Annotated in this window: 53 protein-coding genes; 23 read left to right on the top strand and 30 right to left on the bottom strand. The window is 73.4% G+C overall.

The features are described from left to right. A partial coding sequence (locus tag DLJ47_RS20615; RefSeq protein WP_233257926.1) for a class F sortase occupies window positions 1-660 on the top strand: 660 nt, incomplete at its 5' end. A 156-nt stretch (window positions 661-816) separates the two neighbouring features. Here the strand turns inward: DLJ47_RS20615 and DLJ47_RS20620 are convergent. Next, window positions 817-1,167 carry a DUF2203 domain-containing protein gene (locus DLJ47_RS20620; protein ID WP_109901807.1) on the bottom strand — a complete coding sequence of 117 codons (351 nt, stop codon included), beginning with the start codon at window positions 1,165-1,167 and terminating at the stop codon, window positions 817-819. A 134-nt stretch (window positions 1,168-1,301) separates the two neighbouring features. On the opposite strand from DLJ47_RS20620, the gene DLJ47_RS20625 reads away from it, so the two are divergent. Next, a complete protein-coding gene (locus DLJ47_RS20625; protein WP_109901809.1) occupies window positions 1,302-2,594 on the top strand; it encodes an exo-beta-N-acetylmuramidase NamZ family protein in 1,293 nt (430 codons plus the stop codon). A gap of 253 nt (window positions 2,595-2,847) precedes the next feature. Continuing rightward, a complete protein-coding gene (locus DLJ47_RS20630) occupies window positions 2,848-3,435 on the top strand; it encodes a flavoprotein (RefSeq protein WP_109901811.1) in 588 nt (195 codons plus the stop codon). Between the two features lies 1 nt (window position 3,436). Here DLJ47_RS20630 and proC read toward each other — a convergent pair whose 3' ends face one another. The 4 genes from proC to DLJ47_RS20650 all read right to left on the bottom strand — a co-directional run bounded on the left by proC (window position 3,437) and on the right by DLJ47_RS20650 (window position 6,568). After that, complete coding sequence (gene proC, locus DLJ47_RS20635; protein ID WP_088992714.1) at window positions 3,437-4,243, bottom strand: pyrroline-5-carboxylate reductase; 807 nt, start codon at window positions 4,241-4,243, stop codon at window positions 3,437-3,439. A gap of 70 nt (window positions 4,244-4,313) precedes the next feature. Next, window positions 4,314-5,342, bottom strand: coding sequence for a 6-phosphofructokinase (locus tag DLJ47_RS20640; protein ID WP_109901813.1), 1,029 nt, complete (start codon window positions 5,340-5,342; stop codon window positions 4,314-4,316). A gap of 167 nt (window positions 5,343-5,509) precedes the next feature. Continuing rightward, window positions 5,510-6,010: a pyridoxamine 5'-phosphate oxidase family protein gene (locus DLJ47_RS20645; RefSeq protein ID WP_109901815.1), complete on the bottom strand. Its 501-nt coding sequence runs from the start codon at window positions 6,008-6,010 to the stop codon at window positions 5,510-5,512. Between the two features lie 63 nt (window positions 6,011-6,073). Then, the gene (locus tag DLJ47_RS20650; protein WP_109901881.1) at window positions 6,074-6,568 is read right to left on the bottom strand and encodes a polyadenylate-specific 3'-exoribonuclease AS; all 495 of its coding nucleotides are present in this window, start codon (window positions 6,566-6,568) and stop codon (window positions 6,074-6,076) included. 263 nt (window positions 6,569-6,831) lie between these two features. Between DLJ47_RS20650 and DLJ47_RS20655 the strand changes: the two genes are divergently transcribed. Next, window positions 6,832-7,524 (top strand): Crp/Fnr family transcriptional regulator, encoded by a 693-nt coding sequence (locus DLJ47_RS20655; RefSeq protein WP_088997507.1) that lies wholly within the window; start codon window positions 6,832-6,834, stop codon window positions 7,522-7,524. A gap of 72 nt (window positions 7,525-7,596) precedes the next feature. Here DLJ47_RS20655 and DLJ47_RS20660 read toward each other — a convergent pair whose 3' ends face one another. Continuing rightward, entirely contained in the window at window positions 7,597-7,842 is a 246-nt protein-coding gene (locus tag DLJ47_RS20660) for a hypothetical protein (RefSeq protein WP_088992712.1), read from the bottom strand. 138 nt (window positions 7,843-7,980) lie between these two features. Between DLJ47_RS20660 and DLJ47_RS20665 the strand changes: the two genes are divergently transcribed. Beyond that, window positions 7,981-11,439 (top strand): AAA family ATPase, encoded by a 3,459-nt coding sequence (locus tag DLJ47_RS20665; RefSeq protein ID WP_109901817.1) that lies wholly within the window; start codon window positions 7,981-7,983, stop codon window positions 11,437-11,439. Window positions 11,440-11,447: 8 nt separating this feature from the next. Here the strand turns inward: DLJ47_RS20665 and DLJ47_RS20670 are convergent, their stop codons facing one another. Next, a complete protein-coding gene (locus DLJ47_RS20670; protein ID WP_109901819.1) occupies window positions 11,448-12,167 on the bottom strand; it encodes a lysophospholipid acyltransferase family protein in 720 nt (239 codons plus the stop codon). A 207-nt stretch (window positions 12,168-12,374) separates the two neighbouring features. Beyond that, window positions 12,375-12,644, bottom strand: a complete 270-nt coding sequence (locus tag DLJ47_RS20675) for a hypothetical protein (protein ID WP_109901821.1) — start codon at window positions 12,642-12,644, stop codon at window positions 12,375-12,377. A 155-nt stretch (window positions 12,645-12,799) separates the two neighbouring features. Between DLJ47_RS20675 and DLJ47_RS20680 the strand changes: the two genes are divergently transcribed. The 3 genes from DLJ47_RS20680 to DLJ47_RS20690 all read left to right on the top strand — a co-directional run bounded on the left by DLJ47_RS20680 (window position 12,800) and on the right by DLJ47_RS20690 (window position 15,799). Continuing rightward, on the top strand, window positions 12,800-13,015 hold the full coding sequence (locus tag DLJ47_RS20680; protein WP_088992707.1) for a helix-turn-helix transcriptional regulator: 216 nt from the start codon (window positions 12,800-12,802) through the stop codon (window positions 13,013-13,015). A gap of 254 nt (window positions 13,016-13,269) precedes the next feature. Then, a complete protein-coding gene (locus tag DLJ47_RS20685; RefSeq protein ID WP_109901823.1) occupies window positions 13,270-14,106 on the top strand; it encodes a DUF308 domain-containing protein in 837 nt (278 codons plus the stop codon). A gap of 274 nt (window positions 14,107-14,380) precedes the next feature. Continuing rightward, window positions 14,381-15,799 (top strand): alpha,alpha-trehalose-phosphate synthase (UDP-forming), encoded by a 1,419-nt coding sequence (locus DLJ47_RS20690; protein WP_109901883.1) that lies wholly within the window; start codon window positions 14,381-14,383, stop codon window positions 15,797-15,799. Between the two features lie 31 nt (window positions 15,800-15,830). Here the strand turns inward: DLJ47_RS20690 and DLJ47_RS20695 are convergent, their stop codons facing one another. The 6 genes from DLJ47_RS20695 to DLJ47_RS20720 all read right to left on the bottom strand — a co-directional run bounded on the left by DLJ47_RS20695 (window position 15,831) and on the right by DLJ47_RS20720 (window position 21,138). Continuing rightward, window positions 15,831-16,634, bottom strand: coding sequence for an alpha/beta hydrolase (locus DLJ47_RS20695; protein WP_393345412.1), 804 nt, complete (start codon window positions 16,632-16,634; stop codon window positions 15,831-15,833). 97 nt (window positions 16,635-16,731) lie between these two features. Next, window positions 16,732-18,138, bottom strand: a complete 1,407-nt coding sequence (locus DLJ47_RS20700) for a flavin-containing monooxygenase (protein WP_109901827.1) — start codon at window positions 18,136-18,138, stop codon at window positions 16,732-16,734. A gap of 96 nt (window positions 18,139-18,234) precedes the next feature. Further along, window positions 18,235-18,939, bottom strand: a complete 705-nt coding sequence (locus DLJ47_RS20705; RefSeq protein WP_109901829.1) for an endonuclease/exonuclease/phosphatase family protein — start codon at window positions 18,937-18,939, stop codon at window positions 18,235-18,237. Window positions 18,940-18,949: 10 nt separating this feature from the next. Then, complete coding sequence (locus DLJ47_RS20710) at window positions 18,950-19,897, bottom strand: ROK family glucokinase (RefSeq protein WP_109901831.1); 948 nt, start codon at window positions 19,895-19,897, stop codon at window positions 18,950-18,952. 67 nt (window positions 19,898-19,964) lie between these two features. Then, window positions 19,965-20,642 carry a hypothetical protein gene (locus DLJ47_RS20715; RefSeq protein ID WP_109901885.1) on the bottom strand — a complete coding sequence of 226 codons (678 nt, stop codon included), beginning with the start codon at window positions 20,640-20,642 and terminating at the stop codon, window positions 19,965-19,967. A gap of 40 nt (window positions 20,643-20,682) precedes the next feature. Then, window positions 20,683-21,138 carry an SRPBCC family protein gene (locus DLJ47_RS20720; protein ID WP_109901833.1) on the bottom strand — a complete coding sequence of 152 codons (456 nt, stop codon included), beginning with the start codon at window positions 21,136-21,138 and terminating at the stop codon, window positions 20,683-20,685. Between the two features lie 129 nt (window positions 21,139-21,267). Here DLJ47_RS20720 and DLJ47_RS20725 point away from each other — a divergent pair, with 129 nt between their 5' ends. The 5 genes from DLJ47_RS20725 to DLJ47_RS20745 all read left to right on the top strand — a co-directional run bounded on the left by DLJ47_RS20725 (window position 21,268) and on the right by DLJ47_RS20745 (window position 28,209). Beyond that, entirely contained in the window at window positions 21,268-23,070 is a 1,803-nt protein-coding gene (locus DLJ47_RS20725) for an AMP-dependent synthetase/ligase (RefSeq protein WP_109901887.1), read from the top strand. A 14-nt stretch (window positions 23,071-23,084) separates the two neighbouring features. Then, window positions 23,085-24,779, top strand: a complete 1,695-nt coding sequence (locus DLJ47_RS20730; RefSeq protein WP_109901835.1) for a GAF domain-containing sensor histidine kinase — start codon at window positions 23,085-23,087, stop codon at window positions 24,777-24,779. A gap of 7 nt (window positions 24,780-24,786) precedes the next feature. Next, window positions 24,787-25,455: a response regulator transcription factor gene (locus DLJ47_RS20735; protein WP_007072219.1), complete on the top strand. Its 669-nt coding sequence runs from the start codon at window positions 24,787-24,789 to the stop codon at window positions 25,453-25,455. A gap of 188 nt (window positions 25,456-25,643) precedes the next feature. Then, window positions 25,644-26,453: an SAM-dependent methyltransferase gene (locus DLJ47_RS20740; RefSeq protein ID WP_109901891.1), complete on the top strand. Its 810-nt coding sequence runs from the start codon at window positions 25,644-25,646 to the stop codon at window positions 26,451-26,453. After that, window positions 26,431-28,209 (top strand): putative bifunctional diguanylate cyclase/phosphodiesterase, encoded by a 1,779-nt coding sequence (locus DLJ47_RS20745; protein ID WP_446723587.1) that lies wholly within the window; start codon window positions 26,431-26,433, stop codon window positions 28,207-28,209. Before DLJ47_RS20740 ends, DLJ47_RS20745 begins: the two co-directional genes overlap by 23 nt. 554 nt (window positions 28,210-28,763) lie before the next feature. Here the strand turns inward: DLJ47_RS20745 and DLJ47_RS20750 are convergent. The 9 genes from DLJ47_RS20750 to DLJ47_RS20790 all read right to left on the bottom strand — a co-directional run bounded on the left by DLJ47_RS20750 (window position 28,764) and on the right by DLJ47_RS20790 (window position 38,943). After that, window positions 28,764-29,888, bottom strand: coding sequence for a glycosyltransferase family 4 protein (locus DLJ47_RS20750; protein ID WP_109901837.1), 1,125 nt, complete (start codon window positions 29,886-29,888; stop codon window positions 28,764-28,766). Next, window positions 29,885-31,144 carry a M48 family metallopeptidase gene (locus DLJ47_RS20755; protein WP_109901839.1) on the bottom strand — a complete coding sequence of 420 codons (1,260 nt, stop codon included), beginning with the start codon at window positions 31,142-31,144 and terminating at the stop codon, window positions 29,885-29,887. Before DLJ47_RS20755 ends, DLJ47_RS20750 begins: the two co-directional genes overlap by 4 nt. Window positions 31,145-31,423: 279 nt before the next feature. After that, complete coding sequence (locus DLJ47_RS20760; protein WP_109901841.1) at window positions 31,424-33,598, bottom strand: MMPL family transporter; 2,175 nt, start codon at window positions 33,596-33,598, stop codon at window positions 31,424-31,426. A gap of 121 nt (window positions 33,599-33,719) precedes the next feature. Beyond that, on the bottom strand, window positions 33,720-34,559 hold the full coding sequence (locus DLJ47_RS20765) for an ABC transporter permease (protein WP_109901843.1): 840 nt from the start codon (window positions 34,557-34,559) through the stop codon (window positions 33,720-33,722). Further along, window positions 34,556-35,515: an ATP-binding cassette domain-containing protein gene (locus DLJ47_RS20770; RefSeq protein WP_109901845.1), complete on the bottom strand. Its 960-nt coding sequence runs from the start codon at window positions 35,513-35,515 to the stop codon at window positions 34,556-34,558. Before DLJ47_RS20770 ends, DLJ47_RS20765 begins: the two co-directional genes overlap by 4 nt. A gap of 28 nt (window positions 35,516-35,543) precedes the next feature. Next, window positions 35,544-36,383, bottom strand: coding sequence for a DUF4097 family beta strand repeat-containing protein (locus tag DLJ47_RS20775; protein WP_109901847.1), 840 nt, complete (start codon window positions 36,381-36,383; stop codon window positions 35,544-35,546). Window positions 36,384-36,459: 76 nt separating this feature from the next. Continuing rightward, window positions 36,460-36,993: a ribbon-helix-helix protein, CopG family gene (locus DLJ47_RS20780; protein WP_109901849.1), complete on the bottom strand. Its 534-nt coding sequence runs from the start codon at window positions 36,991-36,993 to the stop codon at window positions 36,460-36,462. A 159-nt stretch (window positions 36,994-37,152) separates the two neighbouring features. Continuing rightward, window positions 37,153-37,365 carry a hypothetical protein gene (locus tag DLJ47_RS20785; protein WP_109901851.1) on the bottom strand — a complete coding sequence of 71 codons (213 nt, stop codon included), beginning with the start codon at window positions 37,363-37,365 and terminating at the stop codon, window positions 37,153-37,155. A 144-nt stretch (window positions 37,366-37,509) separates the two neighbouring features. Continuing rightward, window positions 37,510-38,943: an NYN domain-containing protein gene (locus DLJ47_RS20790; protein WP_109901853.1), complete on the bottom strand. Its 1,434-nt coding sequence runs from the start codon at window positions 38,941-38,943 to the stop codon at window positions 37,510-37,512. A 126-nt stretch (window positions 38,944-39,069) separates the two neighbouring features. Between DLJ47_RS20790 and DLJ47_RS20795 the strand changes: the two genes are divergently transcribed. From DLJ47_RS20795 to DLJ47_RS20815, 5 genes are all read left to right on the top strand, one after another. Further along, the gene (locus tag DLJ47_RS20795; protein WP_109901893.1) at window positions 39,070-40,824 is read left to right on the top strand and encodes a DEDD exonuclease domain-containing protein; all 1,755 of its coding nucleotides are present in this window, start codon (window positions 39,070-39,072) and stop codon (window positions 40,822-40,824) included. Between the two features lie 130 nt (window positions 40,825-40,954). Then, window positions 40,955-42,739: a RelA/SpoT family protein gene (locus DLJ47_RS20800; protein ID WP_109901895.1), complete on the top strand. Its 1,785-nt coding sequence runs from the start codon at window positions 40,955-40,957 to the stop codon at window positions 42,737-42,739. 53 nt (window positions 42,740-42,792) lie between these two features. Further along, on the top strand, window positions 42,793-43,335 hold the full coding sequence (locus tag DLJ47_RS20805; protein ID WP_109901855.1) for an NUDIX hydrolase: 543 nt from the start codon (window positions 42,793-42,795) through the stop codon (window positions 43,333-43,335). A 67-nt stretch (window positions 43,336-43,402) separates the two neighbouring features. Continuing rightward, window positions 43,403-44,266 carry a nucleotidyltransferase family protein gene (locus DLJ47_RS20810; protein ID WP_109901857.1) on the top strand — a complete coding sequence of 288 codons (864 nt, stop codon included), beginning with the start codon at window positions 43,403-43,405 and terminating at the stop codon, window positions 44,264-44,266. A gap of 112 nt (window positions 44,267-44,378) precedes the next feature. Continuing rightward, the gene (locus tag DLJ47_RS20815) at window positions 44,379-44,666 is read left to right on the top strand and encodes an Lrp/AsnC family transcriptional regulator (protein WP_088992685.1); all 288 of its coding nucleotides are present in this window, start codon (window positions 44,379-44,381) and stop codon (window positions 44,664-44,666) included. Window positions 44,667-44,744: 78 nt separating this feature from the next. Here the strand turns inward: DLJ47_RS20815 and DLJ47_RS20820 are convergent, their stop codons facing one another. From DLJ47_RS20820 to ctaE, 5 genes are all read right to left on the bottom strand, one after another. Continuing rightward, the gene (locus DLJ47_RS20820) at window positions 44,745-45,401 is read right to left on the bottom strand and encodes a DUF4142 domain-containing protein (RefSeq protein WP_109901859.1); all 657 of its coding nucleotides are present in this window, start codon (window positions 45,399-45,401) and stop codon (window positions 44,745-44,747) included. Between the two features lie 198 nt (window positions 45,402-45,599). Continuing rightward, the gene (qcrB, locus tag DLJ47_RS20825; protein ID WP_109901861.1) at window positions 45,600-47,228 is read right to left on the bottom strand and encodes a cytochrome bc1 complex cytochrome b subunit; all 1,629 of its coding nucleotides are present in this window, start codon (window positions 47,226-47,228) and stop codon (window positions 45,600-45,602) included. Next, window positions 47,225-48,313 (bottom strand): cytochrome bc1 complex Rieske iron-sulfur subunit, encoded by a 1,089-nt coding sequence (gene qcrA / locus DLJ47_RS20830; protein ID WP_109901863.1) that lies wholly within the window; start codon window positions 48,311-48,313, stop codon window positions 47,225-47,227. The genes qcrB and qcrA overlap by 4 nt, the downstream gene beginning before the upstream one ends. Before the next feature lie 67 nt (window positions 48,314-48,380). Beyond that, window positions 48,381-49,217, bottom strand: coding sequence for a cytochrome bc1 complex diheme cytochrome c subunit (gene qcrC, locus DLJ47_RS20835; RefSeq protein WP_088992681.1), 837 nt, complete (start codon window positions 49,215-49,217; stop codon window positions 48,381-48,383). 72 nt (window positions 49,218-49,289) lie between these two features. Further along, complete coding sequence (gene ctaE, locus DLJ47_RS20840) at window positions 49,290-49,889, bottom strand: aa3-type cytochrome oxidase subunit III (protein ID WP_109901865.1); 600 nt, start codon at window positions 49,887-49,889, stop codon at window positions 49,290-49,292. A 108-nt stretch (window positions 49,890-49,997) separates the two neighbouring features. Here ctaE and DLJ47_RS20845 point away from each other — a divergent pair, with 108 nt between their 5' ends. From DLJ47_RS20845 to DLJ47_RS20860, 4 genes are all read left to right on the top strand, one after another. Continuing rightward, window positions 49,998-50,942, top strand: coding sequence for a cytochrome c oxidase assembly protein (locus DLJ47_RS20845; RefSeq protein WP_109901867.1), 945 nt, complete (start codon window positions 49,998-50,000; stop codon window positions 50,940-50,942). A 106-nt stretch (window positions 50,943-51,048) separates the two neighbouring features. Beyond that, window positions 51,049-51,444: a hypothetical protein gene (locus tag DLJ47_RS20850; protein ID WP_109901869.1), complete on the top strand. Its 396-nt coding sequence runs from the start codon at window positions 51,049-51,051 to the stop codon at window positions 51,442-51,444. Window positions 51,445-51,534: 90 nt separating this feature from the next. Beyond that, entirely contained in the window at window positions 51,535-52,581 is a 1,047-nt protein-coding gene (trpD, locus tag DLJ47_RS20855; protein ID WP_109901871.1) for an anthranilate phosphoribosyltransferase, read from the top strand. A gap of 301 nt (window positions 52,582-52,882) precedes the next feature. Continuing rightward, window positions 52,883-53,083: a hypothetical protein gene (locus DLJ47_RS20860; RefSeq protein WP_109901873.1), complete on the top strand. Its 201-nt coding sequence runs from the start codon at window positions 52,883-52,885 to the stop codon at window positions 53,081-53,083. Between the two features lie 88 nt (window positions 53,084-53,171). Here DLJ47_RS20860 and DLJ47_RS20865 read toward each other — a convergent pair whose 3' ends face one another. Next, window positions 53,172-53,597, bottom strand: coding sequence for a cytochrome c oxidase subunit 4 (locus DLJ47_RS20865; protein ID WP_109901875.1), 426 nt, complete (start codon window positions 53,595-53,597; stop codon window positions 53,172-53,174). Between the two features lie 10 nt (window positions 53,598-53,607). Beyond that, window positions 53,608-54,579, bottom strand: a complete 972-nt coding sequence (gene ctaC / locus DLJ47_RS20870; RefSeq protein WP_109901877.1) for an aa3-type cytochrome oxidase subunit II — start codon at window positions 54,577-54,579, stop codon at window positions 53,608-53,610. Between the two features lie 195 nt (window positions 54,580-54,774). On the opposite strand from ctaC, the gene DLJ47_RS20875 reads away from it, so the two are divergent. Beyond that, on the top strand, window positions 54,775-55,396 hold a 622-nt coding region (locus DLJ47_RS20875), incomplete at its 3' end, for an aminotransferase class V-fold PLP-dependent enzyme (RefSeq protein WP_146228157.1).

Consider the following 55,396-nt stretch of genomic DNA (forward strand, 5'->3'; position numbering starts at 1 on the left):
GCCCTGGGCGGACCCGACCTACCCGCAGCCCTGGCCTGGTCCGACCTGCCGGCAGCCCTGGCCTGGTCCGACCTGCCGGCGGCGGGCGGGTCCAGCCCGTTTGCGCAGGCCGGCGGGGCCACCTGGCCCGTGCCGGCGGCGGGGCCGGGCTGCACGACGGACTGCGCACCGGCCGACGCGGCGCCCGCCGGCCCGCCGAGCCGGGTCCGGGTGCCGCGGATCGGCGTCGACGCCCCGCTCACCGTGCTCGGGCTGGACGCGACCGGCGCCCTGGCCGCGCCCGCCGGCTTCGACACCGCCGGCTGGTACGGCGGCGGCCCGGCCCCCGGCGACCCGGGCCCGGCGGTGATCGCCGGGCACCTGGACTCGCGGGACGGGCCGGCCGTCTTCGCCCGGCTCGGCGAGCTGCGCCCGGGTGACCGGGTGCAGGTGTGGCGCGGTGGCCGGGTGGTGGCGTTCCGGGTCACCGGCACGCTGCGCGCCGGCAAGGACCGCTTCCCGACCACCGCCGTGTACGGCCCGACGCCGCGGCCGGAGCTGCGCCTGGTCACCTGCGGTGGCGACTTCGACCGTCGCCGTGGCCACTACCGGGACAACCTGGTGGTCTTCGCCGTCGCGGAGCCGACCGGCGACAGGCTGCCCCGGTCCGCCGCCGGCTGACCCACCCGACCGGCCACAGTGGCCCTTCCCCACCGGTCAAACCCGGACGATGCCCCACCAGGACAGAGCGCGTCAACGCCGGCCGCCGGTGAGTACCGGGTCGATCAGAGCCGAGCCAGGCCGAAGCGGGTCCGCCCAGGGGGCCGGCGGACCGGGTCAGACCGGGCGGCGGCCGGCGAAGCCGCACTCCATCCGGTGGTACCAGTTCAGCTCCGGGTCCCCCTCCAGCCAGCACCAGAGCAGCGGCCGGCCGTCCCGCTCGCCGGGGAAGTCGAGCAGCACCGGGGCTATCCCCTTCACCTGGATGTCGTGCTGGTGCAGTTCGTCCAGCACCGCGTGCAGCCGCGCCTCCAGCCCCTTGACCTCGGCCCGCCCGCCGAGCGGGCTGGCGCCGTCCTGGGCCAGGTCGGCGCGGAGTTCGGCCAGGTCGGCCCGGAGCCGGATCAGCTCGTCGACGCGTGGACGCAGCGTGGCCACCAGGTGCCGGGCCTGGGCGAGTGTGAACACCCGGCCAGTATGGGGCACTTCGCGCGGGACGCCGGCCGCACCCGCAGGCCACCCACCGATCCTGTAGCTAACCTTCCTTGACGGGCCATTGACGTGTAGTTAAGTTTCAACGAAACCAGAACGGGAGGTCGACCGTGGAGCGTAGGAAATTCCTGGCCGGTGCGGGTGCGGTGACCGCGGGAGCGGTCGCGGCGGCGGCCCCCGGCTCACCGGGCGCCGCAGCGCCCGGCATCCGCCGCGTGGAGACCGGCCTGGACGTGCTCGTCCGGTCCGGCTTCGCCGAACTCGCCGGCCAGCGGGTCGGCGTGATCTCGAACCCGACCGGTGTCGACGGGGCCTACCGGCACCTGGTCGACCTGATGCACGCCTCCGACGCGGTCCAGTTGGCCGCCGCGTTCGGCCCCGAGCACGGGTTCCGCGGCTCGGCGCAGGCCGGCGGCAGCGAGGGCACCGGCGTCGACGCGCGCACCGGGATCACCGTCTACGACGCGTACGGGGCGTCGCTGGCCAAGTGGCAGACGATGTTCGGCCAGGCCGGCGTCGACACCGTCGTCTTCGACATCCAGGACGTGGGTGCCCGCTTCTACACCTACATCTGGACGATGTACACCTCCATGATGGCCGCCGCCCGGACCGGCAAGCGGTACGTCGTGCTGGACCGACCCAACCCGATCGGCGGCCGGGCGTACGGGCCGATGATGACCAGCGCCTACACCTCCGGCGTGGGGCTGAAGGAGATCGTGCAGCAGCACGGCATGACCGTGGGCGAACTGGCCCGGTTCTTCAACGCCGAGTTCCTGCCGGCCGAGGCCGGTGGCCAGGTGGACCTGCACGTGGTCCGGTGTCGACACTGGAAGCGCGACAAGCTGGCCGCCGACACCGACCTGCCCTGGGTGATGCCCAGCCCGAACATGCCCACTCCGGACACCGCGCTGGTCTACCCCGGCACCGGGCTGTTCGAGGGCGTCGCCTCGATCACCGAGGGGCGCGGCACCTGCCGGCCGTTCGAGCTGATCGGCGGCCTGGCCGCCGACTTCGACTACCACTGGTCCGACCGGCTCAACGCCCGCGAACTGCCGGGCGTCGAGTTCCGCGAGGCGTACTTCACGCCCACCTCGGCCGGGCAGAAGCCGGCGCTGCTGAACAAGCTCTGCGCCGGCGTCGAGGTGAAGGTCGTCGACCGGGCGACGTACGACCCGATCCGCACGGCGGTGGCCATGCTGGTCGAGGCGCACAAGTATCCGGCGTTCGCCTGGCGGCAGGATTCCTGGGACGCCGCCCGGCCGTACTGGGTGGACAAGCTGACCGGCTCGCCCCGGCTGCGCACGATGATCGACGCGGGCGCCGACGTGGACGACGTGGTCGGCGCCTGGGCCGACGAGCTGGCCGACTTCAACCGGCGACGGGCCCCGTACCTGCTCTACTGAGGACATCCTCGACGCCGGCGCCGGGCTGATCATTCGGTCAGCCCGGCGCCGCTTTTTCGTCGGCCGGCCAGTTCACCGGAAACCGACTCACGTCGGCGGGCGGCTCGCTACCCTCGGCCTCGGGACCCACACGGACATCCGGCCGCCACTCGATCGGCGCGATCGCCGCTGACCAGGCGATCGACGTCCCGCCGGAACACCGGCGGCAGGCCGTACGACTGGCGCGCGGGACACCCATGCCGATAGGAGCGCCATGCCCGGGAAGACCCGATCCCCCGCCCTGCACCTCATCGTCTGCCACACCGAACCCGCCGCCGAGCTCGCCGAGTTCATCGCCGCCTGCCAGGAACTGGGCTGGCAGGTGCACGCGGTCGCCGCCCCCGCCGAGGCGGTCGACCTGGCCGCCCTCACCGACCTCACCGGCCATCCGATCCGGACGGACGAGCAGGCCCAGACGCTGCACCCGCTGCCGCCGGCCGACGCCTACGCGGTCGCGCCGGCCAGCTTCGACCTGGTCAACAAGTGGGCGTACGGGCTGAACGACAACCTGGCCCTGCGGCTGCTCAACGAGGCGACCTCGATCGGCCTGCCGGTCGTCGCCGTGCCGGCGCCGGATCCGGCGTTCGCCCGGCACCCCGCCTTCCTGGAGAGCCTGGAACGGCTGCGGCACTGGGGCGTGGCGGTCCCCTCGCCCGCCGTGCCGGGCGACCTCGACGACCCGGAGCCGTGGCACGTCGCCGTGCGGGTGATCGCCGCGTGGACGCGGTTCGCCCGGGTCCCCGCCCAGCAGCCGGCCGAGCCGGTGCGTGGCGTCGAGGAGCTGGCCCTGCAGTCCGGTTGACTCAGTCGGCCTGGTCGGCCAGCTCGCGGGCCCGGTCCCGGGCCGCCTCCAGCGCGGCGAGCAGCGCCGCGCGTACGCCGTGCTTCTCCAGCTCGCGCACGGCGGAGATGGTGGTGCCGGCCGGCGAGGTGACCGCCTCGCGCAGCTTCACCGGGTGTTCGCCGGAGTCGCGCAGCATCACCGCGGAGCCGATGGCGGTCTGCACGATCAGCTCGTGCGCCACCTGCCGCGGCAGGCCGAGCAGGATGCCGGCGTCGATCATCGCCTCGACCAGCAGGTAGAAGTAGGCCGGGCCGGAGCCGGAGAGCGCGGTGACCGCGTCCTGCTGTGACTCGGGCACCCGGATGGTGGCGCCCAGCGGCTTGAACATCTCCTCGGCCAGGGCCAGGTGCGTCCCGGTGGCGTGCGCGCCGGCGGAGATGGCGGTCATCGCCTCGTCGACCAGGGCCGGGGTGTTGGTCATCACCCGCACCACCGGCGTGCCTTCGGGCAGCCGCCGGTTGAAGAAGCTGGTCGGCAGGCCGGCGCAGAGCGAGATCACCAGCTTGTCGGCGGGCACCTTGGGCCCGATCTCGTCGAGCAGCGCCGCCGCGTCCTGCGGCTTGACCGAGACGGCGAGCACCTCCGCCTCGTCGACAGCGGTGAGGTTGTCGACCACCCGTACCCCGTAGCGGGCGGTCAGCTCCTCGGCGCGCGCCGGGCGCCGGGCGGTGGCCAGCAGCCGGTCGACCGGCCAACCCGAGCGCAGCAGCCCGGAGAGCATCAGCTCACCGATCTTGCCGGCGCCGATCACGGCGACCGTGTGCACCGCGTACCCCCTCCTGCCGTGGCCGGCGGCGCGGTGGGCCGGGTGGCCCGCCGCGCCGCCGCCGGTCGGCTCAGCTGCCGAAGAAGACCTCGGCCTCGGCGTACCGCTCCAGCGGCACGGTCTTCAGCTCACGGGTGGCCTCGGCCAGCGGCACCCGGACGATGTCGGTGCTCTGCATGGCGACCATCTTGCCCCAGTCGCCCTCGTGCGCCGCGTCGATCGCGTGCAGGCCGAGCCGGGTGGCCAGCACCCGGTCGAAGGCGGTGGGCGTGCCACCGCGCTGGATGTGGCCCAGCACGACGGTACGCGCCTCCTTGCCGGTCTTCGCCTCCAGCTGCTCGGCCAGCCACTGGCCGATGCCGCCGAGGCGGACGTGGCCGAACGAGTCCAGCTCCTGGTTCTGCAGGACCATCTGACCCGCCAGCGGCTGCGCGCCCTCGGCGACCACCACGATCGGGGCGTACTGGTGCTGGAAGCGCTTCTCGACGTAGCCGGCGACCTGGTCGACGTCGAACTGCCGCTCGGGCAGCAGGATCACGTTGGCGCCGCCGGCCAGGCCGGCGTGCAGGGCGATCCAGCCGGCGTGCCGGCCCATCACCTCGACCACCAGGGTGCGGTGGTGGCTCTCGGCGGTGGTGTGCAGCCGGTCGATCGCCTCCATGGCGATGTTGACCGCGGTGTCGAAGCCGAAGGTGTAGTCGGTGGCGCCGAGGTCGTTGTCGATCGTCTTCGGCACGCCGACCACGTTGACGCCGAGCTCGTGCAGCTTGGTGGCGACGCCGAGGGTGTCCTCACCGCCGATGGCGATCAGCGCGTCGACGCCCTGGGCGGCGAGGTTGTCCTTGATCCGCTCGACGCCGTTCTCGATCTTGAAGGGGTTGGTCCGCGAGGAACCGAGGATGGTGCCGCCGCGCGGCAGGATGCCGCGGACCTCCGCGATGCCCAGGGGGCGGGACAGGCCCTCCAGCGGACCCTTCCAGCCGTCCCGGAAACCCACGAACTCGTGGCCGTAGCTGGCGACGCCCTTGCGGACCACCGCCCGGATGACCGCGTTCAGACCCGGGCAGTCGCCGCCGCCGGTGAGCACGCCGATACGCATGATCTGCTCATCCTCCTGGGAGCATCAGATGAAGCCCGATATGCCCCAGGATATGTGTCGGATCAGACCATCGGCGCCGTTGCCGGCCCGGGGCGGGCCGTCAGTGCGCACTGTAGTCGGCGCGGCAGGGGGTCGACACCGCACCCCGGGGCCGGTCCGGCTACCGGTCAGTAGCTGACCTCGCGGTTCTCCCCCGGCCCCGGCGGCGTGCCGGTCAGTGCGGCCTTGGCGTAGCCGAGCAGGTTGACCACCGCGCCGCCCGGCGAGTCCCAGTACTCGGCGGCACCGGCGTGCACCTTGATCAGGGTGATCCCCGGGGTGTCCAGCCCGTCCGGGAACCACGCCGTCAGCATCGGGTGCCACAACCGCTCCGCCTTCGCCCGGTCGTAGCCCTCCTGCGCGGTGCCGGACACCGAGACCCACGCGTGGTGTCCCGGGTCGGAGAAGGCGACGTTGACCTCCGGGTTGACCCGGATCTGGCGCACCTTGGCCGAGTCCGCGTACGCGAAGAACCACAGGTCGCCGTCGAACTCGGCCTCCTGCAGCCCCATCGGCCGGCTCACCATCCGGCCGTCCAGCCCGGTCGTGGTCAGCATGCAGATCCGGGCCCGCCGGACCAGGTCGGTGACCCGGCGCCGGGCCTCGGCGGTGGTGCTCGGCTCACTCACGGCGTACCTCCTCGCATCGATTCGACGCGAATCCGGTACCCGGGACAGAACCGACCAAACCTACTAACCGGTCATCGCCCGCCACCGGGCCAGGTTGTGCCGAGCGTCCACCAACGCGTCGTGCCGGGCCGCTTCGGCATCCGGCAGCGGCGGGCGGCCCCGGTCGTCCCAGAGCTGGCGCAACTCCTTGGTGAACCGGGGGATCTCCCGGGGCAGCGCCGGCATCGCCCCCCACAGCTGGGCGAGCGCCACATGGTCGTACGCGGCGTACCAGGCCCACAGCTCCAGCTGCTCGCCCGGGCGGTCCCGGATCGGCTCGACGAGGAAGTCGTACAGGTCGTCGCGGATCCGCTCGCGGGACCGCCAGGCCCGGTCGGCCGGCGAGGGGAGCTTGTCCAGCACGTTGCGGCGCACCCAGGGCACGGCACGAGAGTCGTCGAACTCGGTGGAGACCGCGTAGAACTCGCGGCCGTACTCGTCGACGACGCCGATCGACACCAGGTCGACGAGCCGGCCGTCCTCGATGAACTCGCAGTCGTAGAAATAGCGGTGAACCATCCCGGTCATCCTCGCCCACCCCCGCCGCCGTCGGACCGGCGGGTCGCCCATCCGGAAGCGGATCCGCACCTCATCGGCGGAACCGGCGCAGCTCGGGACTGTCACGGAACCGCATCCAGGGGTGTACAGCAAGCGACATGGCCGTCATGATCTGATGTGTACCGCTACCGGACGCCGAACCCGGTGTCAGTTCACCTTGTCAGGGGCCCGTCAGGTTCACCCGGTGAGCGATGTTGTGGTCCATGACCGGGGAGGGGTCGGCCGTGGAGATGCGCCTGCCGGAGCCGGGTGACGCGCTCACGGGTGTGGAGATGTTCGCCGGGCTGGAGCCCGAGGTGCGCCAGCGGGTGATCGCCGCGGCGGTGCCCCGGACGTACCGCAAGGGTCAGTTGCTCTTCGTGGAGAACGACCCGGGCGAGTCCCTGATCGTGCTGCGCCGCGGCGCGGTCGCGGTGTTCCGCACCGCGCCGACCGGCGAACGCGCGGTGCTGTCGGTGATCCGGCCGCCGGACGTGCTCGGCGAGGTCTCGCTGCTGGACGCCTCCACCCGCTCGGCCTCCGCCGAGGCGATCGAGGACTGCGCGGCGCTCGCGCTCTCCCGCGGCGCGTTCATGGAGCTGGTGCACTCGAACCCGCGCATCCTGGACGCGGTGATGCGCTCGCTCGGCGGGCTGATCCGCCGGCTCACCGAGCAGAACGCCGACCACGTCTTCCTGGACCTGCCCGGCCGGGTGGCCAAGACGCTGGTCCGGCTGGCCGGCGAGAGCCAGGCCCCGATGATCACCATCGAGCTCAACCAGAGCCAGCTCGCCGAGATGGCCGGCGGCTCCCGGCAGAGCGTCAACCAGGCGATCGGCTCGTTCGCCAGCCGCGGCTGGCTGCGTACCGAGGGCCGGCGGATCGTGGTCACGGACGTGGCGGCACTGCGGCGTCGCGCCGGCATGAGCGAGCGCTGACCCCGGCCGCCACGCCGTTTCGGGTACGCCCGCAGGGGCGGGCGGCGGTGGCCCGCCGCCCGCGCCGGTGGGTCACTTGTCGGTGTCGTCCGCGGGGGGCGAACTCGGACCCGGGCCGATCTTGCTGGGATCGGTGTCCTTGGGCTTGGTGGTCGTGGTCGTGGTCTCGGTCGAGCCAGCGCTCTGGCCCGCGGGCTGCTCTACCATGCCCTGCTCCTCCAGTTCGGCGAGAGTGACCGCGTCGACCTCGACCGTGTCGCCCGGACCCCACACCGTTCCACCCGGATCGGTCCAGAGGGCGGACAGTCGCACCTGCACGGCACTCTCCCTGTGGTCATTCTTTCCTGGTACGAGAGACTAGCCCCGACCGATCAGCGGTAAGGGCCGCCCGCACGTCGGGTACCCGACTGATCGGCCCCGGCGGGATACTGGGCTCTCTCGCGTACGGAGCTGGACATCGACCTCACCTGTGGACACTGCTCCCGGGCAGCCGGGCCGGACGACCGCTTCTGCGGTGGGTGCGGACGACCGCTGTCCAGGACCTGTGCTGGCTGCGGCCACGCCAACAGCACCGAGGCGAACTTCTGCACCAACTGCGGCAACCCGCTGCGCGACCACGCCGTGACGGTGCAGGAGGACCGCCGCCAGGTCAGTGTGCTCTTCATCGACATCGTCGACTTCACCACGTACGCCGAGCAGGCCGACCCGGAGCAGGCCCGCGGCCTGCAACAGGCGTACTTCGCCACCGTGCGGCGGCTGGTGCACCAGTACGGCGGGGTGGTCGAGAAGTACATCGGCGACGCGGTGATGGCGCTGTTCGGCGCCCCCGTGGCGACCGACAACGACGCGCTGCGCTGCGTCCGCGCCGGGCTGGAGCTCCAGCGCAACCTGGCCCGGCAGGCCACCGGGCCGCACCCGTTGCAGTTCCGGGTCGGCATCGCCACCGGCGAGGCGCTGGTCGACCTCTCCGCGACCCGGGACGGCGGTCAGGCGTTCGTCACCGGCGACGTGGTCAACACCGCCTCCCGGTTGCAGGGGTTGGCCCCGCCCGGCGGGGTCGTGGTCGACGAGAGCACCTGGGCGGCCACCCGGCACGAGATGGAGTACACCGACCAGCCGCCGGTGACGCTGCGCGGACGGTCCACGGTCAGCCGGATCTGGCTGGCGGAACGGGCCCGGCCCCGGCGCGACCCGCACACCGTCGAGCTGACCCCGATGGTCAACCGGGACCACGAACGCGGCCTGCTGGTCAACGCCCTGCACCGCATCGTCACCGAGCGCACCTCGCAGCTGGTGACGGTGTTCGGCCCGGCCGGGGTGGGCAAGAGCCGGCTGCTGCGCGAGCTGGCCCGGCACGCCGCCAACCTGCCCGGCGCCCGGGTCACCTGGCTGGTCGGCCAGTGCCCGCCGTTCGGCGAGAACGTCACCTACGCCGCGCTGGCCGACATCGTGAAGAACTGGGTCGGGCTGCCGGACAGCGACGACGCCTCGGCGCTGCGCGAGCGGCTGCGCCAGCGGTTGGGCCGGCTGGCCGACCCGCACGCGGTCCGGCTCGCCGAGGCGCTCGGCCCGCTGCTGGGCGTGCCCGGGGAGCGGCTGACCCCGGCCGAGACCGAGACCGCCTGGCGGCGCTTCCTGCTCACCCTGGCCGCGACCGAGCCGACGGTGCTGGTCTTCGAGGACATGCACTGGGCGGACGCGGCGATGCTGTCCTTCGTGGAGCAGCTCGGCGCGGCCGCCCGGGGGGTGCCGCTGCTGATCGTCGCGACCGCCCGGCCCGAGCTGCGCGAGCGGCATCCGGCCTGGACCGGCACGATCAGCGGCGCGATGTCGATCTCGGTGCCGCCGATGCACGACGGCGACATCGACACCCTCTACTCGCTACTGCTCGGGCAGGCCACCCTGCCGGTGACGGCCCGCGAACCGCTGATCGAGTTCGCCGACGGCAACCCGCTCTACGCCCAGGAGTACGCCCGGATGCTGCTCGACGGCGGCCTGGTCGACCCGGCGGCGAACGCCGTCCGGCTCGACCCGGCCGGCGGACCCGGGATGCCCCGCACGGTGCAGGCGGTCATCGCCAACCGGCTGGACCTGCTCGACCCGGCCGACCGGGCGGTGTTGCAGGCCGCCTCGGTGGTCGGCGTGCAGTTCTGGCCCGGGCCGGTGGCGGTGGCGTTGGGCCGCCCGGCGGAGTGGGTGGAACGGGCGCTGCACCGGTTGCAGCGCCGGGACCTGGTCTACGAACTGCCCAGCTCGACGATGCCCGGCCAGCCGGAGTACCGGTTCCGGCACATCCTGGTCCGGGACGTCTGCTACCAGCGGCTGCCCCGCGCCGAGCGGGTGCTGCGCCACCAGCACACCGCCGACTGGTTGGACCAGCTCACCGACGGCCGGCAGTACGACCTGGCCGAGGTGCTGGCCAACCACCGGTGGACCGCGCACGAGATCGCCCGCACGATCGGCCTCGACCCGGCCCCGTACGCCGTGGCCACCCGGACCGCGCTGCACCGGGCGGCCCGCCGGGCGTACGAGCTGCACGCGCTGGACACCGCGGCCACCCTGGTCGACCGGGCGCTCGCCGTCGACTGCGGGCCGGATCCGGCGCTCGAACTGTTCCACGCCGAGCTGGCCTTCTACCGCGACAGCGACGCGTTCCTGGTCGACGGCGGCACGGACACCCTGGTCCGGCTGGCCGACCGGCTGATCGCGGCGGGCGACCGGCCGGCCGCCGCGAAGGCGTGGACGCTGCTGGCCACCGCCGCGTGGAGCCGGGCCGACCGGTCGGAGACGCTGCGCTGCCTGGACCGTGCGATCAGCCTGCACGACGGCCTGCCGGACAGCCAGGAGAAGGCCGGCGCGCTGCTCGAACTGGCCCGGGTGCACATGCTCAACGCGGAGACCGAGCCGGCCTGCGCGGCCGCTCAGGCGGCGGCCGAGCTGGCCGAGCGGCTGGGCCTGCACGAGGCGCTGGCGAACGCCCGGATCACCCTCGCGGTGGCCCGCTACCTGGCCGGCTTCGAGGAGGCGTACGCGGAGCTGGCCGAGGTCACCGAACAGTGCCGGGTGGAGCGGTTGACCAGTCGCCGTCGGGCGGTGCACAACCTGTCCTGGATCCTCCAGGAGGAGGGCGACCTGGCCGGCTCGGTCCGGCTGATCGACGAGCAGCGCTCCCTCGACCTGGGCGGCGAACACGGCCTGACCATCGGGTTCGCCGACCAGTGGGCCCGCTCGTACTACGCCGGCGAGTGGGTGGCGGCGCTGGAGATGGCGGACGGGGCGACCCAGGGCCCGACCGCCGAGTGGGACACCCACATCGTGGCGGTGTCCGGCTGGATCCGGGCGCTCGGCGCCGAGCCGGACCCGACCGGCCCCGACCTGCTGGAGAAGGCCCTCGCGGCGGCCCGGCGCAGCGGCTTCCACCGGGTGCTGCGGGTCACCCTGGCACACGCCGCGCTCTGCCGGGCGGTGCAGGGCCGCCGGGACGAGGCGATGGCGCTGCTGACCGAGTTGGATGAGGACTGGCGGCAGACCCGCATGATCCCGTTCGCCGAGTGGGTGCCGGCGGTCGGCCACCTCGCCGCGCTGCTCGGCGCGGACGCGGCGCGCCTCGTCCGGGATCTGCTGCGCCGCTCGCCCCGGACGACCCCGTGGGCGCGGGCCGCCGGGCAGTCCGCCGACGCCACGCTGGCCTGGCGGGACGGCGACCCGCGCACCGCCGCCGACCTGCTCGCCGCAGCGGCGCAGAGCTACGCGCGGATGACCGACCGGACCGACCACATCCTGGCCACCGCGCTCTCGGTCGGTCCGCTGTCCGAGGTGGACCCGGCCGCCGCGGCCGCCGCGCTGGCCCGGGTACGCGAGTTCGCCGACCGCAACGCCGCCCCCGGCCTCCTCCACCTTGCCACCCCCGCCTGAGCCTGAGGTCAGGCGGGGACTGGTTCGCGGGGGGTGGGCGGGGTGGGCGGCGGCGCGGGCTGGTTCTTGAGCTTCTGGGCGTAGATGTCGACGTACTCGCGGCCGGATAGCTCCATCAGCTCGTACATGATCTCGTCGGTGACCGCGCGCTCGACGAACCGGTCACCGGCCAGGCCCCGGTAGCGGCTGAAGTCCAGCGGCGCGCCGAACCGGATCCGCACCCGCTTGAGCTTCGGGATGAGCTTGCCCGGCGGCTGGATCTCGTCGAGGTTGAGCATCACCACCGGGACCACCGGCGCGCCGCTCTCCAGGGCGAGCCGGGCCACCCCGGTCTTGCCCCGGTAGAGCCGGCCGTCCGGGGAACGGGTGCCCTCCGGGTAGATGCCGGCGATGCCGCCGGCCCGCAGCACCTTCAGCTGGGTGTCCAGCGCCGCGCGGGCCGCCCGGCCGCCGGAACGGTCCACCGGGATGGTGCCGGTGCCGACGAAGAACATCCTGGTCAGCCAGCCCTTGATCCCCTTGCCGGTGAAGTACTCGGCCTTCGCGACGAAGGTGACCTTCCGCGGGGTGATCAGCGGGGTGAAGATCGAGTCGGAGAACGAGAGGTGGTTGCTGGCCAGGATGACCGGGCCGGTGTCCGGTACGTGGCGCAGGCCCTCCACCTGCGGGCGGAAGATCAGCCTCAGCAGCGGCCCGAGGAGGACGTACTTCAACAGCCAGTACAGCACCGGCGTCCTTTCCCATGGTGTGCCCGGGACAGCACCCGCTCGGGGTGCTGCCGTCGCCGACGAGCCTACGGAGCGCGGGGCACCCGCCACAACGGACGACCGATCGGCTTCGTCACCCGACCGGCGCCCGCCGCCTGCCGGCGCGCCGGTGTCGCCGTACCGGTCACCGGTCGCCAGCCAACGGCCGGTCCAGACCGGACTGTGGACTCACTCCGACCGGGCTGGTGGACCCGGGCGCCGCCGGCGCACCTGCCGGGCGACCTGTCGCAGCGTCGCCGACTGCCCGTGCAGCGCCGCGTTGATCGCACCGAAGGCGACCCCGGGCGCCCGCTGCGCGCGGTCCAGGTCGCCGGCCACCCGGGCGATGACGGCCAACCGGCAGCGCAGGTCGAACAGTTCCCGCCGCGAGCCGAGCAGCGCGCTCTCCAGCCCCTTCACCCGCTCCCGCAGCCACGCCAACTCGACCGCCTCGTCCACCCGCCGCTCCCTCCGCTCGCTCGCCGGCGGCGCCCGTCCGGTGGGTTCGGGTCTCCGCCGGACGGACGCCACCAGAACACTCTGCGACACTCGAAGGGGTCTGCGCAACTAGGTATACCTAAAACGGCACTACCGGATCGTCCTACGGTCGCCGGGTGGGTGACGTACCGGGACCCCTGGTCGGTCCGCACGAGCTCCAGGAGATGCTCGGCGTGAGTCGCACCCGGATGCGGCAGCTCGTTCGCTACCCCACCTTTCCCGCGCCCTTTCAGCGGCTGCACGGGATGACCGTCTGGCTGCGGGCGGACGTGGAGGCGTGGATCGCCGAGCACCGGCCGCCGCGGGTGACCGACGGCGACGAGCCCGAGTGACGCGGCGAATACACCGCCGGCGATGCCCCGGGCGGCTCGCCGACTGAGCGGGCGATCATCTGACGCGCCCCTAGCAGAAAGAGACATACAGCCCCGGCCGCGACCAGCGACCGGGGCGCCGACTTTGGAAGACGCGACACAACGCACTCCCGGAACCGGGTCCCGACGTGTCACGATTCAAGGCACGGCGTACGGGTGGCGCCGCAGGGGGCTGGGAGCGGCCGCGCGTTCGGCGCGATGAGGAGGATTGTCCGGTGTCAGCGGGTGGAGCCCGCCGGGGGCGGCGGGACAACGGGCTCGACGCGAGCGAGTACGCGGTCGCGGGCGACGTGGATCCGCGCGTCGGCGAGCACCTGCTCGACGTCCTCGCGGCCGGCGGGATCGCCGCGTACCTGCAACCGTCGGCCGACCTCAACCCGGTCACCCGCACCACCACGGTCCCGTCCCGCCCGGTCGACCGGCTCTACGTCGACCGGTCGCACCTGACCACCGCCCGCGACTACCTCACCCAGCTCACCGACGAGACGCCCACCGACCGGCCCCGCGCCGACGAGCCCGACATCGAGGCCGAGTGGGCCCGGATCGTGGCCGGCTTCCACGCCACCCCGACCGCCGGCGACAACCCGTGGCCCGCCGCCGAGGACGTCGACCCCGACGAGCCGACCCCGAGCGGCCCGGTCACCCGCACCGGCGCCGAGGAGCCGGGCGGGCCGACCGCCACCGACGTGCGCCGGCTGCCGTACGCGGCGGACATCTCCGGGATCTCGGTGGGACCTGGCCGGCAGGACGAGCCGTCGCTGCTGGACGGGCTGGACACGTTCGGCGCCGACCTGCCCGACGACGAGGACGAGCGCTACACCCCGCCGCCGCCCCCGCCGCTGCCGCGCATCTCCAAGTACGCGGCGGCCGGCGTGCTGGCGATCGTCGTCGGCTTCGCACTCTTCCTCTTCCCCGACCTGCTGCCGGTGGACCGGGCGGTGGTCACCCTGTTCGGGTTCACCGGCATCCTCGCCGGCTTCGTCACGTTGATCTGGCGGCTGCGCCCCGGCGACTCCGACGACGACGACCCGGACGACGGCGCCGTCGTCTGACGTCCCGCCCGCCAACCGACGCCGCCCCGGGTCCCGCTCGCGTCGACACCCCCGTTCCGGCGGCATGGAGTCGATCAAGCGGAGGCCGCCCACCGGCCTGGCTGAGCCCCACGTCCCCGCCCGGATGGCGGGACGGGGGTCGGCCCACGCCTCAGGCGTAACAGTGGTGTAACTTACTGTCAGTAGGAATACCGCTGTCCGTCACTTCCCCCGCTGACTGCCCGGTTGTTCCTCGCTCGCGGCGGTCACACCCCTGGTGATCGGAATGCCCGAGATGCGACAGAGTTCCCTCGTAGTGGTGGCCAACCGTCTGCCCATCGACGACAGCGTCGCCCCGGACGGGGCCTGCGAATGGCGCCGCAGCCCCGGCGGTCTGGTCAGCGCGCTTCACCCGCTGCTGCGGGCGGCCCCGGCAACCTGGGTCGGCTGGGCCGGCGGCACCGGGCCCGCGCCCGTCCTGCCGGACGTGGACGGCGTGCGCATGCACACCGTGCCGCTCAGCCAGGCCGACCTGCGGGACCACTACGAAGGCTTCGCCAACTCCACCCTCTGGCCCCTCTACCACGACGCGGTCGAGCAGCCGGTGCACCACCGCCGCTGGTGGGAGGCGTACCAGCGGGTCAACCAGCGGTTCGCCGAGGCCACCGCCGAGGTGGCCGAGCCGGGCGCGCTGGTCTGGGTGCAGGACTACCACCTGCAACTGGTGCCGGGCCTGCTCCGCGCGCTCCGGCCGGACCTGCGCATCGGCTTCTTCCTGCACGTGCCGTTTCCGCCGCCGGAGCTGTTCATGCAGCTGCCCCGCCGGGCCGAACTGCTGCGCGGCATGCTCGGCGCGGACCTGGTCGGCTTCCAGCGGGCGCAGGCCGCGCACAACTTCGCCCAGCTGGCGGTGAAGGTGCTCCAGCTACCGGCCACCGACCGGCGGATCGCCGTGGACGACCGGGTGGTCCGGATCGGCGCGTTCCCGGTCTCCATCGACACCACCGAGATGGCCGCCCTGGCCAACCGACCCGACGTGGCCGCCCGCGCCCAGCGGCTGCGCCACGACCTCGGCAACCCCGGCCAGGTGATCCTCAGCGTCGACCGGATGGACTACACCAAGGGCATCGAGCAGCGGCTCAAGGCCTACAGCGAGCTGCTCGCCGACGGGCACGTCAAGGTGCGCGACACGGTGCTGGTGCAGGTCGCGGTGCCCAGCCGGGAACGGGTCGGCCAGTACCAGGACCTGCGCGAGCGGGTGGAGCGCGAGGTCGGGCGGATCAACGGCGAGTTCGGCCGGGTCGGCGAGCCGGCCATCCACTACCTCACCCAGCCCTTCGACCGGGCCGAGCTGACCGCTCTCTACCGGGTCGCCGACGTGATGGCGGTGACCCCGCTGCGGGACGGCATGAACCTGGTCGCCAAGGAGTACGTCGCGGCGCGGGTGGACGACGCCGGGGCGCTGCTGCTCAGCGAGTTCGCCGGTGCCGCCGCCGAACTGTCCCAGGCGTACCTGGTCAACCCGCACGACCTGGAGGGCCTCAAGCAGGGGCTGCTCACGGCGCTGCGGGCGGACCCGGCCGACGTCCGGGAGCGGATGCGGGCCATGCGGGCGCACCTGCACCGGCACGACATCCGCGCCTGGGCGCGCTCATACCTCTCCGCGCTCGACGAGAGCGACTCGCTGCTCACCCGGCTGGGCGCCACCGCCTGACCCCGAGCGCACCGACCCGCCGCGACCCGCGTCAGGGCCGGTGCTCGGGCGCCGGCTCCTTCGCCAGCCAGTCCAGGATCGCGTCGATCGGCTCCCGCCAGCGGGCGTCCAGCATCAGGTCGTGCCCCATGCCGGGGAAGAGCAGCGGCGCCGAGCCGTACCGGCGGGCGGCCCGGGTCAGCGCGGCGGGCGGGACGATCCGGTCGTCCGGGCTGCCCAGGACCAGCACCGGCGGCCGGCCCACCGCCGGTTCCGGGTCGGCGTGGGTGAGCAGCTGCCACTGGGCGCGCCGGCCGGCCCGGCCCAGCCGGGACACGTACCCCCGGGCGTCCGCGTCCGGCAGTTCCCGGCTGAACAGCTGCCGGCGGTTCAGCCGCAACCGCCCGCCGAACACCGCCGGCAGCGTGCCGGCCGGGTTGCGGCGCAGCGCGGCGCCGAACGTCGCCCAGCCGCCGAGTACCGGCGCGACCAGCACCGCGGCCCGGGCCGGGTAGCGGGCGAGGGCGTGCGCCACCACCAGCGCCCCGGCGCCGTGCCCGACCAGCACCGCCTGGCGCGGCAGGCCCGCCGCCACCTGCGCCACGTCATGGGCGTACGCCCGCAGCGTCGCCTCCGGCGCCGGGTCGCTGCCGCCGTGCCCGCGCAGGCTCAGCGCGTACGCCGGGAAACCGCGACCGGCGGCGTGCCCCAGCCAGTGCTCGGCGAACGCCCACGCGCCGTGCCCGAAGCCCGGCACGAACAGCAGCGGCGGTCGCCCCTCCTCTAGCTCGGGCGTGGCCGCGAGCACCTCGCGCCGGACCGGGCGGACCGGGCGGGCCCACTCCCGCCCCCGCATCACCCGCACCCGCTCGCTCACGCCGCCGCTCCGCTGCGCTGCGCGGCGCCGTGAGGCACGGCCGCACTGAGCCGGATGGTTCGCTCACTGCGCTCGCTCACTTGTCCTCCAGGTCGTGCAGCGCGCGCTGGACGGCGCGCAGGTAGTCGGCGTGCCCGACCTCGAACCAGTGCCGGGTGCTGTCCTTGACCGGGCCGGTGTACCGCTCCCCCGCCCGGGCCTGCACCTTGGCGGCGAACGCCGCGGCCCGCTCCGGGCGGGTCTGCCGCAGCCGCAGCAGGCGGGCGAAGAGCACCATCTGCCAGTGCGACAGCGGGAAGAGGCCGGAGTCCGGCTGGAGCAGGCCGGCCACCGCCAGGGTGGGATGCCCGGGGGCGAACGCGTGCAGCCAGAGCGTGGGCCGGCCCGTCGCGCCGTCGTCGCCGAGCACCTTCGGGTCGAGGAACTCGAAGCGCGGCAGGTAGCCGGTGGCGAAGACGACCAGTTCCGGGTCGATCCGGCGGCCGTCGGTCAGCTCCACCCCGTACGCGTCGAAGCGGGCGACGTCCGGCACCGGGCTGATCCGGCCGTGGCCGACGTAGTAGACGAGCTGGCTGTTGGCGATCGGGTGCGTCTCGTAGACCCGGTGGTCGGGCTTGGGCAGGCCGTACCGGGTCAGGTCGCCGACGGTCAGCCGCAGCGTCCAGTGGTAGAGCCACTGGCGTACCCGCCGGGGCACCCGCAGCGCGAGCAGCGAGTCGTTGACCTGGTCGGCCGGGCGGCCGAACACGTACTTCGGCGCGTACCAGTAGCCCCGGCGGGTGGAGTGCCAGCACTGGGCGGCCTGCTGGGCGGCCTCCACGGCGATGTCGCACCCGGTGTTGCCGGCGCCGACCACCAGCACCCGCTTGCCGCGCAGCTGCGCCGGATCCTGGTACGACGAGGCGTGCATGACCTCGCCGCGGAACTGCTCCAGCCCCTCGTAGCGGGGCAGCTTCGGCGACCAGTTGTGCCCGTTGGCCACCACCACCGCCGCGTACCGGGCGGTGCGCTCGGGGCCGTAGCCGCCGGTGCTGCGGGTGGTGACGTCCCAGCGGTCCCCCTCGACCGGCTCGACCCGCACCACCTCGGTGCCGAACCAGATGTGCGCGCGCAGGTCGAAGTGGTCGGCGTACCGCTCGAAGTAGGACAGCAGCTGGCTGTGGTGCGGGTAGTCCGGCCAGTCGTCCGGCATCGGGAAGTCCGGGAACTGGGTGAACGGCCGGGACGAGATCAGGTGCGTGCTGGCGTACACCGGGCTGCGGTCGTGCCGCCAGTTCCACGCGCCGCCGACGCCGGTCTCCCGCTCGTAGCAGTCGACGCCGAAGCCGTGCTCCTTGAGGTTCTTGATGGCGGTGAGGCCGCTGGCCCCGGCGCCGATGACGCAGACCGTGTCGCCCCGGTCGGAGACCGGGCGGCCGTCACGGGTCAGGGCGACCGTGGTCGCCTCCGGGTCGGGCCGGCCGGGGTCGGTGGAGGTGGGCACCGGGGGAATCTCCTTTTGTGCGGCACGAGTGCCGGGTCGCGCGAAATCCTCTCCACATCAGCGCCGGTTGTCCAGCCCCGGTGGCGGCGCGGCCGGTCAGCCGGCGGGCAGCAGCAGGTCGACCAGGACCGGGAAGTGGTCGCTGGCCCGGCGGGTCTGCGGGGTGTCCACCACGTCGTAGTCGACCACGGTGATCCGCGGGTCGACGAAGAGCGCGTCGATCCGGCGGCGCGGGTCCGCGCAGGAGTAGGTGAGCCGGTCGGCCCGGTCCATCGCCACCGCGGCGTCGGTCAGCCCCCGGGCGACGGTGGCCCAGGCCGGGCCGTCCGGCCCCTCGTTCAGGTCCGCCGCGGCGATCACCGGCGGGCCGGCGGCGTCCAGCTCGCGCTTGAAGAGCGTGGCCTGCCCCGGCCGCTCGGCCGGGTCCGTGGACAGATGCGAGCCGGCCAGGGTGAACCGGGCGCCCGCGCCCACCACGCACTCGGCGTACGCGGCGCCGCGCAGGTGCCGCCCGGGGGTGAGCGGGAAACGCTGGCACCAGGTGGCGGTCACCCGCACCCGCAGGCTGGTCAGCAGCAGGTTGCCCAGGGCGGGCAGCCCGCCGGCCGCCACCACCAGGCCGAACGACTCGGCGAGCGCGGCGGACTTCTGCCGCCACCGGAACCGGCGCGGCCCCTCCTGCACCACCACCACGTCCGGGGCGGCGGCGCGGACCACCGCCGCCAGCGCGGCGGTGTCGTCACGCTGGCTGTGGATGTTGTACGAGACGACGCGCAGCGGCACGCCCGGGGTCTGCGTCACCGGCGCCGCCTCAGAGCCGGCGGGCCAGGTCGGCCGCGCCGATCACGCCGGCGCTGTTGCCCAGCTCGGCGGGGCGGATGTCGGCCACCGGCAGCCGGCTGCGCTGGGCCAGCGCCTCGGTGAAGGACCGCCGGGTCGGGCCGAGCAGCAGGTCGCCGGCCTCGATCACGCCGCCGCCGACCACCAGCACCTGCGGGTCGAGGATCTGCGCCATGTCCGCGAGGCTGGTGCCCAGCCACCGCCCGACCTGCGCGAACGCCTCGATGGAGACCGCGTCGCCGCCCTGGGCGGCGGCGGTCACCATCGGGCCGGTGATCGCCTCGGACTCCCCGCCGGCCAGCTCCAGCAGCGCGGTGGCGCGGTGCGGCTCCTGGCGGGCCGCGGCGCGGGCGAAGCGCACCAGGGCGCTGCCGCTGGCGTACTGCTCGATGCAGCCGAGCCGGCCGCAGCCGCACTGGTGCCCGTCCGGCACGGTGAGCATGTGGCCCAGCTCGGCGGCGATGCCGTTGGCGCCGCGCAGCAGTTCCCCGCCGAGCACGATGCCGCCGCCCACCCCGGTGCCGATGGTGAACATGACCATCGAGTCGTCGGCGTCGCGGGCCGCGCCGTGCCGGAACTCCGCCCAGGCGGCCACGTTGGCGTCGTTCTCCACAATCACCGGCAGGCCGGTCGCGGTGCTGACGTACTCGCGCAGCGGCTCGTCCCGCCAGGCCAGGTTGGGCGCGAAGAGCACGGTGGAGCGGCTGGCGTCGATCCAGCCGGCCGCGCCGATGCCGACCGCCGTGATCGACTGACTGGTGGACAGCTCGGCGACCAGCTCGATGATGACGTCCCGGGTCTTGCCGACGTCGTCGGCGGGAGTGTCCCGTCGGGCCTGCACGAGCACCGTGCCGGTGTCGTCCACGACGCCGGCGGCCACCTTCGTGCCGCCGACGTCGACTCCGATGGTCAGCGTCACCGCTGCCACTCCCCTCTGCTGTGTGCCGCCCCCACCGACCGCGGCCGGTGGGTGCCGAGATGTCTGGTCAGGCCCCGTCGCCCGGAGCGTCCGCGGCCGCGTGGTCGGGCACCCGCGAGGCGGGTACCACCCGACGGTCGGCCGCCGCCCGGGCAGTGCCCGGCGCGGCCGCCCCGGCGACGTCGACGGGCGGCACGGCGGCGGCCGGAGCGGTCACGTCCTCCGCCCGGGTCGCGGCAGACCAGACGTCGGGCTCCGGCGCCGGTTCGGAATCATGCCCGCTCCGGGGGGCCTCGCGCCAGACACGGTCGTCGTCGGCGCCCGGTCGGGCGTCCGCGGCGGGTTGGTCGGCGCCGGTGGCGGTCGCCCCGGCCGGCGGCGCGGTCGCCGGTGGCGGCTCGGCCGGAGCGAACGCGCGCAGCAGGCTGGCCACCCCGGCGGCCAGGTCACCGGCGCCGGTGGCGAGCCGCTCGGCGAACTCCGGACTCGGATCGCGCAGCGCGCTCATCGCACGACAGATCGGGCAGACGCAGCATTCGGCCGTACCGGTGGCGAAACCGCCCCCGCTCCGGCCGCCGGACGCGCCCGACCCGCCGCTGTGACCGAGGACACTCGACACGATCCCACCGAGCGGACCGAGACCGCCGGCCGCCGAGCCCGACGCGGCCAGCCGCCCGGCGGCCAGCAGCGCGGCGACCAGTCGCTCCGCCTCTTCCCGGGCCGTGCCCGGATCCGTTGCACCCACGCTGGGCTCCTCTACCGGGGCGGCCGGTTCGCCGCACGCGTCACTGCGCCGCACCGGGTGCTTCTACCCGGCGCTTCAGCTGCTTCAACGCGGTATCCATGATCATTTTCTCGGCCTTGCGGCGGAACATCCCGAGCATCCCGACGGAGAGCTCCACCTCCAGGGTGTAGGTCACCGTGGTGCCGCCGTCGGGGTTGGCGACCAGGTCGTACGAGCCGCGCTGGGACTTCTGCATCTTCGACGGCGCCACCAGGTGCCACTCGATGCGGGTGAGGTCCTCGGCGTACTCGTAGGCCAGCACGTACTCGTCGGCCAGCACGCCGGCATCGATGGTGAACCGCACCTGGCTGGCGTAGCCGTCCTCGTACTCCTCGATCACCTCCACCCGCCGTACCGCCTCGGTCCACTCCGGGTAGGCCGGGAAGTCGCAGATGACCGCCGCCACCCGGTCCGGTGGCGCGCCGATGATGATCGACTGGGTGGAGGTGTCCGCCATGGGGGGAGGCTACCCGGCGCCGGGGGCAACCTGCCTACGCCACCCACCTGCCCGGGCGGGTAGGTTTCGACGGGAGCCGACCAGCAGCTGGCGGCCCGCCCCGGTCAGTGTGAGCGCTAGGGAGTGCAGGTGCGCGAGTTCTCCGTCCCGCCGATCGTCACCGTCGGCGACGCGGCCAACCTCACCGACCCGGTCTGGGACAACGCCGAGGTGGCCCCGGACGCGGTCCAGTTCGTCCGGCCCGAGCGGGCCGGCGACGGCTGGGTGGACGTCACCTGCCGGCAGTTCCGCGACGAGGTGGTCGCGGTGGCGCGCGGCCTGGTCGCGGCGGGCGTGCGGCCCGGCGACCGGGTCGGCCTGATGAGCCGCACCCGCTACGAGTGGACGCTCGTCGACTACGCCGTCTGGGCGGCCGGCGGGGTCACCGTGCCGATCTACGAGACCTCCAGCGCCGAGCAGGCCGCCTGGATCCTGGCCGACTCCGGGGCGGTCGCCTGCGTGGTCGAGACCAACGCGCACGCCACCCTGCTCGCTGGCGTCCGCGACCGGCTGCCCGAGCTGGGCCAGGTCTGGCAGATCGACCTGGGCGGGGTGGACGACCTGGTCGCGGCCGGCGCGTCGGTCGACCCGGCCGAGATCGACCGCCGCCGGGCGGCGCTGCGCTCCGGGGACGTCGCCACCATCATCTACACCAGCGGCACCACCGGCCGACCCAAGGGCTGCGTGCTCACCCACCGGAACATGTACGCCGACATCGCCAACGCGGTGCCGGTGCTGCCGAACCTGTTCAACCCCGGCGCCTCCACCCTGCTGTTCCTGCCGCTGGCGCACGCCTTCGCCCGGCTGATCCAGATCGGCGTGGTGCACGCCCGGGCCACCATGCGGCACTGCTCGGACACCAAGAACCTGGTCGCCGACCTGCAGGACTTCCGGCCCACCTTCGTGCTGTCGGTGCCCCGGGTCTTCGAGAAGGTCTACAACGCGGCCAAGCAGAAGGCCGAGGCGGACGGCAAGGGCAAGATCTTCGCCCGCGCCGAGGCGGTCGCCATCGCGTACAGCGAGGCGCTGGAGACCTCGCGCGGGCCCGGCCTGGCGCTGCGCGCCCAGCACGCCCTCTTCGACAAGCTGGTCTACGGCAAGCTGCGGGCCGCCCTCGGCGGCCGCTGCCGGGACGCCATCTCCGGCGGCGCCCCGCTCGGCGCCCGGCTCGGCCACTTCTTCCGGGGCGTCGGGGTCACCGTGCTGGAGGGCTACGGCCTGACCGAGACCTCGCCGGCGGCCGCGGCGAACCTGCCCAGCGGCACCCGGATCGGCACGGTCGGCAGGCCGCTGCCCGGGGTGACCATCCGGATCGACGACGACGGCGAGATCCTGATCGCCGGCGACCTGATCTTCGAGGGCTACTGGCGCAACGAGGCGGCCACGGCCGAGGCGATCACCTCGGACGGCTGGTTCCGCACCGGTGACCTCGGCCAGCTCGACAGCGACGGCTTCCTGACCATCACCGGCCGGAAGAAGGAGATCATCGTGACCGCCGGCGGCAAGAACGTCGCCCCGGCGGTGCTGGAGGACCAGGTCCGCGCGCACCCGCTGGTCAGCCAGTGCGTGGTCGTCGGCGACCGGCAGCCGTTCATCGCGGCGCTGGTCACCATCGACGAGGAGGCGCTGCCGACCTGGCTGGCCGGCGCCGGCCTGCCCGCGGGCACCTCGGCCGAGCAGGTGCGCGCGCACGAGGGGCTGCGGGCCGAGATCCAGCGGGCGATCGACCTGGCCAACCAGGCCGTCTCCAAGGCCGAGGCGATCAAGGTGTTCCGGATCCTGCCCCGCGACTTCACCGAGGCGACCGGGGAACTCACCCCGTCGCTCAAGGTCAAGCGGCAGGTCGTGCACAAGACGTACGCGGCGGAGATCGCCGAGATCTACCAAGGCTGACTACTATCCGTCACGTGTCCGCCTCCACACGCGCCCGACCCCACCCGCATCCCCTCGCCGCGGCCGCGCGCGTGGTGGTGCTGGCGCTGGTCGCCGTCCTGACCCTGCTCGCCACGCACGACGCCCGCCAGCTCTGGTGGATCGCGCTGCTGGCCGTCGCCGGGCTGCCCGCCCTGCTGGCCCCCGAGCACCGGCTGGTCGGCCCGCTCAGCCGGGTGGCCGAGGTGGTGGTGCTCGGGCTGGCGGCGAGCCAGGTCGGCGCGGTGGCCACCATCGGCGGGGAGATCGGCGGCCTGGGCGCCTCCGCGGTGCTGCCCTATCTGGCGGTCCCGGTGACCGTCACCGCGCTGCGCCGCCGGTTCCGCGAGGGCGCGGCGCTGCTCGCGGCCGCCGGGGCCACCCTGCTGGTGGCCGGGGCGCTCACCGAGGTCGACGGCCGGCCGCAGCTCACCCAACTCGGCTACCTGGCGGTCTGCGCGCAGTGGCTGATCCTCGCCGCGCTCGGCCTGTACGCCGCCCGGACGCTGCACCGGGTGATGCAGGCCCGCAACGAGGGCAAGCCCCAGCCGTACGCGGAGGCCACCCGGCTGTTGACCCAGCTGCGCACGGTGGCCCGGCAGCTGCCCGGGGCCACCCTCGACCCGGGCGGCATCTCCGAGCACCTGCTGGAGGAGCTGCGCTCGGTGGCCCCGGCCGACCGGGCGGCGGTGCTCTCCGCCAGCGGCGGCGGCCGGCTGGTGGTGCTCGCCCAGGTGGGCGTGGACCGGGTGGACTGGGAGACCACGCTCGACGCCGACTCGGCCATCGCCGACGCGTGGGCCAGCCAGCAACCGCAGACCGCTGCCCGCTCGCAGGCCCGGTCACACCGCGGCGGCGAGGTGTCCGCGCTGATCGTGCCGCTGGTCGCCGGGGTGCGCACGGTGGGGCTGGTGGTGCTGGAGGCGGACGCGGCGCACGCGTACCCGCCCCCGGTGGTGTCCCGGGTTACCGGGCTGACCGGCCCGGCCGCGCTGCGGCTGGAGGCGGCGCTGCTCTTCGACGAGGTGCGCTCGCTGGCCACCAACGAGGAGCGGCAGCGGCTGGCCCGGGAGATCCACGACGGGGTCGCCCAGGAACTGGTGATGGTCGGCTACGGCATCGACAACGCGCTGGCCACCGTCTTCGACGACGCCGAGGAGACCGCCGAGGCGCTGCGCACCCTGCGCGGCGAGGTCACCCGGGTGATCACGGAGCTGCGGCTGAGCCTGTTCGAGCTGCGCAGCGAGGTGGACCGGCACGGCGGCCTGGCCGCCGCGATTGCCGAGTACGCCCGCACCGTCGGCGCCTCCGCCGGGCTGCGGGTGCACCTGTCGCTGGACGAGTCCACCGCGCGGCTGCCGGCCGCAACCGAGGCCGAGTTGCTGCGCATCGCCCAGGAGGCGGTGACCAACGCGCGCAAGCACGCCGGGGCGTCGAATCTCTGGGTCACCTGCGAGGTGGACCCCCCGTACGCGCAAATAGAAGTGTCGGATGACGGTCAGGGCATGGGTGACCAGCGCACCGATGGGCACTACGGTCTTGCGATCATGGCCGAGAGGGCGGAACGTATCCGGGGCCGGTTGGAGATCAGGCCGCGGCAGCCGAGCGGCACGACCGTGGCTGTGGTGGTCGGTTCCTCGCCCCGGCGCGATAACGTGCGCGGTAGCACCGCGGCAGCAGAAGGGGAGTAACCCGAGGATGACCACAAGTCCGACACCGGCCACCCGTACCAAGGTCCTCCTTGTCGACGATCACGATCTGATCCGGAAGGGCCTCCGGCACGCGTTCGAGCGTGACCGGCAGTTCGAGGTCGTCGGGGAGGCCGCCACGGCGGCGGAGGGGGTACGACAGGCCGGTGCGCTGCAGCCGGACGTGGTGATCATGGATCTGCGCCTGCCCGACGGCAGTGGCCTGGAGGCCACCCGGGCGCTGCGCAAGTCCAGCGCCTCGATGGGCATCGTGGTGCTCACCATGTACGCGGGCGACGACCAGCTCTTCGGCGCCCTGGAGGCCGGCGCGAGCGCCTTCGTGCCGAAGACCGCCCCGGCCGACGAGGTGGTGGCCGCCGCCCGGCACGCCGCCTCCTCCCCCAGCGCCTTCACCGCCGCCGACCTCGCCGAGGCGATGAAGCGCCGGCTCGCCCCGTCCGGCCCGCAGCTCTCCCCGCGGGAGGGCCAGGTGCTGCGGCTGCTCGCCGACGGGATGAGCGTGGCCGGCATCGCCAAGCAGCTCTTCGTCAGCGAGTCCACCGCCAAGACCCACATCTCCAAGCTCTACGAGAAGCTGGGCGCGGCCAACCGGGCGCAGGCGTTGATGACCGCGCTACGGCTGGGCCTGCTCGAGGCGCCGGACGCCCCGAAGTTCTGACGCCCCGCCCGGGGCCCATCGACGGACGACGACACCGGTCCGCGACCGCCGTCGGCGGTCGCGGACCGTCGTGCATCGACCGGCGTGCGTGACGTACGGGGCGGCGCGCTATGGTCTCCCGGGCGCGCGGCGGGCAGAATACCCGCGCGGGCGACGGCGCCCGCAACGGTGACGCGAGGGGTGAGGGCATGCAGCGGCCGGACTGGGCACCCGAGACGATCGACATCGAACGCCCGAGCGTGGCCCGCATGTACGACTACTACCTCGGCGGCTCGCACAACTTCGCGGTGGACCGGGCGGCCGCCCAGGCGATGGTCGCCGCGGTGCCGGAGGCGCCGCTGATGGCCCAGGCAAACCGGGCGTTCCTGCGTCGGGCGGTGCAGTTCCTCACCGCGGCCGGCGTCCGCCAGTTCCTGGACATCGGCTCGGGCATCCCGACGGTCGGCAACGTGCACGAGATCGCCCAGCGGATCGCTCCCGAGTCGCGGGTGGTCTACGTCGACGTCGACCCGGTGGCGGTGGCGCACAGCCGGGAGATCCTCGACGGCAACGACCGGGCCGCCGTGGTGCAGGAGGACCTGCGTCACCCCGAACGGATCCTCGCCCACCCGGACGTGCGCGGGCTGCTCGACCTCAGCGAGCCGGTCGCCGTGCTGATCGTGGCGGTGCTGCACTTCGTCTCCGACGACGACCGTCCCGCCGAGCTGCTGCGTACCCTGCGCTCCGCGCTGGCGCCCGGCAGCTGGCTGGTGCTCTCCCAGGCCAGCGCGGACGGTCGCGCGGGCGACGAGCGGGCCGAGGCGGAGCGGGTCTACCGCAACACCGACAATCCGCTGTGGATCCGCAGCCGGGCCGAGCTGACCGCGCTCTTCGACGGTTTCCAGCTGGTCGAGCCGGGGGTGGTCTGGGTGCCGCAGTGGCGCCCGGACTCGCCCGAGAGCGCCGAGGACGCCGAGCGGGCCGCCTTCATCGGCGGTGTGGGACGGCTCGGTGGGTGAGATGCCCGAGGCCAACGGCGCCCGGTCCCGGCCGGGCACTTTCGCCCGGGCCTGGGCCAAGGCCGTCTCCGGCACCAGCTACCTGCCGATGACGCAGGACCAGCTGGAGTCGCTGCTGCAGCGGCTCACCGAGCAGTTGGCCACCGCGCTCTGCGCCGAGCCGTTCGACCTGCGGGTCGGGCACCGGGTCGGCGCGGAGCTGGTGGCCGCGCACATCGCCTCCGCGGAGGGCCTGGGCCGTACCGTCGAGGTGGTCCAACTCCGGCTGGTCCGCGACCTCGGCCTGGTCGCCGACGACGTCGAGGACCGGATGGCCCGGCTGCTGGCCGCGGTGGCCACCGGCTACGCCCGCGCGCTGCGCGACCGCACCCTGGACGAGCAGGAGTCGATCCGCCGGGCCGCGATGACCGCCCGGGCCCAGGCGGAGCGGGCGTTGCGCGCCAGCGAGGCGCGCTTCCGCCACCAGGCCACCCACGACCCGCTGACCGAACTGCCCAACCGCACCCTGTTCACCGAGCGGCTGGCCGCCGCGATCATCGCGCCGGGCCGCGGCGCGGAGCGGATCGGCCTGTGCTTCCTCGACCTCGACCGGTTCAAGGTGGTCAACGACTCGCACGGGCACCAGGTCGGCGACGCCCTGCTGGTCACGGTGGCCGAGCGGCTGCGCCAGGCGGTCGACGGGCACCTGCTGGCGCGGCTCGGCGGCGACGAGTTCGTGGTGCTGGTCGAGCGCTGCGCCGGCACCGACGACGTGGTCGCGGTGGCCGAGGCGGCGCTGGCCGCGGTGCGCCGGCCGGCCATCGTGGACGGCCACGAGCTGACCGTCTCGGCGAGCATCGGCATCGTCGAGCGCCCGGTCGCCGGCGCCACCCCCGGCGACCTGATGCGCGCCGCCGACAGCACCCTGCACTGGGCGAAGGCGTCCGGCGGGGCGCGCTGGGCGCTCTACGATGCCGACCGCGACCGCCGGGAACTGGCCCGGCAGGCGCTCTCCGCGGCGATCCCGGCGGCCCTGCAACGCGGCGAGTTCTACCTGGACTACCAGCCGCTGACGTCGTTGCGGGACGGCCGCCTGCTCGGCGTGGAGGCGCTGGTGCGGTGGCGGCACCCCGAGCTGGGGGTGCTCCGGCCGGACAGCTTCATCTCGTTGGCCGAGGAGACCGGGCTGATCGTCCCGCTCGGCGCGTGGGTGCTGGCCGAGGCGTGCCGGGAGGCGGAGAGCTGGTCGGCGGCGGGCGGCCCGGCGCCGTACGTCAGCGTCAACCTGGCGGTACGGCAGGTGCACCGGCCCGGCCTGGTGCAGGAGGTACGCGGCCTGCTGAGCAGCACCGGCCTGCCGCCGGAGCGGCTCCAGCTGGAGATCACGGAGAGCACCATGATGAGCACCGCCGAGGAGCCGGTGCGGGCCCTGCGGGTGCTGGCCGACCTCGGCGTGCGGATCGCCATCGACGACTTCGGCACCGGGTACTGCAACCTGGCGTACCTGCGCGACCTGCCGGTGACCGAGCTGAAGGTGGCCGGCCAGTTCGTGGCCGGGCTCCGCGCGCCGGCGGTGGAGCCGGCGAGCTGCACCGACGAGCGGATCCTCGCCTCGCTGGTGTCGCTGGCGCACGCCCTGGACCTGACCGTCACCGCCGAGGGAGTGGAGACGGCCGGGCAGGCCGAGCGACTGCGGGCGATCGACTGCGACGCCGGCCAGGGCTGGCACTTCGGTCGCCCCGCCCCCGCCGAACGCATCCTGGAGCGGATCGGCTGACCGCCGGGGCACGGCCGGCACCCGCCCGTCGCCGCGCCTGCTCGGCTACTACGGCACCGGCCCGCTGGCCGGGCAGTTCCCGAACACTCCGCCCCGGCCAGCCGGCGGACCGTGCCGAGCTGCCCGTCCTCAGGGGCAGCCACCACCCGGAAGGCAGGCCTGCCGCGCGGTAGCCGACCCCGCCAGACACCAGCCCGCCCCCTTTCGAGCTGCCCCATCCATAGGGGCAGCGCGACAGCGCGACAGCGCGACAGCACGCCAACGCCGGGGCCGCGCCGCCGCGCGCCATCCGACCGGTCCCATAGGTGGGGCAGCTCTACACCACCTCTGGCGGACACACCGCCCTACCGACCGGTCCCACAAATGGGGCAGCTCTATGTCGGCTCCGCCGCATCGCCGACGCCGCCCTGCCCCCACCGCTCTAGCGGACACGCCGCCCTACCGGCCGGTCCCACAGATGGGGCAGCTCGACACCACCTCTGGCAGACACACCGCCTCTAGCGAAGACGGACGCGCCCGCACGCCACCCGGGCCGGTCACCGACCGGGCCGTGGTCAGCCAGCGAGCAGGTCGGCCATCCGCTGCGCCTGGGTCTCCCAGCGCCACTCCCGCTCCACCCAGGCCCGGCCGGCCGCGCCGAGCTGCCGGGCCAGATCGCGGTCGGCGAGCAGCCGGGCCACCCGGTCGGCGAGCTGGGCGACGTCGCGGCCGCGTACCACGTAGCCGGTCTCCCCCTCGCGGACCGCGTCGGGAGCGCCGCCGGAGTCGCCCGCGACCACCGGCAGGCCGGTCGCGGAGGCCTCCAGGTAGACGATGCCGAGGCCCTCCACGTCCAGGCCCCGGTTGCGGGTGCGGCACGGCATGGCGTAGACGTCGCCGGCCGCGTAGTGCGCCGGCAGCTCGGCCGTCGGCACCGACCCGGTGAAGACCACGTCCCGCTCCACGCCGGTCTGCCGGGCCAGCTTCTGCAAGGTGGCCCGGTACGGCCCGCCGCCGACCACCAGCAGCGCCGCGTCGGGCACCCGGCGGCGGATCTCCGGCATGGCCCGGATCAGCATGTCCTGGCCCTTGCGGGGCACCAGCCGGGACACGCAGACCACCACCGGCCGGTCGGCCAGCCCGAGCCGGAGCCGGACCGGTTCCCCATCGACGGACGGGTGGTAGGTGTCGACGTCCACCCCGGGCGCGAGCCGGCGCAGCTCGGTCAGCCCGTGCAGCGCGCGGGCCAGCCGCACCCGGGTGTACTCGCCGAGGTAGGTGGTCACGTCGACGCCCCGGCCGATGCGCCGCAGCGCGGCCCGGGCGCCGGGCAGCGCCGCCCAGCCGACCTCGTGGCCGTGGGTCAGCGCGACCGCCCGCCGGATGCCGGCCCGGCGGCGCAGGCCCGCGGCGAGCAGCCCGAGCGGGGCCGCCGCGCCGAACCAGACCGTGTCGCAGTCGTACGCGCGGGCCAGCCGGGCGGCCCGATGTGCCACCAGCGGGGTGGGCAGCAGCACCCGGGTGCGTTCCCGGATCACCTCGAAGGGCTGGTCGGCGTCGAACTTCGCGGCGTCCCGCCAGCTCGACGCGTAGACCACCACCGAGCCGGCGGGCTGGCGTACCGCCAGGTTGTGCACGAAGGACTGGATCCCACCGGGGCGCGGCGGGAAGTCGTTCGTGATGAGCAGCGTCCGGCTCATCGGCCGGCCTCCCTCGCGTGGGCGCGGGCGGCGGCGATCCGCTCGACCGTGGACGGGTGGGTGGCGGAGTAGAGGTACTCCAGCCGGGGCGGATCGGGGTCGGAGAGGTTGATTCCGGCGAGCCGCCGCTGCATGGCCTCGAACGCCGCCGGGTCGCCGGTCAGCGCCAGCGCGTGCGCGTCGGCCCGCGCCTCCACCCGCCGCGACATCAGCGCCTGCACCGGCGCCGAGACCAGCCCGACCACCGTGACCAGCGCGACCAGCAGCGGGAACGCGCGTGGTTGGGCCACCGAGTCCACCCCGGCCAGCCGGAGCAGCGGCGCCCATGAGCCGATCAGGTAGAGCGCGACCACCGCGGCGGCGGCGCCCAGCGCCCCGGTCAGCGTGCCGACCGCCACGTCCCGGTCCTTGGCGTGCCCCAACTCGTGCGCCACCACCGCTGTCACCTCGTCCGGGCCGGCCTCGCGCAGCAGCGTGTCGTAGACCACCACCCGCCGGGTCGGGCCCAACCCGGAGACGTACGCGTTGACCGCCCGGGTGCGCCGGGACGCGTCGGCGACCAGCACGTCGCGTACCGGCACGCCGTCGCGGGCCGCCATGGTCATCAGTTCGGTGCGCAGCGGGCCCTGCTCCATCGGGGTGAACTTGTTGAACACCGGCTCGACCAACACCGGCAGGACAAAGCTGAGCAGCACCACCAGGGTGGCCGCGCCGGCCGCGCCGAACGCCCACCACCAGCGCGGGGCGAGCCGGATCACGGCGTAGAAGCCGAGCAGCGCCACCGCCCCGATGACCGCGCTGACGGCGTACGACTTGAGCAGGTCGACCGCCCAGCCGCCCCAGCCGTTGGTGGCCAGGCCGTAGCGGGTGAGCACGCCGTGCCGCCAGGCGGCGAAGGGCAGCGTGACCAGGTCGGCGACGAGCACCACGGCCAGCCCGCCGAGGACGGCCTGGGCAATCCAGTGGCCACCGAAGGGGCGCCCGGCCAGCTCGACCAGGCGGCTGCCCAGCGGGGTCAGCCCGAGCGCCAGCGCCACCAGCAGGCCGACGGCCAGCGCCGCCCAGCCGCCGGGGCGCAGCGCCGAGCGGAACTCCCGCGCCCGGGCCACCTGGTCGGCGGGAAGGTCACGCAGCGCGGCCACCTGATCGGCGCGCGGCGCGGGCGGCCGGTGCCACGGGATCAACACCGCGGCGGTCACCACCAGGGCCACGGTCAGGCCGACCAGGGTCAGCACCGCCCAACCGCGCGGCGTCACCGCTGCCCTCCCGGCGCCACGTCGCGCCCGTCGTACGGCCGCACCGCGGGCGACCGTCGCGGGCCCGGAACGCCGCCGATCGTGGCGGGGCTGTCGCCACCGCGCCGTACCCGCGTCATGCCGCCGCTCCCTCCCGCCGTGAGGCGCCCATCCTATTGCCCGGGTCGAACCCCGCCGCTGCCGCGCCCGGCCGCCCCGGAATCGGCGGACGGTCGCCCACCACACCCTGGACCGGACCCGGTCCACGCCGCGCGGCGTGGACCGGGTCCGGTCGGTGGCCTACCGGGTCTCCGTCAGGACGGGACCGGGTTCGGCGGTTGGCAGCGCGGTGCCGTTGCCGGCGGCGTCGCCGTGCCCAGGCCACCAGGCACGGTGGCCCAGCAGCGCGGTGATCGCCGGTACGAGCAGCATCGCCATGACGAAGGCGGAGATCGAGATGCCGATCGCCACCGCGAAACCCATCTCGGTGAGGAACGCCACCCCGGCCAGCATCATCGAGGCGAAGGTGCCGGCGAGGATCAGACCCGCCGCGCCGACGGACGGGCCGCCGTGCTCGACCGCCAGGTCCGCGGCCGTGCGCGGGTCGTTGCCCAGCCGTGCCTCTTCGCGAAGCCGGGCGATCATGAGGATGTTGTAGTCGGTGCCGATCGCCACCACGAACAGGTACAGGATCGTCGGCAGCATGAACGACAGGCCCGGCCGGTCCCCGACACCCTGGAACGCGAAGACCGTGGCGCCCAGCGTGCTGAGGAAGCCGAGGAACACGGCCGCCATCAGGTAGATCGGAGCGACCAGGCTGCGCAGCAGCAGGGCCAGGATGATCGCGATGAGCAGGCCGGCCACCGGGAAGATCACCTTCAGGTCCCGGGTGTTGGCGTCACGGACGTCGGCGAACAGCGAACTGATCCCGCCCACGTAGGCGGTGGTGCCGTCAGGAGCCCGCGCGTGCACCACGTCCCGCAGCTCGCCGCCGGCCAGGTCCAGCGACTCCGGCGCGTACGGGCTGCGGTCCAGCAGCAGGTTGATCCGCGCGGCGGTGCCGTCCTGGCTGAAACCGGCCAGACTGCCGTCCTGGCCCGCCGGCATGATGCCGCCAATGCCGGGCGCGTCCTTCAGCGACGCGGCGTACGCGTTGAGCGCGGCCGGGTCGAGCCGCTGGCCGTCGTCGGAGCGCAGGTAGACGGTCGTCGGGTTGAGCGCGCCCACCGGGAAGCCGGACTGGAGATCCTCGAGACCGCGCGCCGACTCCGTGTCGGACGGCAGTTGGCCGGTCTGGTCGTAGTCCCACTTCATCCCGAGCACGCCGGCCGCCAGCGCCAGCATCAGCCCGCCGGACACCAGCGCCACCACGGCCGGCCGCCGGCCGGTGAACCGGCCCAGCCGCTGGAACGCCGTGCCGCGCGGGGTGCGCTGCCACGACTTCGACGGCCAGAAGATCTTCGTGCCGAGCAGGGACACCACCGCCGGGACCAGGGTCAGCGCGGCGAACGCCATGACCACGACCGCGATGGCCAGCGCCGGGCCGAGGCTGGTGAACGCGCCGAACACCGCCAGCAGCAGGGCGCTGAACGCGATGACGATCGCCGCCGCGGCCGAGGCGATCACCTCGCCCACCCGGGCCACCGCCGCCACCAGCGCCTGCTTGGCGTCGTCGCCGGCACGCAGCCGTTCCCGGTACCGGAACAGCAGGAACAGGATGTAGTCGGTGCCCACGCCGTACAGGACGATGGTGAGGATGATCTCCAGGGACTGGTCGACCCGCAGGTCGGCCGCCTGAGCCACCCATGAGATCAGGCCGGGGGCGATCGCGCTGACGACGCCGACCGTCACGATCGGCAGCAGCGCGGCCAGCGGGCTGCGGTAGATGACCAGCAGCAGCACGATGATCAGGCCGATGGTGGCCAGGCCGACCACGACCAGTGCGGTGTCGAAGGCGTCGGCGTTGTCGGCGTACATGGCGATGTCGCCGGTGACCGCGTAGCCCAGGCCGGTCCCGTTCAGTGTGGACTTCGCCGCCTCACGGATCTCGGGAATGGCGTCGAGCAGTTCCGGATCGTCGGGGGCGCCCGTCAGGCCGACGGTCACCAGGGCGACCGTCCGGTTCGGCGAGGGGGTGGGCGGCCCGACGGCGCCGGCCACGTGCTCCGCGTCGACCCTGCCGACCGCCTCGGCCAGCGTCCCCACCGTGGCGAGGTCGGCGTCGGCCAGTGGTTGCCCGTCGGCGCGCTTGACGACGATCGTCGCGGTGGCGTCGTTGGCGGTGGGGAAGGACTGCTGCGCCACCTCCATGGCCTTGACCGACTCGTAGTCACGCGGCAGGAAGTCGGCCTGGTCCTGGCTGGTCACGTCACCGAGCCCGGGAGCCATCAACACGATCGCCACGGTGGCGAGCAGCCAGCCCAGGATCACCTTCCACGGATTGTGGACGACGAAGCGTCCCAACCGCTCAAACATCGTCTCTCCCTAAGTTCGCGCAGATGCGCAGCTTGTCGTGCGGGTGGTACGGGTGGTCCGCCGGACGGGGCAGCTCGGTCAGGGGGGCGGTTGCCGGATCGTGCGACATCACCGACTCCTTTCAGTTCGAGGACTCGCGGTTGAACAGGCGCTTCGACCAGAGGTATCCGCCCAGCGCGATGACGGCGCAGCAGGCGAGGGCGATCCACCCGTTGTTTCCCACGGGCTCGTCCATCAGCAGGCCGCGCAGGGTTTCGATGATCGGCGTGAACGGCTGGTACTCGGCGAACCAGCGCAGACCGGCCGGCATTGAGTCGGTGGGCACGAACCCGCTGCCGAGGAAGGGCAGCAGGACGAGCGGCATGGGCAGGTTGCTCGCGGTCTCGACGCTCTTGCTCACCTGGCCGAGCGCGACGGACAACCAGACCAGGGCGAAGGTCACCACCAGCAGGAAACCGGCGGTGGCCAGCCACCCGCCCAGCCCGGCGGTGGGCCGGAAGCCGACCAGCAGCGCCACGCCGATCACGACCGCCAGGCTGACCATCGCCTGGATCATGCTGCCCAGGACGTGTCCGGTCAGCACCGAGACGCGGGCGATGTGCATGGTGCGGAACCGGGTGATGATGCCTTCGGTCATGTCCATGGCGATCGAGATCGCGGTCCCCTGGACCGTGGACGCCACGGTCATCAGGATGATCGCGGGCGCCACGTAGTTGGCGTACGCGGCGCGCCCGCCGGCCGCCCCGACCGGTGCCGCCCCGCCGAGCCCGGCCCCCAGCGTGCCGCCGAGCACGTAGACGAAGAGCAGCAGGAAGACCACGGGCATCCCGATGAGCATCACGGTCATCGACGGGTACCGCAGCATGCGCTTGAGGTTGCGGCGCAGCATCGTGGCCGAGTCGCGGAGCGGGTGGAATCGGAGGTCCGCCGGCGGCGGACCGGTCAGGGTGTGGGCGCTCATCGGGTGGTCACCTTCTCGATGGTGGGGTTGCCGGTGAGGGCGAGGAAGACGTCGTCGAGGTCGGGGGTGTGCACGGAGAGCTCGTCGACCTCGACGGCCTGGTCGTCGAGCCGGCCGATCAGGGTCTTCAGCGAGCGCAGGCTGCCGTCGCTGGGCACCCGCAGGGCGAGCGCGTCGTTGTCGCGCGAGGCGTCACCCAGCACCCGCATCGCCGCGTCGAGGCCCTTCGGGTCGGCGAACCGCAGGCGCACGTGTCCGCCGGGGATGCGCCGCTTCAGTTCCTCCGCGGTGCCCTCGGCGACCACCCGGCCGCGGTCGAGGACCGCGATCCGGTCGGCCAGCTCGTCGGCCTCCTCCAGGTACTGGGTGGTCAGGAAGATGGTGACGCCGCCGGCCACCAGGTCCCGGACGATCTGCCACATGTCCCGGCGGCTGCGCGGGTCCAGTCCGGTGGTCGGCTCGTCGAGGAAGATCACTTGCGGGCTGCCGACCAGGGTCATCGCCAGGTCGAGGCGGCGCCGCATGCCTCCGGAGTAGGTCGCCGCCGGCTTCCCGGCCGCCTCGGTCAGGTCGAACTGCTCGAGCAGCCGGACGACCCGCCGCCGGCCTTCGCCCCGGCCGAGGTGGTGCAGATCCGCCATCAGCCGCAGGTTCTCCTCGCCGGTGAGCAGGTTGTCCACGGCGGAGAACTGACCCGTGACGCCGATCGCGGCGCGCACCGCGTCCGGGTCGCGGGCGAGGTCGTGCCCGGCGACCCGGACGTCACCGGCGTCGGCCCTGAGCAAGGTGGACAGGATCTTGACGGTGGTGGTCTTCCCGGCGCCGTTCGCGCCGAGCAGCGAGAAGACCGTCCCCCGTGGCACGGTCAGGTCGAGACCGTCGAGCACGACGTGGTCGCCGAACGACTTCCGTAGCCCGGTCGCGGCGATCGCCGGCCGGGAGGGCGTGCTGGTCATGGTTGCCTTTCTCGGGGCCGGACGGGGATCAGGAGCGGTGGATGGTGATGTCGCCGTAGCCGGTGCGGCCGCGCACCTCGACGGTCTGGTCGGCCCGGTCGGGCCCGCTGGCGTTCTCCAGCCGGTTGTGCACGCGCCCGAACCCGGTGTTCACCTCGAGCCAGGCGGCGGTGCCCTCGGCGATGCCGACGTCCAGGTCGCCCGCGGCGGTCGCGAGCACGACCGAACCCCGCACCACCTCGCCGATGCGGATGCCGCCGTTGGAGGTCTTCACGTCGACGCCGGCGCCGGCCCGCGCGATGTCGATGGCACCGTTGGCGTTGCGCACCCGCACGTCGCCGATCACCGCGTCGATCGCGGTGTCGCCGTTGGAGTTCTTGACCTCCGCGGCGCCCTCGATCTCGCCGACCTGGATCTTGCCGGAGCCGGTGGAGATCTCGGCGTTGCCCGCGATGCCGTCGGCGTTGACGTGACCGAAGCCGGTGTGCAGGCGCACCGGGCCGGTCCGTTCGAGCCAGATGTTGCCGGTGGTCTTGAGTCGGCACTCCCCGAGCCGGCCGGCGCAGCGGACGTCGCCCATCAGCAGGTGCGCGGAGAGTTGGGAACCGGCGGGCAGCTCGATGGTCACGTCGACCGCCCTGGTCTTCTTGGAGAAGTCGAAGACGCGCTTGGGACCGGTGACCCGGAGCACGCCGTTGGTGTAGTCGACCCGGACCTGCTGGGCGGCCTTCACGTCGGACTCGTCGGTCTCGTCGCTCGGGCGCACCTCGACCACGGTGTCGGTCCGGTCACTCGCGGCGATCCGCAGGTCGGCAACGCCGAGTTCGAGCGTGACGGAGATCGGCTCGGGCGTCTCGAAGTTGGGCATGGTTGTCTCCGCATCATGCGTGGGTGAGTCGTCCCCGCGGGTCGGGGACGTGGGGTGCGGGCGGCGCGCGGTGCGGTCAGCGCACCCAGCCGGTGAAGCGCTGCGGGGTCCGTTTCCCGCCGCCGGGCGCCTCGGGACGCTGATCGCGCTCGGACCGCTGCACGGCGGCGGCGGCCGCTCGGACCAGCCAGGCGTTGACCGAGCGCCCCTCCCTGGCGGCGGCTTCCTCGACGGCGGCCTTGAGCTGCTCGGGCATGCGTACGTTGATCCGGGCGGCGGGGCCCTCCTCGGCGATCAGCAGCTCGCTCTCCGGCGCGCCGTCGACCGTCGCCGCGGTGCCCTGGGCCGCGGGCCCGATCTGCTCGGTGGGCGGCGGGGTCACCACGAAGTCCGGATCGCGTCCGCGCAGGCGTAGCTCCACCGCGCCCGGAGCCAGGTCCCGGGTGATCTCGTCGGCGGCGGCCGACAGTGCCTCCAGCAGCGTCATCCGGATCGCCGACTCCAGCGACCCGGTCAGGCGCTCGACCAGCGCACGGGCCTCCTCACCGCCGGCTTCGGCAAGCGTGGCGAACTCACGCCCGAGGTTGCTCACATACGACGTCAGGTCCATGGTGCCATCATGGCACACGGATGGCACCACAACAAGCTCTGTGGCTCAGGGGTGGTGCCATCACTGGCACCACTTGGCACATCGAGAAGGGAAAGAGCAGGTGAACGCACCGCCTGGACACGTCACGGTCGGCCGGGCCGCCGGCGAACTCGCCGCCGGTCACGCCACCCGGCGACGTCGGGCCGGCCGGCTGGCCGCCCGGGGCGTCGCCAGCACCTCCACCTGGAACCCGGCACGAGCGAACACCTCGACCGCCCGAGCCTCGGCGCCGCCCAGCCCCGCGGCCGGGGACGAATCGTCGAGCAGGGCGGTGACCAGGCAGTCGGAGCAGCCGCTCGCCCGGATCCCGCACCCCGCGCAGTCGATGAGCATCTCGCCTCCTGGTGCGCTGTGGCGACCGGGCGCGGCGTCACCGTCGCCACCCGAGCACCGTCGGTCACCACGACCCTAGGCGCGGGGTACGACAGAAACGGACAACGGGGTCGCGGACGGCCGGAATGCGATCAAGCACCCCGATCAGGACCGAGCGAGCCGCCGCAGCAGCGAGTCGGCGCCGAGCGGGTACGCGCCGTGCCGGCGTACCCCGTCGGCCACCTCGCGGTCGGAGGAGACCACCACCACCGGCCGGCCCGGCGGCTCGGCGCGGACCAGCCGGCGGATCAGTTCGTCGGCGGTCTCCCCCTTACGGGAGAAGAGCACCCGCACGCCGCGCGGCGCCGGCGGCAGCCCGTGCACCCGTTCCGCCCCGTCGAAGACCACGGTGACCTCGTCGCCGGTCTGCGCGGCGATCCCGCCCAGCCCGCTGATCAGCCGCTTGCGCTGCTGCTCCAGCGACATCTCGCCGAAGCCCCGCTTGGTCACGTTGTAGCCGTCCACCACCAGGTGCGCCCGGGGCAGGGCGAGCAGCTGGTCCAGCCGGGCCGGGTCGTCGGTGTCCCGGGCCCGGGTGGCGGTGCCGGCCGCCGGGCCGGCCGGCTGCTCGGCGAAGGAGTCCGCGACGAAGTCGGCGGGAAGCTTGTCCACCGGGTCCAGGGCCAGCTCCCGGCGCAGCCCGACGGCCGCCTGGCCGATCGTCTCCAGCAGCAGCCACAGCCGGGCGTCGTCGACCGAGCGGGCCTCCTTGGCACTGGCCCGGGCCACCCCGGCCGCCGCCTCCGCCTCGGCCAGCCGGGCCCGCGCCCGGCGCAGCTCGGCGTCGGCGTCGGCGGCCGCCCGGGCCGCCCGGCCCCGCTCGGTGGCCAGCATCTCGCCGGCCTTGCGTTCGCGGGCCTGGGTCTCCCGCAACGACCGGCTCAGCTGCCGGTTCTCCTCGCGGAGCTGGCCGAGCTCCTCGCGGACCCGGGCCAGCTCATCGCGGAGCTTCTCCGCCTCGACCCGGGCCACCGCCCGGTCGTGTTCGGCCCGGGTGGCCCGCTGCTCGGCCTCGCGGACCAGCTCGGCGACGACCGCGCTGTCCGCCTCGGCGCGGACCGCGGCGCCGCTGGCCTCGATCAGGTCCCGCCAGCCGCGGGGGCGGGCCAGGTAGGCCAGCGCGGCCACCTCGACCGGATCGGCGGCCGCCGGGGCGGTCCCCTCGACCACCGCCGCGCCCAGGTCGCCGGCGTCGGCGAGAACCCGGGCGGTGACCCGCTGCCGGAACAGCGGGTCGGCGGCGAGCTGCGCGGCGATCACCGGGGCGCCCAGGCGGGCCCGCCGGTTGGGCGCGAACTTGGCCACCCGGCGCAGCGGCACCGGCACCTCGTCGCCGGGCAGGCCGGGCAGCACCGCGGCGGTGAGCGCGACGATCCGCTGGCGGACCGGCTCGGGCAGGGTCGGCTCGGGCTCGGGCTCCGGCGACGGTGGGTCGGGCTCGGCCGGGTCACCCGGGTCGGGCGCCTCACCGGCGGCGTACGCAGCGACGACAGGCTCCTCCTGGTGGAGGTTGTCGTCGTACGGCTCGGTGAGGGGCATGTGGCAAGTCTCCCACCGCGACCGGGCCCACCGCCCGGTGAGTGAGCCGATCTCTCATCCTAACCCCGGGTGACCCGTGGGGCTGCCGGGACGGGAGTGTCGGACCGGGACGCTACCGTGCCGCCGATGGCACAGCAGGAGTACGTCCAGGAGGCGCTGGCCGGGCTCGACCCGGCCAGCGGCACCGTCGATCCGGGGTTGCCGCTGTACGCGACGACGTTCGTGGTGGTCGACCTGGAGACCACCGGCGGCGCGCCGGACGGCGGCGGGATCACCGAGATCGGCGCGGTCAAGGTGCGCGGCGGCGAGCAGCTGGGCGTGCTGGCCACCCTGGTCAACCCGGGCGAGCCGATCCCGCCGTTCATCACCGTGCTGACCGGCATCACCCAGGCGATGCTGCTGCCGGCCCCGCCGATCGAGCAGGTGCTGCCGAGCTTCCTCGAGTTCATCTCCGACGCGGTGCTGGTCGCCCACAACGCCCCCTACGACGTCGGGTTCCTCAAGGCCGCCTGCGCCAAGCACGGCTACCGCTGGCCCAACCCGCGGGTGCTGGACACCGCCGCGCTGGCCCGGCGGGTGCTCACCCGCGACGAGGTGCCCAACCGCAAGCTCGGCACGCTGGCCGCCTACTTCCGCACCGCCACCCAACCGACGCACCGGGCCCTCGACGACGCCAAGGCCACCGTCGACGTGCTGCACGGGCTGATCGCCCGGCTCGGCGGGCACCGGGTCGAGACCATCGGCGACGCCATCGAGTTCGCCCGGGCGGTCACCCCGACCCAGCGGCGCAAGCGACACCTCGCCGAAGGGCTGCCCAAGGCACCCGGCGTCTACATCTTCCGGGCCGCCGACGACCGGCCGCTCTACGTCGGCACCTCCGGCGACATCGCCACCCGGGTCCGCAGCTACTTCACCGCCGCCGAGAAGCGGGCCCGGATCTCCGAGATGCTCGCCGCAGCCGTTCGGGTGGAGGCGGTCGAGTGCGCCCACTCGCTGGAGGCCGAGGTCCGTGAGCTGCGGCTGATCGGCGCGCACGCGCCGCCGTACAACCGGCGGTCGAAGTTCCCGGAGCGCGCGGTCTGGCTCAAGCTGACCGAGGGGCCGTACCCCCGGCTGTCCGTGGTGCGCGGCATCTCCCCCACCGACGACGCCTACCTCGGCCCGTTCAACTCCCGCCGGTCCGCCGAGCTGGCCGCCGCCGGCTTCCACGACGCGGTGCCGCTGCGCCAGTGCACCCACCGACTGTCGCTGCGCACGGTCACGCCGGCCTGCGCGCTGGCCGAGCTGGGTCGCTGCCCGGCGCCCTGCGAGCACCGGATCACCCCCGAGGAGTACGACGCCCGCGCGGTGGCGCCGTTTCGCACCGCGACCGCCAGCGACCCGCAGCCGGTGGTGGACGCGTTGCTGACCCGCATCGAGGTGCTCGCCCGCGCCCAGCGCTACGAGGAGGCCGCGGTGGTGCGCGCCCGGCTCGCCGCGGTGCTGCGGGCGACCGTGCGCATGCAGCGGCTGGTCGCGCTGAGCCGGATCGCCGAGCTGGCCGCCGCCCGGCCGGCCGCCCGGGGCGGCTGGGAGCTGGCGCTGGTCCGGCACGGGCGGCTGGCCGGCGCCGGGGTGTCCCCGCCCGGCGTCCATCCACGACCGACGCTGGCCGCGATCCGGGCCACCGCCGAGACGGTGCCACCCGGACACGGCCCGATCCCCAACGCCTCAGCCGAGGAGACCGAGCGGATCCTGTCCTGGTTGGAGCGTCCGGAGACCCGGCTGGTCGAGATGTCCTCCGGATGGGCGTCCCCGGTGGCCGGCGCGGCGCGTTTCCGCGACCTGCTGACCAAGGCCGAAAGCGCCGCATCCCACCAACTCTCGACCGAACGCTCATGAGCAAGTGTCCGATCGGACTACGTCGACTCACTTAGGCTGTTAGAGAAGTGCAGTCCTGCCCGTTTCGTGGGCCTGCTCCCGGTTGCCGGATCCGCGGCGGCCGTGGAGCCGGGGTGAGGAGGTGTCCCTCGTGGACGTCGACGCCGGACACGGCGCCGCCCTGGGGGGCGCGCTTCCGACCCAGCCGGGCGAGCTGCCGCTGGCCCGGCGGCTGCGGTCGCTGCTGACCTGGCCCACCACCGAGTCCGACCCGGTCGCCCGCCTGGTCCGCGCCCACCGCGCCATCCACGCCGGCACCGATCCCGCGGTGCTGCGCCGGGCCTACACGATCGCCGAGAACATGCACCGGGGGCAGTTCCGCAAGAGCGGCGAGCCCTACATCACCCATCCGCTCGCCGTCGCGCAGATCTGCGCCGAGCTGGGCATGGACACCATCACCCTGGTCGCGGCCCTGCTGCACGACACCGTGGAGGACACCCGCTACACCCTCCAGGCGCTCGCCGAGGACTTCGGCCGGGAGGTGGCCCACCTCGTCGACGGGGTGACCAAGTTCGACAAGGCGTTCTACGGCAAGGCCGCCGAGGCGGAGACGATCCGCAAGATGATCATCGCGGCCGGCAAGGACGTCCGGGTGCTGATCATCAAGCTGGCCGACCGGCTGCACAACATGCGCACCCTCGGCGTACGCTCGGCCGCCTCCCGGGAGCGGATCGCCCGGGCCACCCAGGAGGTGCTCGTCCCGCTCTGCGACCGGCTCGGCATCCAGACCTTGAAACGCGAGCTGGACGACGTGGTGCTGCTGCACCTCAAGCCGGAGGAGCACGACCGCATCTCCCGGCACGTGCGGGAGCGACCCGGCTGGGACACCTACCTCGAACAGGTGGTCGCCCGGGCCCGCGCGGCGCTGCGCCGCAACCGGGTCGACGCGGAGGTGACCCCGCGCCCCCGGCACCTCTACTCGATCTGGAAGGACACCGTGGCCGGCGGCCACGACAGCCCGTACGACCTGCCCCGGATCGCGGTGGTGGTGGACGGCCCGGCCACCGACTGTTACGCGGCACTGGGCGCCATCCACGGCGTCTGGCGGCCCGTGCCGGGCCGGTTCAAGGACTTCATCGCCTCGCCGAAGAACAACCTCTACCGCTCGCTGCACACCAGCGTCTGCGGCCCGGAGAACCGCACAGTGGAGGTGCTGATCCGCACCGAGGAGATGCACCGCAAGGCCGAGTACGGCATCGCCGCCGACTTCCGCTTCCCCCGCTCCGGCGGCAATGCGGCGGCGGCCAGGGCCGAACAGCTCGACTGGCTGCGCCGGGTGCTGGACTGGGAACAGGACGCCGCCGACCCGGCGCAGTTCCTCCAGTCGCTGCGCTGCGACCTGGCCGAAACGCAGATCCAGGTGGTCGCCGAGGGGCGGCAGGTCGTGCTGCCGGCCGGCGCCACCCCGGTCGACCTGGCCTACGAGCTGGGCACCGAGCGCGGCGACCACTGCCTGGCGGCGCGGATCAACGGCCGGTTGGCCCCGCTCTCGTCGCAACTGGCCGAGGGCGACGTGGTGGAGATCTTCACCGAGACCGACGCGGAGGGTGGCGACGCCGCGCCGCGTGGCCCGCGCCGGGAGTGGCTCGGGTTCGTGAAGTCGCCACACGCGCAGATGCAGATCAACCGGTGGTTCGCCGAGCACACCGAGCCGGGCATCACGATCAGCGACAAGGTGCGCCTCGGCCGGGCCACCATCGGGCTCGCCCTGCGCCAGCACAACCGGGGCCTGGCCAGCGACCTGCCGCTGCTGCGACTCTCCGAGGAACTCGGCTACCCCGACCTGGAGACCATGCTGGTCGCGGTCTTCGACCGGGTGATCGAGCCGGACGCCGTGGTACGCCAGCTCATCGACCTGGTGGACCACCGGCAGTGACCGGGCGGGGCCCGGGGAGCGCGAGCCGCCCTCGCCCCCACTAGCCTGGACTCATGATCCCCCGCTCGCGCGCCACTGGACGGGCCGTCGCCTACCAGGTCTTCTACCGGCTGCCGCTGCCGCTGCGCCGCCGCCTGGTCCGGCTGGCCGTGCCGAAGTACATCGTCGGGGCGGTGACCCTGGTCCGCGACGCCGAGGCCGAGGGGGCGGGTCGGCTGCTGCTGCTGCGCCAGCCACCCGGCAAGGGCTGGACGCTCCCGGCCGGGCTGCTCCAGCGCGGCGAGGCGCCGGTGGTCGGCGCGGCCCGGGAACTGTTCGAGGAGTCCGGCATCCGGCTCTCGCCCCGCCAGCTCACGCCGGCCGTGCCGAACGCGGTGGTGCACGCCAAGGGCTGGGTGGACGTGGTGTTCACCGCCGAGGTGCCGGCGTCGACCACCGAACTGAAGGTGGACGGCGCGGAGGTCTTCGAGGCGGCCTGGCACCCGCTGGACGACCTGCCCCGGCTGACCTGGCCGACGGCGCGCCTGCTCGGCTACTACGGCATCGGCCCGCTGGCCGGGCAGTTCCCGCCGCCGGTACCGGACACCACACAGTGATTCGCCGAACCACCGGGCGTGCCGCCGCAGCGGCCCGGGGCGGTGCGGAACGGCGCGGGGCGCCGGCGTGAGCGGGCCGGCCGGGCCCGAGGTCTGCGCGGTGGTGCTCGCCGCCGGCGAGGGCACCCGGCTGCGGCCGCTGACCGAACGGCTACCCAAGGCGCTCTGCCCGGTGGGCAACGTCGCGCTGCTCGACCGCGCGCTGGCCCGACTGGCCGGGCTCGGCCTGACCGGCCCGGACCGGGTCGCGGTCAACGCCTGCTACCTCGGCGAGCAGGTGGTCGCGCACGTGGGCGACCGGGCGCACCTCTCGGTCGAGCCGGGCGATCCGCTGGGCACCGCCGGCGGCGTGGGCAACCTGCGGGACTGGATCGCCGGGCGCGGGGTGCTGGTCGGCAACGCCGACGCCTACCTGCACGACCCGACCGCCGCCCCGGGGCCGGACATCGCCGCGCTGCTGCACGGTTGGGACGGCGAGAGCGTACGCCTGCTCGGTCAGCCCGCCGCGGACCCGGCGGCGCCCGGGACGTTCGACGGCCACGCGTTCACCGGTTTCTCGCTGCTGCCGTGGCGGCTGGTGCGGGACCTGCCGGCCGAGTTCGGCGATCTGGTCCGGGCGGTCTGGCGGCCGGCGGAGGCGGCCGGGGCGCTCACCGTGGTGCCCTACGCCGGCACCTTCTACGACACCGGCACCCCGGCGGACTACCTCGCGGCCAACCTGCACGCCGCCGGGACCGGCAGCCTGGTCGACCCGACGGCCACGGTGACCGGCCGGTGCCACCGGTCGGTGATCGGCGCCGGCGCGACCGTGCTCGGCGACGTCGATCGTGTAGTGGTCTGGCCGGGCGCCCGGGTCGCCGCCGACGAACACCTCCGCAACGCCATCCGCGCCGACACCCACCTCACCGTCCCGGCAACACCGAGCCCGTGATCGTCTGATCGGCAGCAGGTCGGATCATCGACGGCAGACCTGCGGACCGTCATCCGATCACGAGCCACCGCACTAGCATGAGCGACGACGTCGACGAACGGAGAAATGTCCCGTGATCACCGCGATCGTGCTGATCGACTGCGCCACCGACTCGATCCCCGAGGTGGCCGAGGCCCTGGCCGACCTGCCCGGCGTCAGCGAGGTCTACTCGGTGGCCGGCCACGTCGACCTGATCGCCATGGTCCGGGTACGCGAGTTCGACCAGATCGAGCAGGTCATCGCCGGGCGCATCTCCAAGGTGCCGGGCGTGCTGAACACCGAGTCGCACATCGCCTTCCGGGCGTACTCCCAGCACGACCTGGAGGAGGCGTTCGCGATCGGCCTGGCCAACGCCGACTGACCCCGCCCGCCGCGGGCCGGGCAGCCACACACGACGGCCGGCCCACCGCGTGGGTGGGCCGGCCACTGTCGTGAGCGGTCAGCTCTGGTCCGGGCTCGGCGTCTCCGTGCCCGGCGACTCGGGCGTGCCGCCCGGAGCCGGGGTCTCGGTGCCACCCGGCGCCGGCGGGGCGCCCGGGCCCGGCGTACCGGTCACGGTCGCCTGCGGAACCGGGACACCGAGCTGCTGAGCCAGCTGCACCAGCGCGTCGTAGTGCGCCTGCAGCGTCGGCAGCGCGTTCTGCGCCAGCTGGACCACCGCCTGCTCGGAACCCTGCGAGATCTCCGTCTGGGTGGCCTGGATGGCCTGGACGTGTCCGGCCAGCTGCTTGGTCACCCACAGCCGGTCGAACTCCTCGCCGCTGGCGTCGTTCAGCTGTTCGATGACGGCTTCCTGCTCCTCACCGACATCGTCCGGCAGTTCCACGTTCAGCTGGGACGCGGTCTGCTGCACGGTCTGGTCCAGCTGGGTGTGGTCCGTCTTGAACATCGCGCCCAGGTCCTTGACCGCCTGGTTCTGCGCCTTCTGTTGGGCCAGGTCACCCGTGGTGATCTCGAACAGGTTGACCCGGTGGATCGCCTGCAGATACTGACGGTCCTGCTCCGACGGCTGCGCCGCCGCCTGTGCCGCCGTGGCCGGTGCCAGCCCCACCAGCACCAGCACGGCCAGCAGGCCGAGGCGTTTGATACCCAACATGCTTCCCCCCCTTGAGACGTTGGACCGCACGGATACCCGACTGACCGGGGTTATTCCTGCGATCCGCCCGCCCGGACCGGCGCCGTCGTAGCCGCTCAGGGGGTCACGGTCGGACCGCTCCCCCGGCAGTCGGGGCGGAAACGGACGTGGCGCCCACCGGAGGACTCCGGGGGCGCCACGTCGGGGTGTCTCAGGCGGTCAGCTGCGGCGCTCGCCGCTGCCGATCTCCTCCCGCTCCGGTCGGGCCTCGACCGGCGGGTGCCCCGGCGAGACCGGCGCCTCGGCCGGCTTCTCGATCGGGTAGAAGAAGCCCCGGATGGCCGGGCCGAGCGCGCCGAGCCGGTTCATCTTCTTCGGCACCACCCAGCCGGCGTACTCCAGCTCGCCGTGACCGTCGTGGCCGTCCGCCGCGCTGAGCGGCTGGTGCACCTCGACGAACCGGCCGTCCGGCAGCCGCCGGATGATGCCGGTCTCGACACCGTGGGCGAGCACCTCGCGGTCGTGCTGCTGCAGACCGAGGCAGAGCCGGTAGGTGACGTAGTAGGCCAGCGGCGGCAGCACCAGCAGACCGATCCGGCCCGCCCAGGTCATCGCGTTCAGGCTGATCTGGAACTTGTCAGCGATCACGTCGTTGGCACCGGAGAGGGTGAGCACGACGTAGAAGGCCACCGCCATGGCGCCCACCGCGGTGCGGGCCGGCACGTCCCGGGGACGCTGGAGCAGGTTGTGGCTGCGGTAGTCCTTGAGGTGCCGCGCCTCCAGGAACGGATAGAGCGTGGAGAGGCCCACCAGGATGCCCGGTAGCACGACCGTCGGCCAGAACAGCGGCGGGATCACGTACCCGTCACCGATCGGGATGGGGATCTCCCACGCCGGCATCAGTCGGGTCGAGCCGTCGAGGAACATCACGTACCAGTCGGGCTGGCTGGCCGCCGAGACCACCCACGCCTCGTACGGGCCGAACAGCCAGATCGGGTTGATCTGGAACAGGCCACCCATCAGCGCGATCACGCCGAAGACGACCATGAAGAAGCCGCCCTGCTTGAGCGCGTAGCGCGGGAACATCCGCTCGCCGACCACGTTGCCGTTGGTCCGACCCGGGCCGGGCCACTGGGTGTGCTTCTGCTTGAACACCAGACCCAGGTGGACGCTGATCAGCGCGACCAGCAGACCCGGGATGAGCAGCACGTGGGCGATGAAGAACCGGCTGATGATGATCGTGCCGGGGAACTCCCCGCCGAAGATCGACGAGGTGACCCAGGAGCCGATCACCGGGATGGAGAGCATGATCGCCGAGGCGATCCGCAGACCGGTGCCGGAGAGGCCGTCGTCCGGCAGCGAGTAGCCGGTGAACCCGGCCAGGAAGCCGACCCAGAACAGCAGCGAACCGATGATCCAGTTCGTCTCACGCGGCTTGCGGAACGCGCCGGTGAAGAAGACCCGGAGCATGTGCACCACGATCGCCGCCATGAACAGCAGCGCCGACCAGTGGTGCATCTGCCGCATGATCAGGCCACCGCGGACGTCGAACGAGATGTCCAGGCTGGAGGCGTACGCGGCCGACATCGGCGTGCCCCGCAGCGGGGCGTAGCTGCCGTTGTAGACCACCTCGGTCATCGCCGGCTCGAAGAAGAAGGTCAGGAAGACCCCGGTGAGCAGCAGGACGATGAACGAGAAGAGCGCGATCTCGCCGAGCAGGAAGGACCAGTGGTCCGGGAAGACCTTGTTCAGCAACCGGCGCAGCGGGGTGGCCGCCTGGAACCGGTCGTCCAGTCCCGCGGCGGTCTTGCCCGGCACCGCCGCCATGTCAAACTTTCGGCGTTTCATGGCCGCTCCCAGAAGTCGGGCCCGACGGTCTCGGTGTAGTCGGACTTCGCCACGAAGTAGCCCTCGGCGTCCACCTCGATCGGCAACTGCGGCAGCCGCCGGCTGGCCGGACCGAAGATGGGCCGGGCGTTGTCGGTGATCAGGAACTGCGACTGGTGGCACGGGCAGAGCAGCCGGTTGGTCTGCTGCTCGTACAGGCTCGCCGGGCAACCGGCGTGCGTGCAGATCTTGGAGAACGCGGCGTAGTTGCCCCACATGTAGTCGCCGTGGCCCTCGCGCTCGTTGTTGCGGCGCGACTCCTGGGCGTCCGAGTCCCGCAGGTGGATCAGCAGGGTCGGCGAGTCGGCGTGCTGGTTGCTCACGCCGTGCTCGATGCCGGGGAACACGGTGAGCTGGCCGCCGGCGCTGATGTCCGCCGGGCGGACCGGCCGGCCGTCCTCGCGGACCAGCCGGATCTTCTGGCCGCCCTCGGCCGGGGCGAACCCGGTGGTGAACATCTGGTTGTTCTTGTGCGGGTCGGAGATCAGACCGCCGACCAGCGGCGCGGCCACGACCGCGCCGACCGGCGCGAGGCCGGCCAGCAGCGAGATGCCGAGCAGCGGCCGGCGCTTCACGCCCAGCTCGTCGGCCATGTAGAGCATGGTCTGGCCGGTGATGGTGCGGTCGTCCGCGGAGACCGCCCCCTCGTGCCGGTCCTGGATCGAGACCTCCTTGGGCAGCAGCTTCTTGCCCCAGGTCAGGATGCCGAAGCCGATACCGAGCAGGGCCACGCCCAGGGTGACGCCGAGCAGCGGGGTGTACCACTTGTCGCCGCCGCGGCCGGGCGCGTACTCCCAGGGCCACCAGATGTAGATGATCAGGAACGCGGTCGCGGCCAGACCGGTCAGCAGGAACATCGCCGCGACGGTACGGGTCAGCCGGCGCTCGGCCTTGCTGCCCGGGACGACCTGCGGCTCGTAGTGGACGATCTCGATGTCGTCCCGCCGCGCGCCCTCGCGCACGATGTCGAAACGGGTCAGCCCGGGGGTGTTCACGTCGAGCGGTTCCCGGCCCTGCTGGGCCTGGTGCTCGGTGTGCGTGCTCATGCCGTCACCTCGCTACGCGCGGTGCCGAGCCGCGGCACCACAGCACTGAAACGAACGATCCGCCCGGTCACGACTTGCCCGCAATCCACAGGCTCGTGAAGACCAGCGCGACGATGCCCACCAGGAAGATCGCCAGGCCCTCGGTCGAGGGGCCGTACCGGCCGAGGTTGAAGCCACCCGGGTCCTGGTCGTGCTTCAGCGTCTCCTGGATGTAGGCGATGATGTCCGCCTTCTGCTCCGGGGTGATCTGGTTGTCCCCGAACACCGGCATGTTCTGCGGGCCGCTCAGCATGGCGGCGTAGATCTGCCGGTCGGTGGCCGGGCGCAGGCTCGGCGCGTACTTGCCGGAGGAGAGGGCGCCGCCGCCACCGCCGAAGGCGTGGCACTGCGAGCAGTTGATCCGGAACAGCTCGCCACCGGCGGCGATGTTGGCGTCGGAGTGCAGGTTCGCGCCCTCGGGCACGACCGGGCCGCCGCCGAGCTCCTGGATGTACTGGGCCAGCTGGCGGGTCTGCTCGTCGGTGAAGAGCTCCGGCTTGCGCTGCGCCTGGGCCTCCTGCCGGGCCATCGGCATGCGGCCGGTGCCGACCTGGAACTCGACCGAGGCCGCGCCGACGCCGATCAGGCTCGGCCCGCGCCCCTCGACACCCTGCGCGTTGCGACCGTGGCAGGTCACACAGCTCACGTCGAACAGCGCCTTGCCCTCCGCGGCGGCGCCGGTCAGCGGCGGGTTGTCCTGCGCCTGCACGCCGGGGGCGAAGACGGTGTAGGCGCCGCCGGCCAACATCAGCGCGGCGAACAGCCGGACCGCGGCACCCAGCCGGCGGCGGCCCCTGCTGCGCGCTACGGGCCGCCCGCGCAGCCGCGCGAGCAGACCGCGTCGGCGGTCGTTGTCAGAAGTCATGACCTGTGTCCTTAACCGGTTGGACCTTGTCTCAGGGGACGGAGCAGCGGCGCGGTTCGTGACGCGCCAAGATCACTGAAGCCAGTAGATCATGGCGTAGAGCCCGATCCACACCACGTCGACGAAGTGCCAGTAGTACGACACGACGATCGCGGACGTGGCCTGCGCCGGGGTGAACCGGCCCATGGTGGTGCGGATCATGAAGATGATGAAGGCGACCAGACCACCGGTCACGTGCAGACCGTGGAAGCCGGTGGTCAGGTAGAACATCGACCCGTAACCGTCTTCGTTGATCTTGATGCCCTCGTGCACCAGCTCGCGGTACTCGTTGAGCTGACCGAGCACGAAGATCAGGCCCATCACGAAGGTGATCGTGAACCAGCGCCGCAGGGCGTGGACGTCACCCTTCTCGGCGGCGAACACACCGAGCTGGCAGGTCACCGAGGACAACACCAGGATCACCGTGAAGGTGGTCGCGTACGGGATGTTGAGGTGCTCGGTGTGCTTCGCCCACTGCTCCGGCGCCGCCGCGCGGATGGAGAAGTACATCGCGAACAGAGCCGCGAAGAACATGAGTTCGCTGGAGAGCCACACGATCGTCCCGACGCTGACCATGTTGGGTCGGGTCAGGGAGTGGATCCGGCTCTTGTCAATGGCTGGGGCCGCAGTCACGCGGTCATTATTGCCCTTGACCGGGGCCGGCGATCAGCGGGGTGCCAAACCGGTGGCATCCATGGCCCGATCGGGGTCGTCCGCTTCGCCTGACCTAGGCTGAAAAGCGTGCTGCACGTCGATCGGATCTCCGCCGCCACCTCGGTCGCCGCCCTGCCGGGAGGTGAGCCGACCCCGCCGCCGTTCACCGTCACCTCGGTGTTCACCGAGACCCGGCTGGACAGCTGGCTCGCGGTCGGCCTGGTGCTGGCCGCCGGCGTCTACCTCTACGGGGTGCACCGGCTGCGGATGCGCGGCGACCGGTGGCCGGTCTCCCGGACGGTCTTCTTCCTCGGCCCCGGCCTGGGCGGTATCGCGTTGGTCACGGTCAGCGGCCTGCACGCGTACGACACCGCGCTGCTGTCGGTGCACATGGTGCAGCACATGGTGCTGTCGATGATCTCGCCGATCTTCCTCGCCCTGGGCGCCCCGATGACGCTGGCCCTGCGCACCCTGCCGCAGCGGCCGCGCAAGCGGCTGCTGGCGATCGTGCACAGCCGGATCGCGCGGATCTACAGCTTCCCACTGGTGGCGTTCGCCATCTTCGTGGTGAACCCGTTCGCGCTCTACTTCACCGACCTCTACCGGTTCACCCTGGAGCACGTCTGGGCGCACGAGCTGGTGCACGGGCACTTCATCCTGACCGGCTGCGTGTTCTTCTGGCCGCTGCTCGGCCTCGACCCGCTGCCCGGCCGCTGGCCGTACCCGGCGCGGGCCCTGCTGATGCTGCTCTCGGTGCCGTTCCACACCGTGCTCGGGCTCACCATCATGCAGAGCAGCACGCTCTTCGGCGGCGACTGGTACCCGTCGCTCGGGCTCAGCTGGGCCGACCCGTGGGACGACCAGGTGCTCGCCGGCGGCATCCTGTGGGCCGGTGGCGAGTTCGTCAGTGTGACCATGCTCGCCGTGCTGGTCGTGCAGTGGATGAAGCAGGCCGAGCGGGAGTCCCGCCGGATCGACCGCGAGCTGGACCGCCAGGAGGCCCGCCAGCGCGCCGCGGAGTCCGCCGCCTGAGCTGCGCCGACGGTACGCACCCCGGGCACCCCCGGGCAGGACGTCGCGCACCTCACACCGACCGGTACGATCAGCGGGCAGCTACGAGGTGGGAGCCAGTCGAACCATGAGCGATCGTTCGTGCACCATCCTGCTCTACAGCGACGACCCGCAGGTCCGTGACCGGATGCGGCTCGCCGTGGGCACCCGACCCGCGCCCGGCCTTCAGGTCGAGTTCGTCGAGGCCAGCGACTACGCCGAGTGCGTCCGGCTGGTCGACGACTACGAGATCGACCTGCTGCTGCTCGACGGCGAGGCCAGCCCGGGCGGCGGCCTCGGCATCGCCCGGCAGATCAAGGACGACCGCGAGGACGCTCCCCCGACCTGCGTGGTGATCGCCCGTGCCGCCGACCGATGGCTCGCCGCGTACGCCGAGGTCGACGCCACCCTGGTGCACCCGCTCGACCCGGTGACCACCGGCACCACGGTGGCCGAGCTGCTGCGGACGCACACCCCCGCCTGACGTCCCCGCACCGGCCCCGCCACGGCGTCGGGCAGACCGGCGCCGGTTGGCGTCCACCCGCACCCGCTCGCTTCGCTCGGGAGGCCCATCATGGGCGATCGGACCTGGCCGCACCTGCTCAACGCGCTGCTGCGCGGCGAGGAGCTGTCCACCGCCGACACCGCCTGGGCGATGGGCGAGATCATGTCCGGCGCCGCCTCCGCGGCCCAGATCGCGGGCTTCGCGGTCGGCCTGCGGGCGAAGGGCGAGACCTCGGCCGAGCTGGCCGGGCTGGTCGAGGCGATGCTCGGCCGGGCGGTCCAGGTCGAGCTGCCCGACGAGCTGCGGGCCAGCGCGCTCGACGTGGTGGGCACCGGCGGTGACCTCGCCCACACGGTCAACATCTCCACGATGACGGCGCTGGTGGTGGCCGGCGCGGGCGTGCGGGTGGTCAAGCACGGCAACCGGGCCGCCTCCTCGTCCTGCGGCACCGCCGACCTGCTGGAGTTCCTCGGCGTCCCGCTCGACCTCGGCCCGGAGGGCGTGGCCCGGTGCGTCACCGAGGCCGGCATCGGGTTCTGCTTCGCCGCCCGGTTCCACCCCGGTATGCGGCACGCCGGTCCCGTCCGGCGTGAGCTGGGCGTGCCCACCGCGTTCAACTTCCTCGGCCCGCTGACCAACCCGGCCCGGCCCCGGGGCGGCGCGGTGGGCTGCTTCGACCTGCGGATGGCCCCGGTGATGGCCGGCGTCTTCGCCGCCCGGGGCGACTCGGTGCTGGTGATGCGCGGCGAGGACGGCCTGGACGAGTTCACCACCGCCGCGCCGACCCGGGTCTGGGTGGCCCAGGGCGGCACCGTGCGAGAGGCTGTGCTGGACGCGGTCGACCTCGGGGTACCCCGGTCCACCCTCGCCGACCTGCGCGGCGGGGACGCCGCCTACAACGCCGAGGTGGCCCGGCGCCTGCTCGCCGGCGAACCCGGCCCGGTCCGGGACGCCGTACTGGTAAACTCCGCGGCCGCCCTGGCCACCCAGGGGCCGCTCGACGGCGACCTGATCGAGGCGCTGCGCGCCGGGATGGCGCGGGCGGCCGAGTCCATCGACTCCGGCGCGGCCGCCGCCGTCCTCGACCGCTGGATCGCCACCGCCCGCTCCCTCTGACCGCCCCCGCCCGCCTGGCCTGGCCGCGGCGCGGCCCGGATTGCGGCCTCTCGCGGTCATCCAGCCTCCGGGACCCGGCGACCCTGCCGCACTCGGCGAACGCCGGTCCAGGCACACCTCGGCGGCGGACCGCCGGTCGGCCCGCGGCCGGTTGACCGGTGCCGACGGGAGTTGCCGGAGAGGGCCGGCGGGTGACGGCGGACATGTCGGACCCGCGTGCCAAACTACAGCCGAGTAGTTTTCCGCTCCCGACGCGCGTTCAGCCGCCTGCCGGGAGCCCGGAGGGAGAGGAGGCGTCCCCGTGCCGGATCGCGAACTCCACTGCGACACCTGCGAGGGCGTTCAGCCGTTCGAGGCGCCGCCGTGCGTCGATGGCCACGGCGCCGACTGCCCCGAGCTGATCTGCACCCGCTGCGGCTCCGCCGTGCTGATCGCCACCTTCACGTTCCGCGCCGCCCGCCTGACCGACCGCCGGCGGCCGGTGCAGCGGCGCGCCGCCTGACACCCGCCCACCCCGAACGGCCGGACGGCACGAAGCCCGCCTCCCCGGAGGGAGACGGGCTTCGTCAGGCTCGTCCGGCGGAGCCGGCTCAGTGCTCGGCGGTGCGCCGGGTACCGGTGTAGTACTCGAAGAGCAGGCCGCAGGCGGCGAAGACGACCGCCAGCAGACCGAGACCCACCAGCCAGAACTGCCAGAACACCAGGCCGAGACCGGCGATCGAGGCGGACAGCGCCAGGCCGAACGGCCAGTAGCTGCCCGGGCTGAAGAAGCCGATCTCACCCGCGCCGTCGGCGATCTCGGCGTCCGGCCGGTCCTCCGGGCGCAGGTCGATGCGGCGGGAGACGAACCAGAAGAAGCCACCGCACATCGCGCAGAGCAGGAACGACAGCAGCAGGGCCGTGGTGCCCACCCACTCGACGCCGCCGGACTCACCGGCCGTCCAGGCGCCGTACAGGACGGTCGCGAAGAGCAGGAACCCGGCGATGACCAGGAAGATACGCCACTCGGTCTTCATGCCCGCTCCCTCAGCTTCCCGCGCCAACCGGAGCGTTGTCCGGGTTGAAGTTGGCTTCCGTGCGCCGCGTCTCGAACGGCCGGGTGGTCTGGGCGTACGGCTCCTCGCCGATGGCCGTCAGCGCCTCCTGGGTCGACTTGCCGTCCTGCTTGGCCGCGAGGAACTGCTCGTACTTCTCCGGCGACACGACCCGCAGCTCGAAGTTCATGAACGCGTGGTAGCTGCCGCAGAGCTCGGCGCAGCGCCCCACGTAGGCGCCCTCGGTCTCCAGGCTGGAGACCTCGAACACGTTGCGGATCTTGCCCGGCATGACGTCCCGCTTGAACAGCATCTCCGGCACCCAGAACGAGTGGATGACGTCCCGGCTGGTCTCCTCGAACCGGATGGACCGGTTGCTCGGCAGCACCAGGATCGGGATGACCTCGCTGGTGCCCAGCGTCGAGGCGACCGTGTTGGCCTCCGGGCCCTGGCCGTCGCGGTAGTTGAACTGCCAGTTCCACTTGAAGGCGACCACCTCGACGGTGACGTCGGGGTTCTTGGTCGTCTTGACCACGTCGGTCTGCACGATCGCCGTGTAGTAGAAGAGCACGGAGACGATCAGGATCGGCGCGATGGTGTAGAGGAACTCCATCGGCATGTTGTAGCGGGTCTGCACCGGCAGTTCGTTGCCCCGCTTGCGGTAGCGGACGACGCACCAGAAGATCAGGCCCCACACGAAGACGCCGACCGCGAGCGCCGCGATGCACGAGGCGATCCACAGGTCGTACATCCGGCGGGACTCCGGCGAGATGCCACCCTGCGGCCAGCCGAAGCCGTCGAACGCCGCGCCGACGTCGCAGCCCGTGAGTAGGACCAGCAGCGCCGCCCCGCCGAGACCGAGCCCGGCGACCCGACCAGCACCACGCCGCCGGCGCCCACCGGCTCCTGGGGAAGCGCTGTGCCGTACGGCCGTGGGCCGTACCTCCGAACTCCTTGCGACCACCTGGTCCTGCCTCCCTAGCGCGCCGCGGTGTCTGTTCTCTTCTGCCGCCCCATCGGGCGGAGCGACAGCACCGGCGGCAAAGGCGTCACCGACGGTCGCAGATTACTCGACCATGACGGGCTGGACCGTGTTGGGGTCACTGTCCGCCCCCATCGGGGGGATCTTGGGCGTACCGGCGCGATAGCGTGGACAGCCGTGAGCGCATCCCCGGTCTACCTGGACGCGGCGACCGCCGCCCCGCTGCACCCGGTCGCCCGGCAGGCGCTGCTGGCCGCGCTCGACGACGGCTGGGCCGACCCCGGCAAGCTCTACACGCAGGCCCGCCGGGCCCGCCAGCTCCTCGACGCGGCGCGCGCCGCGACCGCCGAGACCCTGGGCGTACGCCCCGACGAGCTCTCCTTCACCAGCAGCGGTACGACCGCCGCGCACGGGGCCGTCCTCGGCGGCCTGGCCGGGCGGCGCCGGATCGGCCCGATCCTGGTGCACTCGGAGATCGAGCACTCCGCCGTGCTGCACGCGGCCGAGCGGCACACCGCCGCCGGCGGCACCGCCCTCGGGGTGCCGGTGGACCGGCTCGGCCGCCTCGACGTCGCCGCCTGGGACACGGCGGTCCGGGCCCCCGGTGTGGCGCTGGCCGCACTGATCGCCGCCAGCCACGAGGTGGGCACCCGCCAGCCGGTCGCCGAGGCGGCCGCCGCCTGCGCGGACGCCGGGGTGCCGCTCTACGTCGACGCGGCGCAGGCGGTGGGCCGGGTGCCGGTGCCGGCCGGCTGGTCGCTGCTGACCGCCAGCGCGCACAAATGGGGCGGGCCGGCCG

Source organism: Micromonospora sp. S4605 (assembly GCF_003176715.1).
GTDB lineage: Bacteria > Actinomycetota > Actinomycetes > Mycobacteriales > Micromonosporaceae > Micromonospora > Micromonospora echinaurantiaca.

Excerpts from the sequence above, each read along its gene's own strand:
- DLJ47_RS20785 (WP_109901851.1), bottom strand. The coding sequence starts at position 37,365 with ATGCTCATCGACTGCGCGGGGTGCGGGATCCGGGCGAGCGGCTGCTCC.
- DLJ47_RS20720 (WP_109901833.1), bottom strand. The coding sequence starts at position 21,138 with ATGGCGGACACCTCCACCCAGTCGATCATCATCGGCGCGCCACCGGAC.
- DLJ47_RS20650 (WP_109901881.1), bottom strand. The coding sequence starts at position 6,568 with ATGGTTCACCGCTATTTCTACGACTGCGAGTTCATCGAGGACGGCCGG.
- DLJ47_RS20740 (WP_109901891.1), top strand. The coding sequence starts at position 25,644 with ATGCAGCGGCCGGACTGGGCACCCGAGACGATCGACATCGAACGCCCG.
- DLJ47_RS20750 (WP_109901837.1), bottom strand. The coding sequence starts at position 29,888 with ATGAGCCGGACGCTGCTCATCACGAACGACTTCCCGCCGCGCCCCGGT.
- DLJ47_RS20735 (WP_007072219.1), top strand. The coding sequence starts at position 24,787 with ATGACCACAAGTCCGACACCGGCCACCCGTACCAAGGTCCTCCTTGTC.
- DLJ47_RS20790 (WP_109901853.1), bottom strand. The coding sequence starts at position 38,943 with ATGCCCCTCACCGAGCCGTACGACGACAACCTCCACCAGGAGGAGCCT.
- DLJ47_RS20850 (WP_109901869.1), top strand. The coding sequence starts at position 51,049 with ATGAGCGATCGTTCGTGCACCATCCTGCTCTACAGCGACGACCCGCAG.
- DLJ47_RS20775 (WP_109901847.1), bottom strand. The coding sequence starts at position 36,383 with ATGCCCAACTTCGAGACGCCCGAGCCGATCTCCGTCACGCTCGAACTC.
- DLJ47_RS20695 (WP_393345412.1), bottom strand. The coding sequence starts at position 16,634 with ATGCGGGGGCGGGAGTGGGCCCGCCCGGTCCGCCCGGTCCGGCGCGAG.
- DLJ47_RS20805 (WP_109901855.1), top strand. The coding sequence starts at position 42,793 with ATGATCCCCCGCTCGCGCGCCACTGGACGGGCCGTCGCCTACCAGGTC.
- DLJ47_RS20770 (WP_109901845.1), bottom strand. The coding sequence starts at position 35,515 with ATGACCAGCACGCCCTCCCGGCCGGCGATCGCCGCGACCGGGCTACGG.
- DLJ47_RS20865 (WP_109901875.1), bottom strand. The coding sequence starts at position 53,597 with ATGAAGACCGAGTGGCGTATCTTCCTGGTCATCGCCGGGTTCCTGCTC.
- DLJ47_RS20780 (WP_109901849.1), bottom strand. The coding sequence starts at position 36,993 with ATGGACCTGACGTCGTATGTGAGCAACCTCGGGCGTGAGTTCGCCACG.
- trpD (WP_109901871.1), top strand. The coding sequence starts at position 51,535 with ATGGGCGATCGGACCTGGCCGCACCTGCTCAACGCGCTGCTGCGCGGC.
- DLJ47_RS20690 (WP_109901883.1), top strand. The coding sequence starts at position 14,381 with ATGCGACAGAGTTCCCTCGTAGTGGTGGCCAACCGTCTGCCCATCGAC.
- DLJ47_RS20820 (WP_109901859.1), bottom strand. The coding sequence starts at position 45,401 with ATGTTGGGTATCAAACGCCTCGGCCTGCTGGCCGTGCTGGTGCTGGTG.
- qcrC (WP_088992681.1), bottom strand. The coding sequence starts at position 49,217 with ATGACTTCTGACAACGACCGCCGACGCGGTCTGCTCGCGCGGCTGCGC.
- DLJ47_RS20795 (WP_109901893.1), top strand. The coding sequence starts at position 39,070 with ATGGCACAGCAGGAGTACGTCCAGGAGGCGCTGGCCGGGCTCGACCCG.
- DLJ47_RS20640 (WP_109901813.1), bottom strand. The coding sequence starts at position 5,342 with ATGCGTATCGGCGTGCTCACCGGCGGCGGCGACTGCCCGGGTCTGAAC.
- qcrA (WP_109901863.1), bottom strand. The coding sequence starts at position 48,313 with ATGAGCACGCACACCGAGCACCAGGCCCAGCAGGGCCGGGAACCGCTC.
- DLJ47_RS20765 (WP_109901843.1), bottom strand. The coding sequence starts at position 34,559 with ATGAGCGCCCACACCCTGACCGGTCCGCCGCCGGCGGACCTCCGATTC.
- DLJ47_RS20760 (WP_109901841.1), bottom strand. The coding sequence starts at position 33,598 with ATGTTTGAGCGGTTGGGACGCTTCGTCGTCCACAATCCGTGGAAGGTG.
- qcrB (WP_109901861.1), bottom strand. The coding sequence starts at position 47,228 with ATGAAACGCCGAAAGTTTGACATGGCGGCGGTGCCGGGCAAGACCGCC.
- DLJ47_RS20630 (WP_109901811.1), top strand. The coding sequence starts at position 2,848 with ATGCCCGGGAAGACCCGATCCCCCGCCCTGCACCTCATCGTCTGCCAC.